A 55023-nucleotide genomic window follows, 5' to 3' on the forward strand; every position below is an offset into this window, starting at 1 on the left:
ACCGCAACCGCAACCGCAACCGCAACCGCAACCGCAACCGCAACCGCAACCGCAACCGCAACCGCAACCGCAACCGCAACCGCGTGCGTTCGGCGGCTTCGGGGCAGCCTCGTTGGAGACTCCGACTCCGGCGAGTAACGGTGCCGTGAGCGCGCCGCGGCTCTCTGTTACTCCGGTCCAGCGCAACGGCCTGGTGTGGGCAGTGATCGACGAGGTGGCGGAGCGGCCGAGCGTAGTGGAAGAGGTCGTGGCGATCCCAAACCCGGTATGGCCGGATCCGGCCGCGGTCAGCAGGCAGGGCGAGTCGACTCGCCTTCCTGAAGCCGACAGTCCGGCGAGCGTCGAGCCCCGTGCCTTGGCCGAAGCGGAGCCGGTAAAGGTCGCGGCGGAGGCGATGCTCTTGTCGGTCCCTGTGCCGGCCCCACTCCAGCAGGCGGTGGAGCCGGTGGAGTACGCCCCGGTAGCGCCTCCTCAGATGGAGCGGGCAAGCATTCTCCCGCCTTGGGAGCGGGTCCGTCAGACAGAGGAGGCGGCAACGGCCGAGTCGCCGCAGAACGACACGGCCGATGCAGCGTTCGATGCCCTGCCTTGGGGCGAAGAGGCCGTCGCGGTCGATGACGTCGAGGAGGCGCCGGCGCGCCGTCACATCCTGCCGGTGATCTATGGCGACGACTGCCTGCCGCCGCTATCGCTACTGCACCCGGCCGACGACGCGCATGTGGCGATGAGCGAGGACGTGCTGATCGAACGCGGCATCGTGATCGAGGAGAAGTGCGCCGAGTTCAAGGTGAAGGTCAGCGTGGTCGACGCCTACGCCGGCCCGGTGATCACCCGTTACGAGGTCGAGCCGGCGGTCGGGGTGCGCGGCAGCCAGGTGGTCAACCTGATGAAGGACCTGGCGCGGGCGCTCGGCCTCGCGTCTATCCGCGTGGTCGAGACCATCCCGGGCAAGACCTGCATGGGCCTCGAGCTGCCCAACCCGGTGCGCGAGATGATCCGCCTGTCGGAGATCCTCGCCGACCAGGTGTTCCAGGGGCCGGAATCCAAGCTGACGCTGGCGCTCGGCAAGGACATCACCGGCCTGCCGGTGACGATGAACCTCGGCAAGGCGCCGCACCTGCTGGTCGCCGGTACCACCGGCTCGGGTAAGTCGGTCGGTGTCAACGCGATGATCCTGAGCCTGCTCTACAAGGCTACGCCGGACGAAGTGCGTTTCATCATGATCGACCCGAAGATGCTGGAGTTGTCTGTTTATGACGGCATTCCGCACCTGTTGGCGCCGGTGGTCACCGACATGAAGCTCGCCGCCAATGCGCTCAACTGGTGCGTCGGCGAGATGGAGAAGCGCTACCGGCTGATGAGCGCGCTCGGGGTGCGCAACCTCGACGGCTACAATCAGAAGCTGCGCGACGCCGAAGCGGCCGGGCTGAAGATCCCCAACCCGTTCAGCCTGACGCCGGGCGACCCGGAGCCGCTATCGCCGTTGCCGTTCATCGTGGTGGTGGTCGACGAGTTTGCCGACCTGATGATGGTGGCCGGCAAGAAGATCGAAGAGTTGATCGCGCGTCTGGCGCAGAAGGCCCGCGCCGCCGGCATCCACCTGATCCTCGCGACGCAGCGCCCGTCGGTCGACGTGATCACCGGCTTGATCAAGGCGAACATCCCGACCCGGATCGCCTTCCAGGTGTCGAGCAAGGTCGACAGCCGCACCATCCTCGATCAGATGGGCGCGGAGAGTCTGCTCGGCCAGGGCGACATGCTCTACCTGCCGCCGGGTACCGGTTACCCGCAGCGCGTGCACGGCGCCTTCGTCGCCGACGAGGAGGTGCACGCGGTGGTCGAGTACCTGAAGCAGTTCGGCGAGCCGGACTATGTCGAGGACCTGCTGACCGGTTCGGCCGACAGCGACGAGGCGGCGCCGGCCGGCAACGGCGGCGGTCGCGGCAGCGAGGACGACCCGCTCTACGACGAGGCGGTCGGCATCGTGATGAAGACCCGCAAGGCGTCGATCTCGTCGGTGCAGCGTCACCTGCGCATCGGCTACAACCGCGCCGCGCGCTTGATCGAACAGATGGAAGAAGCCGGCATCGTCAGCGCGATGGAGAGCAACGGCAACCGTACCGTGCTAGTGCCGGAGCGGGATTACTGAGCGTCGTTTCGCACAACGAAGGCGTGCCCGCGGGCACGCCTTTTTTGTTGGTCGAAGCGCGTTTAGAGCCAATAGCGCGGGTAGCTGCCGCGGGCGCGCAGATTGTTGACGCAGTACGCGACCGCGACGATCGCCAAGGAGCCGGCTAACACCGGGGTCAGCAGGAAACCGGCCGGAGCGTGGCTGGCCAGCACCACCAGCGGGTCGGCCCCGGCCGGCGCGTGGACGGTACGGCTCAGCTGCATCAGCGCCAGCGCCAATCCGACGGCGAGCGCTGCCGCCCACCAGGCATCGCCCAGCGTATGCAGCACCACGAGGCCGACCAGCGTCGCGACCAGGTGGCCACCGACGATGCTGCGAGGCTGGGCCAGTGGCGAATCGGGCAGGCCGAAGGCCAGCACGCAGCTGGCGCCGAACGGCGCCATCAGCCAGGGTGTGCCGGAGCGCTGGCTGAGCCAGCCGGTCAGGCCGATCGCCAGCATGGCGCCGAGCATCGACGCGACGATGAAGCGCAGCTGTGGTGCGGCGGGTGCCGCGGAGGGTTGCAGGCGAAACGAAACGGCCATGGTGGTGCTCCGGTGGTGGGTGTGTCGGCAAAGTAAACCGTTCGGTATACTTGTGTCAACCGATCGGTTTACTTGAGCCGGGCGATGCCGCATACTGCGCGGGTATCGATACGACAGGCGGCAATCATTCATGAGCAAATCGGATCAGCTGGTCGACGCGGCGTTGCGGTTGTTTTACCGGCAGGGCTTTCACGCCACCGGCGTCGAGCAGCTCAGTCGCGAAGGCGACGTCACCAAGAAGACCCTGTACCGTTATTACCCGACCAAGGAGGCGTTGGTGCACGCCGCGCTGCGGTTGCGCGACGAGCAGTTCATGGCGCGGATGAGCGCGTCCGTGCAGGCCGTGCCGCCGGCCGAGCGACCGGCAGCGTATATCGACTTCATCGCCGCCTGGGCACGCGAGCCGGACTTCAACGGCTGCGCCTTCATCAACGCGGCAGCCGAATACGCCGACCGTACCGATCCGGCGCACCTCATCGCCGCCGAGCACAAGCAGGCGGTCAGGGTCTTTTTGGAGGCTGTCTGTGCCGAGGCCGGCGCGAATGACGCTGTCCTTGCCGCGCAGCGGCTCTACCTGCTCGGCGAGGGGCTGATCGTCGCCAGTCAGGTGGCTGGGCCGGATGCGGCGCTGGCTGAAGCGGCACGGCAGTCGGTGGACTTGCTGGTGTTCGGTACGGTAACGCCGAGCGCGAGGTTGGCCGCGGACTGACGGTGGCATCGGTTTAAAATGATAGGGCACCGCCGGCTGCTATTGCCTTCGCCGCGGCGCAGACCCGTATCGCGTCATGACCCGCGGCAGGTACGCTGGGAGCATTGGTCGCGGGGCAATGGCGCTGGAGTGAGTAGGTGGCAGCCCACGCTGCCTTGAATTAACAAGGCCGGCACCCCTTGGGACGCCGGCTTTGTTTCTGGCCGAACGATTCACAGCTTGGCGATCGATACCTCGGTGGACTTCACGAAGGCGATCACCTCGAAGCCGACACCGAGCTCCAGCTCGCGCACCGAGCGCGAGGTGATCACCGAGGTGACGATGCCGGCCGGGGTTTCCACGTCCACCTCGGAGAGTACCGGGCCCTCGATGATTTCCTTGATGATGCCGCGGAACTGGTTGCGTACGTTGATCGACTTGATCCTCATGGCGGTTTCATTTGGCTATGTCTGAATTAACTGTTGAATCGCAAACTGACCAAGCGTCTGCGCCAAGCACAGCGTGGGATTGAGGGTACGCCCGGTGCGTTCGAGCATGCGCCGCCAGCCAAGGTAATTGGGGAGGTACTTGGTCGCCACGCCATGAAAGCGGCGCATCCATTCTTTCAACCGGCTGGCGTAGGCGTTGACGTTCTGCACGTGATAGACCTTGCTCACGACCTTGATGCCGGCCCGGACGTTGACATGACGATGGGTGAAGCCATGCTCTCGGGCCACGGCAGCATAGACGCCTCCGCCACCGCCATCGGGGCAGAGAATCGCATCGGTCGCCAGCAGGGACTTGAGCACCGCCCGATATGCTTCTTGGCGGCCTTGGGAAGCACAAAGTCGGCGGTGGCGCCGACCCGGTCACAGGCAATCAGCACCGGAATCTGCCCCGCCGACAGGCCGAGTTTGGCCGCTTTGCGTGCCGCCGGATGAGGGAGTTGGCGTCGCCCCTTAAATGATTCCAGGAAATAGGTCTCGTCCACTTTGACAATGCCACTCTCGCGCTTGGCTTTGTGCTCGGCCGGCAGATGCAGAAAGCGCTGTCGCCACAGAAAGGCCGTGTTCTTGTCATGCCACAGCAGAGGCCGATTTGCGCACCGATAGCCTCTCACTCAACGCCTCGGCGAAAGTGAGCCACTGCTCGCGCTGCCGCAATGGTACCTGCGGGGTGCCGGTAAGCGCGTTGGAGGTCTTGCCGCAATGCCGGCAGGCGTACTGCTGCAAGCCACTGCTACGCCCCCACGGCCGCACCTCGTTATGGGCGCAGTGCGGGCAGCGCTTGACCGGTAGGGCTCCAGCCGAGGAATATGATGGAACGTTGTTCGAGGATGGATTCGCGTCTATCGTTAAAATGATTGCAGTTCGTGACTGAAAGATCTGTGTTAGAGGGGAAACGTATGTTGACAGCGCCCGGTGCCGTGCAAAAGTTGTTATTTAATGCATTATAAATCAATGCGTTATATTCATCGGAAAAGAATTATATGAATCAAAGATTATCCGAAGACATTCGCGCATGCATGCGCATTCCTTACGGCTTGCGTCGGGTTCCGCAGTCGAAATTTGAGATGTTGCTTCCCTGCCCAACCTCACCAGCAGCGGGCGACATCGCGTTAGCGCGATTAGAAAGGATCGGCAAAAATACCCGATTGGAACTCGCTAACGGGCGGCTTGCCTCCCTGCATGAGAGCGATCTGCTGGCAGTTGTCTTCGGAAATCGATATGCGACAGAGCAGTTCGAAGGTTATGCGCGTATCAACGGCGAGGCGTGTGACTTGCTTTCCATGGGGGGACTATGCGGCCTTGTCGAGAGCAAGCACGCGAATGTGGCAGAGCCAAGCAAATTGCGAATCATCGGAGCGCTTGGAGATGGTGAAGGACGTCCTCTACAGCTTCGCGATTTTAGTATCTCACCCACGTCAGGTTCACATAAGCCGCAGGTTATGGTGGTCTGTGGTAGTTCAATGGATGCAGGAAAGACGCACACGGCGAAGAGCTTGATTATTGGTTTGCGCCAACGGGGGGAACGCGTAGCTGGCATCAAGCTCACGGGGACAGCGAGCGGTCGGGATACCTGGGGAATGCTCGACGCCGGGGCCGAGCCCGCCTTGGATTTCATCGATGGTGGATTCCCATCCACACACCTCGCTTCGCTAGAAGACCTTCTTCGCTTGCATCACCTGCTTTTGAACCATGCCGCCTCGCTCGGTGCGACTTGGGTGGTGGTCGAAATCGCGGACGGTATTTTGCAAACGGAGACATCAGCATTGCTTCAATGCAGCGCTTTCAATGAGACAGTGAATCATTGGGTTTATGCCACTGGTGATCCGGTGTCTGCGGCTGGCGGGGTGCGGGTCCTTGATGGTTGGGGGATCAAACCGGTCGCCATTTCGGGCGTTATTTCCATGAGTGCTCTGGCGATGCGCGAGGCGCAAGGGGCTACAAACGTACGCTGCTTGACAGCCAAGGAATTGCAGCGCGGTGAATTGAACAACGCCTTGGTTGCAACGATCGACTTGAATTCGTCAGTGTCGCTTGAGTTATGACAAATTTATAAAATGGCTCGCGTTCGAGTAGTTTGTGCCAGATATTACAAACCATACCTCCGGGCGCCATCCTAATTGATGGATAACGGAATGAGCGAGATTTCGACGATGAATCGTGGCCGAGTCTACATATGGACTCAGGATCCCACGCACCCGCTACATGGACGGATTAGCGAAGAGGTTGTTGCACTCTCCAATCTCGATACTGAAAGAGAACGGAGGGGAGGTCTTTGGGGGAGATACGTACGCGTCCGCAATGCGGCCTGCGTGAACGACGTAGACCTAATGACGGGCCAGGTTCGACCAGTACTACTCGGAGATGCTCAACCCGATGCCCAAGGTGATTTTTTGTACGATCCGGGCCGTGGCGGACCGCGCGTGGATAAAGTTGAACTTCATTCTTATCGGTCTCGCTACGTCGGCGCTGCGCATTTTGGGGAGGTCAACACTTATTACCACCTTGACCGCATCGCCTCATACGTTCACGAGTTGCTCGCGGAGTTGGGAGCCCCCCCGCTTCCACGGGTAACCGCGGTGGTGAACGCTCACCATGCCGCGACGTATAGATCAGAGGGAGTTCGCGACGGGCTTCTTCGCGGAGAAACCTGGGTGCCATTTCAAGGTGGTCACTACCGTCTGCCTAGTCGGAAATATGACATTCCGGAGCATGATCCGGTTTCGCCCGACGGTGAGATCCATCTCGGCCCTGGGAGACAACTATGGCAGTACGGTGCGCTAGCTGAACATACTGGCAGAAAATATCGCGCTATCGCATCGCACAATGCTGGGATCCTTTACCACGAATATGGGCACCACATCACGCGGCATACTGCGGATTTTCGTGCCAATGCCCTTCGCTCGCGGGACAAACAAAGCAATCGTAAGACCGATATGGACGAAGGCACATGCGATTACTGGGCAGCAACAATGCTCGGCACCCCGCATATCTGGGCGTGGCATCATCGACACGACGATGAGGTAGTCCATCCTCGCAGCCTGACATCGTCGAAAACGATGGCGGCCTTTGACCACGACCAAAAAGCCGATCCCCATCTTAATGGCACAATTTGGGGCGCAGCACTATGGGACTTACGCGCGAATTTGTCCGCCAGTGAACCGAATGGTGCGCGGAGCACGGACCTTCTTCTTCTTCAGGCTTTGCTTCTCATAGGACGATTGATGGGCGATGAGCATCCTCCGACCGTTAAAAGCGCTAGCAAAGCGCGAGAAGGTTTCGCGGTAGGTCTGAGCGCTTTGCTACAGGCGGACGAAATGCTCTTCGAGAGCCGGCATCGCGCATTAATCCTAAAACTCTTTGAAAGACGCGGTATTTTTCCCGAAGTGAAAGTGGAAGAAAAATTATGTTAACCGCCGACTTTGACCGCGCTTTCCTGAGTCTGTCTCGTGCTTCGCTTCTGGAGTCCTGCCCTGCGACGCAAGAGCTGCTTAAATACGTCTCATTAGATGAAATTCCGGAATCAGAAGACCTCTATTCTGGCGAGGCGCTGGAAGCACATCTGCAAACATTGAATGAACCACCGTTCTCATTAATCGCTGTTGGTGACATCATGCAGGGAGGGCGAGCGAGGAAGGTCATCAGCGAATTCGGCTCGGATTATCCCTTTCGAGCCGTGCTGCCGTTACTGCGACGTTCGCCGATCGGGCTCGGCAATCTGGAAGGCCCTTTCGCGCGTGAAGCCCAAAAGCAGGAGCGAAATTACACCTATCGCGTTAATCCAAAGCTGGCGAAATCGCTGCGGCGCGCGGGAATCAACGTGGTCACGTTGGCGAATAATCACTTGCTCGACTGCGGGCGCGAGGGAGTCTTGGAAACGCTAGACGCGTTGGCGCAGGCCGGGGTTGCGGCAATCGGTGCTGGCGCAAACAAGCAAACGGCTCACGCGCCGAGCATCTTGCAAGCCGGCCCCTATCGTGTGGGACTGCTTGGCTATTATTGGAACCAGAGAACGTCTGCTAGCGCCAATTTGCCCGGCAGCGCCATGGACCTGCCGGAGGAGTTGGTTGCGGATATTGGTGCTCTGCGAACACAAGTTGACCGCGTGGTTGTGACCTTTCACTGGGGGGTTCCCTACGAGCGTGAACCATCGCCGGAAGACCGCGCAAAAGCCCGCTTTGCCGTGGACTGCGGGGCCGACGTCGTGATCGGCCATCATCCGCATATTGTTCAGCCTTTCGAAATTTACCGTGGCCGCCCGATTTTTTTTAGTGTGGGCAACTTCACCTTTGGTTCTGGAAATAGTCGGGGCGAATCACTCCTGCTCGGTCTCCGGTTCGAGGAAACGAAGACGTCGGTCTACGTTTATCCCGTCTATGTGAAAAACCGTGACCCCCGAGTGAATTATCAGCCAAAGGTTTTAAGGGGAAATGGCGCAGAGCGGATACTACGAATTCTGGCGCAAGTCTCCGGCGACCACGCGTCTATGCTGAAAATTGAGAACGGCTGTGGGCTTCTTGAACTGCTTCAGCCGGAGCCGTCGGAATAAAAAATGTCCGAAGAGTCGACAGTAGAAAAGAGTATCAGTCAATGGTCGCCGCACCTCACGCCGTTGCTTCGTCCCTTTCGAGCCAAGTTGTTTTTGGCCTTCTTCGCGATGTTGTTGGATGCCATGCTGACGGCCCTGCGCCCTTGGCCGCTCAAGGTTGTCATCGACTTTGTCTTCACGCATAGACCAACGCGCGTTCCGTGGATTGGTAACTGGTTGGGGCATGCTTCTCTGGAACCAATGCACATTGTTTATGGCGCGTGCGCTACCACGCTTCTCATAGCGACGAGCACGGGGTTGCTTACCTACTTCTTCACAAAGTCCATGGGTGTCATTGGACAACGTTTCGTGTTCTCACTGCGTTGCAAATTGTTTGGCCACATGCAGCGCCTTTCTCTACGGTTTCACGATCGCCAGCGCACAGGCGATTTGGTTACGCGCCTCACGACTGACATTACCGCGATGCAGGATTTGATTGCGGACGGCACCATTATTTTAGTCAGCAATGTGTTTTTGCTGATCTGGATGGTGTCGATAATGTTCTGGTTGGATTGGCGTTTTGCATCGGCAGCGCTTTCTGTAGCTCCACTATTATTCTGGATTGTTTTCAGTTACACGGGGCGTATCCGCAAGGCGTCTCGTGCCGCTCGCACGAGCGATGGTTTGCTTGCTTCTGTTGCGCAGGAAACGCTGGCTTCTATTCGCGTCGTGCAAGGGCTGGCGCAGGAACAGAAACAGGATGAACGATTCAACGCCCAGGGTTCAAACAGTCTGGCAGCTTACCTAGAAGGTGTGCGCTATCGCGCTCGGGTCGCGCCGTTGGTTGATTTGTTGGCGGCCGCGGGATTGGCAATCGTAATCTGGTATGGCGCAACCCGCGTCATCGCGGGCGAGTTAACGACCGGTGATGTCATCGTCTTCTTTGCTTACGTCACGAATCTGTATGCACCGATGAAAGCGTTGTCCCGTCTTTCGTTTGCCTTTAACAAGGCCACCATTGGTGCCGAGCGCATCGCGGATGTGTTGGCGGTAAGCACGGAAGTAGCTGACCGTAAGGGAGCGAAACAGGTAAAAACGCTCAAGGGCGAAATAGAGTTCCGCGACGTCTCATTCGAATACGATTCGAACCACCCGGTACTCTCTGGCATCAACCTGCGTATTGCGGCCGGCGAAACCGTTGCCATTGTCGGAGCTACGGGCGCAGGGAAGAGCAGTCTGGTGAGTCTTGTGTCGCGATTTTTTGACCCGACTAGCGGCGCTGTTTTTCTCGATGGCGAGGACATTCGCGATTATCAGGTTCAATCGTTGCGCGACCATGTGAGTCTCGTGCTCCAGGACTCGCTGCTTTTCAATGGAACGATTCGAGACAATATTGCTTTCGGCCGACCAGACGCCACTGACGCTGAAATAGTTGCCGCTGCTATTGCGGCAAACGCTGATGAGTTTATTCGACAGAAGCCGCTTGGCTATGAGGCGCGCGTCTCCGAACGCGGGACAAGCCTTTCCGGCGGCCAGAAGCAGCGGATCGCAATTGCGAGAGCCATTCTGCGAAACGCACCAATTTTAATTTTGGACGAGCCAACGAGCGGACTCGATGCAATATCCGAGCGCGTCGTGATCGACTCTCTGCAAGCGGCATCGACCGGGCGCACAACGCTGATCATTGCACATCGTTTGACGACTGTACGTTTTGCCGATCGCATCGTTGTAATGGAATCAGGCCGAATCATCGAACAAGGAACGCATACCGAACTGCTGATAAAAAGAGGAAGGTACGCTCACCTTTGCGAGCTCCATCAAGATGCGGGTAGGCCGTTAGTTCGTCGAGCGGGCCCTTGAGGACCACCAAGGCGCCTGGGTGGCCGGCCGAGTGTCGGGTACGGCCGTATGACTCCAGCGTTAAACATGACCTTGGTGACCGTGCCCTGATGTTACCGGCCAAAGAGTGATTGGCCAATCGGGATACGGCCAAGCTGCTGCCCGGCTAGGGCATCGTGTACATCCTCCGGCCTCGTTAGCTGTAGAGGACTGCATTCCACCGGCCAGGACTGCATTACATCACGCCAGGACAGGATTAACTGCAACCAGTCCAGTCAGAACGAGTGGGATAGATGGTTGCAGTTATTTCTGTCATGAAATTGCGTCGATTGCAGTTCAGACCGGTTTCAAATGCAGGTCGCTACACCTATGCAGCCTTCTATTGGCCGCCGCTCTGCCGGCCCACGCCGCTATCCCGATGACCTGAAACTCACCACCTGGAACAGTATGCTGCTGCCGCGCACGCCGACCTCGCGTCCGGCGCGCTGCCGCAGCGGGGCAGCATTCTCGCTCGCTGCGGCGTGCCCGTGAGCTGGCTGAGGCCAGTGTCTGATAGGCTCCGGCATGAAAAAAGCCAGCCCGTTCGGGCTGGCTTTGTCGTGTCTACTCTTCGGCCAACGTTCAGTGCAGGCGCCGCTGATACGAGAAGGTCGGCAGATTCCAGCCGCGATAGACCGCGCCGAGCCGGATCGTCAGGCCGAGCGCGAAACCAGCCACGGTGTTGACGTCGTCGCCGACGCCGAGGTGGTGCAGGCCGAGGTAGAGCAGGGCGACCGCGAACGACACGCTGGCGTACAGCTCCTGGCGGAACACCACCGGCACGCGGTTGCACAGCACGTCGCGCAGCACGCCGCCGGCGATGCCGGTGATCATGCCGGCGACCACCACCACCGGCAGCTGGTAACCCATGCCGAGCGCGACGTTGCTGCCGATCAGCGTGAATGCCACCAGGCCCATCGCGTCGAGCACCAGGAACACGTTGCGCAGCCGGTGCATATAGCGCGACACGAATACGGTGAAGAGACCCGCGCCGAGCGTCAGGTACAGATACTCGGGGTGCTGGGTCCAGCCGATCGGGAAGTGGCCGAGCACGATGTCGCGCACCGTGCCGCCGCCGAGCGCGGTCAGGAAGGCGATGACCGAGACGCCGAAGATGTCCATATTGCGACGGCCGGCGGCAAGCGCCCCGGTCATGGCTTCGGCGGTGATGGCGATCAGATAGATGTAAGTCAGCATGGTGGTGGTCGAAACAGGAAGTCGGCAAAACCGCGCGGGCCGGACGGGCTGGGCCGCCGACGCGCGCAGACTGGAATAAGGGTCAGCGTGTCAACGGCGCGGGCGGTGCCGGAGGCAAAGCGGGCGAGGCGACGAAACGGGGGAACCGGAAGGGCCGGAACAGGGTCGGATACGCAGGGTGGAGAGTGTCATGATCAAGGCGCTTTCAGGGTGCGAGCGGGCGTTATGCCCGTTAGCCTCTCCCCTTGTCCTTTTACCTGAGAGTTTTGGTGGCTGGCGCCACTCGCCCCTTCGGTGGACCGGCTGGCGCCGGCCTCTCTCCAATCGGCTATCGATAACGCGGTTGCAGTTCTTTTGCCTGAGCGATTATGGGAGCTTGCGTCTTCGGCGGAGGGTCGAACCCTCGCTCTCCTGCAACCAGCGCGCTATTATCCCGCACCGCAACAAGACGGTCAAACGTACACCGACCCGCGGCCGCGCCGCGGATCGCGAGGAAATGCCATGACGACTCCGATGCTCGATGCGCTGATGAAACTGGTCGACACGCCACGCGACGGGGCGATGCTGCGCTTCGGCATCGCCAATGAGCTGATGCACCAGAACCGCTTGGCCGAAGCCGAGGCGCAACTGCGCCAGGCGCTGGTGATGCAGCCCGACTACTCGGCGGCGTGGAAGCTGCTCGGCAAGGTGCTGGTGGCCGCTGCTAAGCCGGACGCGGCGCGGCTGGTCTACCAGGACGGTATCGCGGTGGCCGAGCTGAAGGGCGACCTGCAGGCGGCCAAGGAGATGGGCGTGTTCCTACGCCGCCTCGACAAGGCGGCCGGCTAAGAGCCGCTTAACAAAACGAGGCTTAGCCGAGTTTCTGCGCAGCTAAAACCCTCACGGCGTTGTTGCGCTGCCTTGCCGTACGACTTGTACTGTCTGCAGCAGCGCGCCTAGCCGGGACCGCTGCGCTGGGTTTTGTTAGCGACTCTAAGCCATGTTATTGACCGGCTGACCGGCCATGATCAGCGTTCCTGCATGTCCTGCTCAGGCGCCGGTTCTACGCGAGCGCCGCTGTGCCCAGCGTCGCAGGCGCCGCAACCGTAGCCAGCGGCGTCCGCCCGATTCGGCCGCCAGCCGGCGTTCCAGCCAGCGCCGGTACGGCGCGGTCTTCTCGTGCGCCCAGTCAACGGCGCGTACCAGCGCGGCGTAAGTGCGTGCCACCCAGCCGATCTCAAGCAGCGCCGGTTTACAGATCGTAAACAGCCACGACGCCACCCCCATCCCGAGCAGTTTGGCCAGTAGTAGCGTCAGGATCGCCAGCGCATAGCGTTGCTGGATCAGCAGTGCCACCTCGACGAACTTCAACGGCACCAGCATCAACAGCGGCACCGCGACGCAGAACAGCGCCGGGTAGGGCGACAGCGTCGCCAGGCGGCGCGACAGCCGCTCGGTGAGCGGCCGCCACGGCGCCCAGTCGACGAAGCGGCGCACCAGCGGGCCGAGCCGTTCCCACAGCCAGGCCTCCAGCAGGAACAGGCTAGCGAGTAGGAACCAGAACGGGGCGAGCAGTCGTTTCATGCGGTGGAAGTTTGGGGTGGCGGTGCGGTTTCGCAAGCGTGCGGGCACGACGGCAGCGCTTAGAGTCGCTAACAAAGCCCAGCGCAGCGGTCCCGGCTAGGCGCGCTGCTGCAGACAGTACAAGTCGTACGGCAAGGCAGCGCAACAACGCCGGGAGGGGTTTGTTAGCGGCTCTTAACGCGGCTGGAACAGGATGATCGCCATGCCGGAGAGCGCGACGGCCACCCCGGCCAGGTCCCACAGGCTCGGCCGGATCCCGTCGACCAGCCATAGCCAGAGCAGCGCCATGCCGATATAGACGCCGCCATACGCGGCGTAGACCCGGCCGGAAGCCGCCTCGTGCAGCGTCAGGAGCCAGGCGAACAGCGCCAGGCTGAGCGCCGCCGGCAGCAACAACCATGGCGATCCCTGCTGGCGCAACCACAGGTAGGGCAGGTAGCAGCCGACGATTTCGGCCAGGGCGGTGGCGAGGTAGAGCAGGAACGGTTTCATCAATAGGTGGGCAGGGGCAATCGCCGCCATTCTGCCCGATTCGTCGGGGCAAATCGACCGCTAGCCTTCTACCGATTGCAGACCGCCGATAACCAGAGCGGCGGATTCTTCGCCAAGGCCTGGGCGAGGGGCCGATAGCGTGCATCCAACAGGCTGGCCGCCCAGTAGAGCCCGTTGGCACTCTTCGGATCCCATAGACCGCTGAAGCCCGGCAGCCCCGCGTCGCGTCGCTGCAGGTCGAACTTGACGGTGGTGTGCACGTATTCCTCATGGGTCTTGCGACCGTCGGCATAGGGCAGCAGCCAGTCCAGTCCCTTCTGCAGGCTTTGGCCGTCGTGCCCTTTCAACGTCAGCCAATCCTGGCCCATCGAGCTTGCGGCGAGTGCCGCGCGCGTCAGCGGTTCAAGGTCGTAGACCACATAGTGCAGCGCGTCGCGCTCCTCGAAGTCGATGACCGATCCGTCCGGCCGCATATTGGCGTCCAGCTGGCGAAGATAGGCCGTCCGTGCGGCGGCCAACAGCCGCTTATCGCGGAGCGCCACGGCGGCGAGCGTGACGATCTTGACGCGATGGCTCTGCCAGTTGTTGATCGACGTCCCCTTGGCTTCGGCGCGCATCGCCTGCATGCGGGCGAGATAGCCTTCTGCCATGTCTCGCAAGAGAAGTCGCACGTTCTCTCGGGTGGCGGCCGGCAAGTCCGCTTGACTGAGGCTGTACGCATCGATCATGCCGTCCATGGCCGTTTCGTCGATCGGGTTGAAGCTGGGGCGATAGACACCGGTCCACGCGTCAAAGTAGCTGGCGAGCCGGTCGAGCGCGGCTTGGTCCCGCTCGGTGCGCCAGGCCAGCGCCAGCACCCGCATATAGTCGAAGTCGCGCTTCGCCTGCACCGACTGGTCGTAGATGCCCTGATGCGGCAGGGTGCCTTCGGTGTGGACCACCGGCATCGCCTGTGGCGCCGGGGCGGGGACCCGGGCGAGCGCCGAGCGCACGCTGGCCGGGTTCGGTGCCGGGCTGCACACCGTTTCGCTCGCGGGCACCAGCGGCGCGGCCAGCAGCAGCGAGACACCGAGGATAGACCAGTTTTTCGGCATGGGACTTCCTTCGCATAATGGCTTTTATCAGCGGCATCGTAGGCCCCGCCACGTGGCCGGTCTGTGGGGCAACGGTAAGCGGGCGTAACCGGATGTAAGCAGTACACTAATACACTAAGGGGGGTGAGTTGGCCGAACCGGCCGCGTTGCCATCGTTTGAGGAGGAAGCACCCCATGACGGAGTTCCGTACCGAGACCGATTCGATGGGCGCCATCGAGGTGCCCGCAGACCGCTACTGGGGCGCGCAGACGCAGCGCTCGATCGACAATTTTCCGATCGGCGTGGCGCGCTTTCGCTGGCAGCGGCCGGTGATCCGGGCGCTCGGCATCCTGAAGCGCGCGGCGGCCGAAGCCAACGCCGAGCTCGGCGAATTGCCGGTCGAGCTGGCGCGGTTGATCGCGCAGGCGGCCGACGAGGTGATAGCAGGCAAGCTCGACGATGAATTCCCGCTGGTGGTGTTCCAGACCGGCTCGGGCACCCAGTCGAACATGAACGCCAACGAGGTGATCGCCAACCGGGCGATCGAGCTCGCCGGCGGTAAGCGTGGCAGCAAGACCCCGGTGCATCCGAACGACCACGTCAATCGCGGCCAGTCGTCCAACGATACCTTCCCTACCGCGATGCACATCGCCGTGGTAGCCGAACTGCACGAACACCTGTTCCCGGCGCTGCGCCGCCTGCGCAACACGCTGGCGGCCAAGGCCGACGCGTATCAGCACGTGGTGAAGACCGGCCGCACCCACCTGCAGGACGCGACGCCGATCACCTTGGGCCAGGAAATCGGCGCCTGGGTGGCGCAGCTCGACTTCGGTATCGCCACCGTCGAGGCGGCGCTGCCGGGGCTCTACGACCTGGCGATCGGCGGCACCGCGGTCGGCACCGGTCTTAACGCGCATCCCGAGTTCGGCGACCGCGCCGCGCAGCACATCGCCCAGCTGGCCGGCGCGCCGTTCCGCTCGGCACCGAACAAGTTCTTCGCGCTGGCCGCGCACGATGCGCTGGTCAATGTGTCGGCGGCGCTGCGCACGCTGGCTGGCGGGCTGATGAAGCTCGCCAACGACGTGCGCTGGCTCGCCAGCGGGCCGCGCTGCGGCATCGGCGAATTGACCATCCCGGAGAACGAGCCGGGCTCGTCGATCATGCCGGGCAAGGTCAACCCGACCCAGTGCGAGGCGCTGACGATGGTCTGCGTGCAGGTGTTCGGCAACGACGCGGCGGTGGCGTTCGCCGGCAGCCAGGGCAATTTCCAGCTCAACGTCTACAAGCCGGTGATGGTGCACAACGTGCTCGAGAGCATCGAGCTGATCGGCGACGCGTGCCTCGCGTTCGACGAGCACTGCGCGCGCGGCATCGAGCCGAACCTGCCGAAGATCGAGGCGAACCTGGCGCGCAATCTGATGCTGGTCACCGCCTTGAACCGCCATATCGGCTACGACAAGGCGGCCAAGATCGCCAAGAAGGCGCACCACGACGGCACGACGTTGGCCGAAGCGGCCGAGGCGCTCGGTTACCTGACGCCGGAGCAGTACCGGGCGTGGATGGTGCCGATCGAGATGACCCACCCGTCGAAGGACTAGCCGTCGTCGGCCGACGCCGGCATCGTCAGGAGGTGCGCCATGCAAGAGCTCAAGTTTGTCTACGTCTGCTATATCGCGACCACGCCGCAGGCGCTCTGGCAGGCGCTGACCGATGGCGAACTCACCCGGCGCTACTGGCACCGGGTCGAGTCGAGCTGGCAGATCGGTGCGCCGTTGACGCTGTGGGAGGAGGACGGCGAGGTCGACCTGACCGGCACGGTACTGGTCTGTGACCCGCCGCGCATGCTGGCGTACACCTTCCAGGCGGTGTCGTTCGAGGCGGGCCGGTTCGAGAAGCCGTCGCGGGTCAGCCTGCTGCTCGAGCCGGTGGAGGGCGGCGTCATGCGACTGACGCTGACGCACGACGACTTCGAACCGGGCAGCGTGGTCTACGCCGGCATCGTGCGCGGCTGGCCGGCGATCCTGTCCGGGCTGAAGAGCCTGCTGGAAACCGGCGAGCCGCTGCCGTTCAGTCAGTGGCCGTAAGGGGGAGAGATTCGCCGCGGACCGGATGGCTGCCGGTCGAGGCATGAGAGGGGTGGGCTAAGGTTCGGTTAAGCTGGCTGCGTTATACTCTGCGCCAAATTCCCCCTGTACCGGAAACCCTTTCATGAACCCGCTCGAAGCGCTGAACCACACCCTCTTCCTGGCGATCAATGCCACTGCGACGACGCCGCCCCTGGCGATCACCGCCGGCATCGTCGCCGCCCAGTACCTGATCTTCGCGGTGCCGCTGCTGTTGACGGGGCTGTGGCTGTGGGGCGCTCGCCCGCAGCGCGCGCTGGCGATACGAGTGGTGCTGGTGACGGGGCTGGCTTTGCTGATCGCACAAGTAGTCGGCCAGGCCTGGCCGCATCCGCGGCCGTTCATGATCGGGCTCGGTGTGCGCTTCATTCCGCATGCGGCCGACTCGTCGTTCCCTAGCGATCACGGCACGGTGATGGCCGCGGTGGTGTTGACCTTATTGTTCGGTCGCGCCTGGCTCTGCGGCCTGCTGATGGCGCTGGTCGGCGTGGCCCTCGCCTGGGCGCGGGTGTTTCTCGGCGTGCACTTCCCGTTCGACATGCTCGGTGCCGTGCTGGTCGCGGCGCTGGCCTACGTCCTGGCGGTGCCGTTCTGGCTGCTCTGCGGGGCGGCGTTGGTGGGCGGGGTGGAACGACTGTACCGTCGCGTGTTGGCCGGGCCGATCGCCGCAGGTTGGTTGCCGGCCTGAGAACGAGGTTGGCCTGATGCCGGTCGCCAGTATGCAAAAGGGAGCCTGTGGCTCCCTTTTTTTACAGCCGGCTGACAGCTTAGTAGTATTCGCCGGCTTTTGGCTTGTGACCGGTGTGTTTCACGTGTTTCTTGTGTTTTTTCTTCTTGCTGGCCTTCTTCTTGGCCGGCTTGGCGGTCTGCGCCTGGTCGGCAGACTGGGTGGCCGCCGGCGCGGTGGTGGTAGCGGCCGGGTCTTCAGCGAAGGTGGCCGCCGAGGTCAGACCGAAGATGGCGGCCAAGGCCAGCAGAGTGAGCTTTTTCATATCGTTGATTCTCCAGGTGTAGTGCCGTTGGAACGACGGTGTAGGCGACTGGCGCAAAGCTCGACTGGCGTCCACCAGACTGCCTACGTGATCGAGCGTAGCAGACAATGTTGAATATATGCTAATTGCTTGTTTATACGACAAAAGCAACTTTTATGTGTATGAATGCCGCCGCATGCTAAATAGAGCGCGCCATGCCCTCTGTTGAGGGCATGGCGCGCTTAGGGGGCTGATGAATGGGGTTGGTCAGGCGATCCAGCGCAGGCCGTCGGGAGTGGGGCGACGGGCGGCATCCCACGCCCGCTGCAGCGGCGAGGCGGGGGCCGGGGCCGGTACCAGTTCCAGTGCGGCGCGGAAACGGCCGAGCCGTTGCAACTCGGTGGCCAGCCATGCCGGTTCGCCGCGCGAGATATCCAGCGTGATCAGGTCGACGCCGGCCCACGACCACAGCTCGACGCTGTCGTGCAACGACTGCGATGCGCTGTCGGGCATCGCCGGATCGAGCTCGAAGCGGGCGAGAAAGTAGGGGTGGCCGTTTAGGGGCAGTTCTTTGCGTTCGGCACTCAGCATCTCAGGTCTCCTTCCGCGGTGGCGCGGTTCGTTTTAACTGGTTGGCCGATGCGCTATCTGTCCAGTGTCTGACAGTCTGGCAGCGGCGGTGTCAGCTCATTAAATGCCAATATAGTTTGATGTGAAGACAAAAGCGACGATCGGTTTCCACTAGACGACAAGCGGCAGATTCAGCCGCAATGTGACGAATTTGTTCAGTGTCATCGATGAAGCGTTGGCCGAACCGGACCGCAAACGCAAAAAAGGCGGCGACTTTCGTCGCCGCCTAACAAGGGCCGGTTGGGTGGAGAAATGCTCAGGCCTTGGAACTGTTGGCCGATGGCACTAGGGCCAGCGGGCGGTAGCGGCGGCTCAGCCAGTAGTAGCTGCCCGACCCGGCGAACAGGCCGATAAACCAGGCGAAGTTGGCCAGCTCGTTCAGCCCCGGGGTGATGATGAAGATCACCGTCAGCACGGTGGCGGCGATCAGCGCCTGGACCGCGCGCGGGTTGTAGCCGTTGCGGTACCAGTAGCGGCCGTTCGGCTGGGCGCTGTAGAGCGAGTCGATATCGATCTGCTGCTTGTGCACCAGGTAGAAGTCGACCAGCAGGATGCCGAACAGCGGGCCGATGAAGGCGCCGAGCACGTCCAGGGTGTAGTGGATCACCTGCGGCGAGTGGAAGATGTTCCACGGGGTGATGAAGATCGCGCCGACCGCGGCGATCATGCCGCCGGTGCGCCAGCTGATCTTCTCCGGATTGACGTTGGAGAAGTCAAACGCCGGCGACACGAAGTTGGCGACGATGTTGATGCCGATGGTGGCGGTGATGAAGGTGAAGGCGCCGAGCACCACCGCGAAGGTGTTGTCGATCTTGCCGACCACTTCGATCGGGTCCTCGATGATATGGCCGAACACCGGCAGCGTGCCCGAGGTCACCACGACGGTCACCAGCGAGAAGGCGATGAAGTTGATCGGCAGGCCCCAGAAGTTGCCGCGCTTCACGTCCTTCATCGTGCCGCAGTAGCGCGAGAAGTCACCGAAGTTGAGCAGCGGGCCGGAGAAGTACGACACCACCAGCGCGGTGGCGATCACCAGCTGCCAGACCATGGCCGTGCCGTGCAATTGCTTCGAGCTCAGGTTGAAGTCGATCTTGTTCCAGCCGGCCTTCCAGACGATCCAGCCCATCAGCAGGAACATCACCACGTACACCGCTGGGCCCGCCCAGTCGATGAAGCGTTTGATCGTTTCCATGCCGTTCCAGAACACGAGTGCCTGCAGCACCCACATCAGCATGAAGCCGGCCCAGCCGAGCAGCGACAGCCCGACGAAGCTGACCTTGGTCAGCGGCGCAAGCGCCGGGAAGAAGCGCAGCATCACCAGCACCAGCGCCGCCGAGGCGAGGTAGGTCTGGATGCCGTACCAGGCTACCGCGATCAGGCCGCGGATGATCGCCGGGATGTTGGCGCCGAACACGCCGAACGACTGGCGGCACACCACCGGGTAGGGCACGCCGGCGACCTGGCTCGGTTTGGCGATCAAGTTGGCTAGTTGCTGCACCATGGTGATACCGACCACCAGCGCGAACAGCACCTGCCAGCTGGACAGGCCGAGTGCGAACAGGCTGCCGGCGAAGACATAACCGCCGACGCTGTGCACGTCGGACATCCAGAACGCGAAGATGTTGTACCAGTTCCAGCTTTGGTCCTTCAGTGGGCCCAGATCGTGGTTGTAGAGGCGCGGGCTGTATCCCGGAGGCAGCGGCGTGTTGGGTGCTTCGTGCATCGTGGTTTTCTCCTGATATCTCGTCTTTGTACGTCGGCTTTTGTGGGGGCCGTCGTTGTCATGTGCAGTCTGTGCTGCGTGATGTGTACGCTAGATGAAATTCTTGTATACGGGAAATGTTTTTTATTTCCACATCGAGAAACTGCGCACGTCACAGCGCTGCAAGGCTTATTTGTGGGGCGTTTCCGTTTATCGGAATATGTTTCCACTGTTGCAAAAGACGCCTTCTGTCCGATTTTGCGAAGGAATGACTTGTGTTTTGTATACGTCGATGTATACGATAATTATGGTTAAGATTGATACATCTCTACGGAATCACGAGCGAGGTGTACATGAATGATTTGCTGAAGTCCCGCACCCTGCGGCGTATCCACAACGAAGGCGCCACCAAGGACGAGCAGGTATACGAGCGCATCTTCGGGGCGATCATCGCGCACCGGCTGCGTCCCGGCGACCGCTTGCCCGAGGACGCGCTGGCCGAAACCTTCGAGGTCAGCCGCACGGTGATTCGCAAGGTGTTGCAGCGGCTGGCGCACGAGCGGCTGGTCAATATCCAGGCCAAGCGCGGTGCAATGGTCAGCAAGCCGACGGTGGAGGAGGCGCGCAATGTGTTCGCGGCGCGCCGGCTGATCGAAACCGGGGTGATGGATCAGGTGGTCGACCGGCTGACGCCGGCGGCGCTCGAGGAATTGCGCGAGCTGACCCGGGCGGAAGACCGGGCGCTCGAGGCCGGCAACCAGCGCTTGGCGCTGCAGATGTCCGGGCAGTTCCACCAGCGGCTGATGGACCTGGCGGGCAACGAGGAGCTTAGCAACTTCCTGTCGCAGCTCTTGTCGCGCTCGTCGCTGATCATCGCGGTGTACGGCCCGTCCTGGAAGGGAGCTTGCCACTGCGAGAGTCATACGGTGCTCTTGAACGAACTGGAAGCCGGTGACGCCGACGCGCTGCGCCAGACGATGGGCCAGCACCTGGACGAGCTGGAAGCGGCGCTGCACATGGAGGCGGTCGACACCGACCTGCCGGACTTCAAGCGGATCTTCAACGGAATTCTGGACTGACGCGGCGCTCTCCCGGCGCGGCACGGTCCGACAACGCGACGACAACGCCACACGGCGACGAGGAGAGCACGAGCATGAGAATCTGCGTCATCAACCCGAACACCACCACCAGCATGACCGATAAGATCGGCGAAGCGGCACGCCATGCCGCCTCGCCGGGCACCGAGATCATCGCCTGCACCTCGCCGAGCGGCCCGGAGTCGATCGAGAGCCATTTCGACGAATCGCTGAGCGTGCCGGGTCTACTGGAGGTGATCCGGCAGGGCGAAATCGAGGGCTACGACGGCTACGTGATCGCCTGCTTCGGTGACCCGGGGCTGCTCGCGGCGCGCGAGCTGACCAGCAAGCCGGTGATCGGCATCGCCGAGGCGGCGATGCGCATCGCCAGCCTGATCTCGACGCATTTCTCGGTGGTGACCACGCTGTCGCGCACCATCGTCATCGCCGAGCACCTGGCGCGCGAGTATGGCGTCGAGCATCTGTGTCGGCGCATCCGCGCCGCCGATGTGGCGGTGCTGGAGCTGGAGGACCCGGCGTCGGACAGCTACAAACGGGTGCTCGACGAGGCGCGCCGCGCGCTGACCGAGGACGGTGCCGGCGCGATCGTGCTCGGTTGCGGCGGCATGGCCGACCTAGCGCGCTGCCTGTCCGAAGACCTGGGCGTGCCGGTGATCGACGGTGTGTCGGCGGCGGTGAAGCTGGTCGAGGCGCTGGTCGAGCTGAAGCTCGGCACCAGCAAGGTCGGAGACCTGGCGTACCCGCTGCCCAAGCGTTTCACCGGCCAGTTTGCCTACCTGTCGCACTAAGAACCGTTAGCTGGTGTTCGGCCAACGTCGGCCGAACCGGCTGGCCATGAAAAAACCCGCGTGTCCGTGAAGGACTGCGTGGGTTTTTCATTGGTCGAGCCTATGGCGGTGTCGGTGGCCCGCAGCGGTTTCTGTACCTGCTCGTGGCGTTCAGTAGGCGCGCTGTCGTTCGACCAGACAGGTCGGCTCTTGGCCGGCTTGCAGGCAGCGGGTGCCATCGGCCATCTGCGTTACGGCCGGCTCGATCAGCGTCGCGGCGGCGATGTGGGGGGTGAGCAGCAGCTTCGGGTGGTGCCACAGCGGGTCGTCGGCCGCCAGCGGCTCGGCCGGGAACACGTCGAGCTGCGCGCCGCGCAGGCGGCCGGCGTCGAGCAGCTCGACCAGCGCGTCGAGGTCGATCAGGTCGCCGCGCCCGGCGTTGACCAGAGCCGCACCGGCCGGCAGCTGCGCCAGCCTGTCGCGACTGAGCAGGCCGTGGGTGTCGGGGGTGGACGGCAGCACGCTGACCAGGATGTCGGTGTCGGCGAGCAGCGCATCGAGCGCCGCCGGACCGTGCACGCAGCGCACCCCGGGCAGGTCGCGCGCGCCGCGGCTCCAGCCCGACACCCGGTAGCCGAGTCCGGCGAGGGTGCTCGCCACCGCCGCGCCGATCGCGCCGAGACCGAGCACGCTGACCCGGGTCGTTTCTGCCAAGCTCGGCGGCTGCTGTTGCCAGACGCCGGCGGCCTGCTGCGCGGCGTAGCGGTCGAAGTCGCGCTGAAAGCGCAACACGCCGAACAGCGCGTACTCGACCATCTGCGCGGCCATGCCTGCGTCGTTGAGCCGGACGATCTGTACCGCGGGGGCGAGATCGGTGCGAGTCAGCAGCTTGTCGATGCCGGCGCCCTGCGCGAACACTGCTTCGAGCGCGGGAAAGCCGGCGAAGAAGCCCTCGGGCGGATTCCAGGTGACGATGTAGCGTACTTGGTCCGGGTCGACCGGCGCCGGCCAGGCGACCACGTCGAGCTTGGGCAGCGCGGAGCGGAACGCGGCGAGCCAGCGCTCGGCTTCGTTGGCGATGTAGAGGTACAGCATGATGAGTCCTATACACGATGGCGCCTCGCATGGGCGCTTCAGAATATGCCTACAGTATACCGTGGCAGGGTCGAGACGCGGGCCAGCCGGCAAAGACCGAAGATGTCACGAGCCAGTAAAAACCGCCCCGGGTGGGGCGGTGTGGATGCTAACGTTGGCCGAACCGCGATGGCTATCTAGATCAACGGTTTCAGCCGGGCGGTGAAGTGGCGCAACAGCGGCGGCTCGTAGCTGAAACTCAGGCCGCGGATAGTGCCGGCGCGCTGTTTCACCGCCACCAGGCAGTCGGCGATGTAGTCCATGTGGTCGTTGGTGTAGACCCGGCGTGGGATGGTCAGGCGCAAGAGCTCGAACGGCGACGGCTCCTGGCGGCCGCTGGCCGGGTCGCGGCCGAGCAGCAGCGAGCCGATCTCGACCGCGCGCACCCCACCTTCCAGATACAGCTCGCAGGCGAGCGCATGCGCCGGGAACTGCTCGGGCGGGATCTGCGGCAGCAGTTGGCGCGCGTCGACGAACACCGCGTGGCCGCCGGTCGGCGTCTGGATCGGGATGCCGGCTTCGGCTAACCTTTCACCCAGATACGCCACCTGGCCGATCCGGTAGGCCAGGTAATCGGCGTCCAGCCCTTCCTTCAAGCCGATCGCCAGCGCCTCCATGTCGCGGCCGGCCAGTCCCCCATAGGTGATGAACCCCTCCATCGGCACGCAGCGCACCTGCACCGCGTGGAACAGCGCCTCGTCGTCACGGAAGCAGCACAGCCCGCCGATGTTCACCAGGCCGTCCTTCTTCGCCGACATGGTGAACATATCGGCGTAGCCGAACATCTCGCGCACGATGGCGGTCAGTGGCAGGTCGCGATAAGCCGGGTCGCGTTCGCGGATGAACCAGGCGTTCTCGGCGAAGCGGGCGGCGTCGAGCACCAGCGGCACGCCGTGGCGGCGCGCCAAGTCGCTCGCGGCGCGCAGATTGTCCATCGCCATCGGCTGGCCGCCGGCGCTGTTGCAGGTGACGGTGGCGATCACCGCGGCGACGTTGCCAGTGTGCTGCGCCAGCGCTTCGGCCAACCTGGCGAGGTCGAAGTTTCCCTTCCACGGGTGGGCGCGGGTGGTCTCGAACGCGTCGGGGGTGAGCAGGTTGATCGCCTGCGCGCCGGCCAACTCGACGTGCGCCTTGGTGGTGTCGAAGTGATAGTTCGACAGGAACACCGGCTGCTTGCCCTTCACCCGCTTCACCAGCTCGGGAAACAGGATCTGCTCGGCGCCGCGGCCCTGGTGGGTGGGGATGGTGTACGGGTAGCCGAACAGTTCGTTCACCGTGTCGGCGAGCCGGTAGAAGCTGCGGCTGCCGGCATAGGCCTCGTCGCCGGTCATCAGCCCGGCCCATTGCCGGTCGCTCATCGCGCCGGTGCCGCTGTCGGTCAACAGGTCGATATAGACGTCGTCGGCGCGCAGCAGGAACGGGTTCCAGCCGGCAGCCTCGAGCGCGGCGCGGCGCTCGTCGAAGGTGGTCTGCTTGATCGGTTCCACCATCTTGATGCGGAACGGTTCGGGAATGCGTCGGGTCATCGCGTGCTCCTTGCGGCCGAAAGCGGGGGACGGGCGTGCGTCAACCCCGGCGATGGCCGGATTGCTCAAAGAAAAGTCAGGAAGCGGGCGGCGGGGGCCGCGAGGACTCAGGCGCGCGGAAAGTCGTCGGCGAGGATGACGTCGAGGGTGAACCAGCTTTGAGGCAGTACCGTGTCGGGATGACCGGTCTGCATGCGCAGGGGCAGGGTAGCCATGGTGTCTGTCCGGTACATCGTTCGGGACGCCGCCGGTCACAACCGGCAGGCGGGAGCTGGCAGAGCCAGTCCCCCTACGGTAGTGCCGGGCGCGCCGGAACACAAGCGCTGCGTCGGGAAATAGGGGACAGAAAGCAGGATGTCCTAGCTGATTGTACGAAGAGTGGGGGTGCAATAGGAGGGCGGGAACCTCTAAAAACCTGCTGCGCGTTCCGGATGCTTCGTTGGGCGGTCGGCGTGCGTATCTGTGATACGCCCAGCGATCAGGAATCCTCATGGACATCGAGTCCATTCCGGTTCCTGTGCTCCGTCCGCCTCGCCTGCGGAGCGCTCGCGACGGTTTTTAGAGGTCTCCTGTCGCATCCCGAACGATTGTCGCCCGAAAAAAGAAACCCGGAAAACGCTAGCGGTATTTTATCTTTCGCCGTCCCCCAAGCGGGCGATCTCTTTCAGTAGCTCCCGCGTAATCTGCTGGTGTATCAGCGCGGTGCCTTCACTGCTTCGACTCAGCTCAATTAAGGCGATTTGCACTTCCTCTAGCGAGGTTTCGTCCGGGTCGTGACGAATGTGATCAATAAGTTTCTGGATAAGCTCTTCAGGGTTACCCCCCGAGTCGATGTGCACCCGCACCCACTGAGGAAGCCAACAGTCGGAAGCCACTTGATAGCGACGGGCCAGTTTGGCATGCTTTAGAGCAAACGCGGTGAAATCCGTTTGCGCTTGGTCAAGCCCGCCCGTGTTCACTTCAAGGCCGTGAGACAGATAGCGCACATCGGCAGTGGCCCCCACCTCACTATGCAACGGCTTTGTCAGCTCTTGCGCGTCAATTTGGCGGTCAGTGGGTGCCTCCCGCTCTAAGAGTGTCTCCCGCACTAAGTGCGCGTACCCATTCCGAGGCATGGGCCTGTCATTTTTAGCGAGCCTCATGCCACATGAGCTACAGAAACGCACCGTATCGGCAAGCTTAGTTCCACAGTAAATGCAGTACATGGCATGGTCTCCTCTCCTAAAGGGATCCCCCAATGCTGGACGAAACGGTGCTTTGCAAACGGACTTCGTCTGCTTACAAGGTGTCCTAGTTCACGGATAGACTACCTAATAAGTATTGCTGCCACTTTCCACTTTAATATTCTTCGCGTTCAAGATTGAGAGCCGTTAACAAAAATCCCTTGGCGTTGTTGTACTGTACTTGCCGTACTGCCTGTACTGTCTGCGGCAATACGCTCCGCCCGGGACGCTGCGCCATTTTTGTTAGCAGATCTTGGTTCGGTTCCGATTGCTTAACGGATTTGTTTGCGTCGTAGTCTAAATATTTGCAAATCACGGCTCTGATCAATGTTCTCGATCTTTTAGTTCACAGTAACCCATTGTGTAGCGCTCTAAATATTGAGTAAGGCACAATAGCCGCCAAGCAGGTTTGTCCGTGCATCTTCCTGATGAAGTTAAAATAGCCCCATAAGTCACCAGTAATGTATGCCGGTCTTTTAAGAATCTTTTCGATAGTATCCAATGCGATATCAATAGCGTTTTCGACTCTGGGTACAGAATTAGTGAGCAGGGCGGCGAGATTAGCCACCCAACGGGTAAGCCGCTTTGCTGTGATAGCGCAGATTTTGACGGACTCACTTAAATAAAATGCTAGACCAGAACCAGCAATGATAATAGGGTAGGCGGTAAGCGGTAGATGGCAGGTGGCAAACGGCGGAAGTGTCTCAAATTTGACACTGCTTTACTTTTTGCTCAGCCCCGATGGCCATTACTGCAGTGGCCTTGCAACTTGCAGGATTTTAGCTACCCAAGACAGTAGCGACAGATAATAGATAATAAACCATGAAACTAATCGAAACCTAATAAATGGTTAACCGAAGTGTGCGATTTGAATCTGCTAATGTTAAAGACGTTGGCCGAAGAACGTTGCGGCGATACGTCGTGAAAAATTTTCCTGCGGGGCGGAATAAACCGGTGCGCTGATCCGTTTAGTCTGCATGGCCCCGTGCTCCCAGCGGGAGGGCGGGGAGCAAACCGAAGGAGGACTCCGATGAGATCGTCCCTATTGTGGCTGGTGTTGGGTGCCGGCGTGGCCTTGCCGACGTTGGCTGAAGCGCCGAAGGTCATGAGCGGCCGACTGGTCGATGAACACCAGATGACGCTCTACACCTTTGCGAAAGACACGGCGGGCAAGAGCAACTGCGACGCCGGCTGTGCCAGCAAGTGGCCGCCTGCGATCGCCGATTCCTACGACAAGGCCAGTGGCAGTTGGAGCCTGGTGAAGCGTGATGATGGCAAGCAGCAGTGGGCCTATAAGGGCCAACCGCTATATCGCTGGGCTATGGACAAGAAACCGGGCGACGCCGGCGGAGATGGATTTGCCGGCATGTGGCATGTGGCCAAACCATAGTTAAGAGCGGTAACTGTCCCTGGCGTGGCGTGGCGTGGCGTGGCGTGGCGTGGCGTGGCGTCGCGAGCCGACCAGGCGGCCAGCACCGGGGACGGCACACACTCTGGGGGCACTGGGCCACAGGCATGAGCTTCGAGTCCGATTTGCTTGTCTGGTTGCCGCAATTGCGGCGCTACGCCCGGGCGCTGACCGGCGACCCGGCCTGGGCCGACGATCTGGTGCAGGACACCTTGGAGTGTGCGCTGAACAAGTGGCGCTGGCGGGCCAATAGCAATCTGCACGCCTGGCTGTTGACCCTGCTGCGCCACCGTTTTATCGATCAATTGCGCGCGCGGCGCGAGATTGCCGTCGACGACGAGACCGCTCCGTGGCAGAGCATGGCGGCGCCGAGTGGCGAGGTCGACGGGCTGGAACTGGAGGATGTGCAGCGGGCCTTGTACCGGCTGCCGGTGGAACAAAGGGAGGTGCTGCTGCTGGTCGGCCTGGAGGAGCTCAGCTACCAGGAAGCCGCGGCAGTGCTGAGGGTGCCGATCGGCACCGTGATGTCGCGCCTGTCCCGCGCCAGGGAGCGGATGCGGATATTGCTGGACGAAGGGGTTGACCGCGAGGCAGTGCCGGTGCGGGCTACCCTGACCGTCGTGAAGAAATGGCCATGAACGATCGCCAAGACTTCGTCAATAATGCGGCGCCCGAACCGGGCGACGAGCAGCGGCTGTTGTCCTCGCTGGTCGACGGGGAGCTGTCGGCGACAGAGCGGGCCGCGGTGCTGGCGCGTCTGGTGGCCGATCCGGAAGCGGCTCGCCGGGTCGCCCATTACCGGGCGCAGAAGGCGGCGCTGCAGGCCTTGTTCCCGAAGCCGGCCACCATGCCCAGCCTGTTCGTGCAGCGGCGGATGCCGTGGTGGCGCATCGGCGTTGCCGCACTGAGCTGTCTGCTGGTCGGTGCCGTGTTCGGCCTGTTGCTGGGGCAAGGGCAACTGCCGTTCGGTGCGGACAAGCCGGCCTTCGCGCAACGGGCCGACATGGCGTATGTCGTGTATGTCCCCGAGTCCCGCCACCCGGTCGAGGTGGGGGCCGCCGACCAGGCGCACCTGGTCAGCTGGCTGTCCAAACGGCTGAACCGGCCGCTGACCGTGCCATCGCTACAGGAGTACGGCTATGAGCTGGTCGGCGGGCGCTTGCTGCCTGGCGAGTCCGGCCCGGCGGCGCAGTTCATGTACCAAAACGCAACGGGGGACCGCGTGACGCTGTACGTCACCGTGTTTGCCAACCGCGAGTTGTCCTTCGGGACCGTGCACAGCGACGGACGTCGCACCATCTACTGGGCCAGTCGCGGCATGGGCTACGCCTTATCGGGGCGAGGGGACGAAGCGCGGCTGCGCATGATCGCGGTCGACACCTGTAACGCGCTGGGTGGGCACGCCGACTCGTGGGTCGGCTGATTGCCCGGTGCGGGAGGTTCTGATGAAACGCTTACGTTGGCTGATAGGGCTGCTTCTGCTGGCGATGGCGCTGGCCGTGGCGGGGTGCTCGTCGGGCGATGATGACAAGCCGAACAATGCCCCGTCGTATCACAACAGTGGCAGTGGCTATTGAGCGTCGGGCCATCCCGGCATGGCCCGGGGACGGTCGCGCTAGCAGCGGTCGTGTGACGACGCGGGGGCGCTGCCGCGCTGCAGATAGCTGAACCATTGCCGCTCCACCATGACCGGGGACGGGGTGCTCGTCGTGGCCTTGTCGCCGTCCGCTTGCTCCGGCCACCACGGCGAGCGGCCCAGTGGTCCCTCGTCCGGTGTGGCGGGCGACGGCGGCTGACGCGAGGCGGGGCGGCACCGCCCGGTCACGCCACGCATCACCGCCCGCCCGGCGCGGCGTAGCGGCAGGGACAATTGGTAGAAGCGTCGGATCAGCATGGTTCTCTCCACAGTGCCGGTTTCAGGGGGGGTGGGGTAAGCGTGACGACCGGGCAGTTCGACTCTGAGTCGGGTGCACGTGGCGGTCACGGGCTAGCGTAGACGATATTTTATGAATTTTGGATATTTATTTTGCATCGATGTCACAGGATTGTGAAGTGGAATGATTGATTTTCATGGTCGCGACCGCTTGATTCGCTAACAAATCTGAGGCGCCGTGACCGGATGGCCTTCGCCATGCGGTCGCCGCGGCCGCTTGGCCGGCGTTTGCTCGGCATCGCGGCGAATCTTATGACGGAAGCGCATTTCAGCTGCTCTGGCGGCAGAAATCAGGAGGTGCACGATGAAACAAAGACGAGGCTGGCTGGTAGTGCTGGCGCTGATCGTCGCCGGCCTGTTCGGCGGTTGCGCGAACGACGGCGGTACGTCGGGAGGGGGAGCCCCGCCGTATCACGGCGGTGGCGGTTATTGAGTTGTCCCCAATGACGTGGATGCCAGGGCCTGTTACGGCCGGTGCGGCTGGTGAGCGGGTTCCTAACAGGCTATAGCCGAGGAGGTGCGATGCGCATACCGGTCATGATGCTGCTGGCGGTGGTCACGGCCGCCGCCGGCCTGTCCGCGTCCGGCGAGGAGGTGCGGTATCGAGCCACCCCCGACCCGGACGGGGTGCAGCGCATCGCGATTGTCGGCGGCAGCTATTTCTTCAAGCCCAACCACATCATCGTTCGGGTCAATGTGCCGGTGGAGTTGTCGGTCCGCCTCGAACCGGGGCTGATCCCGCACAGCTTCGTGCTGGAAACGCCCGAGGGACGCAAGGTCGTCGAGCTGAAGCTGGGCGGCACGGCCAAGATCGTGACCTTTACCCCGAAGCAGGTCGGCGAGCACCCGTTCTATTGCGCGAACAAGCTGCTGTTTTTCAAGAGCCACCGCGAAAAGGGCATGAGCGGCTACCTGGACGTGGTGGAGTAGCCATGTTCGGCAGCGTGCTGGCGGTGGCGATGCTGGCCGGTTCGGCCAACCCGATCGCGGCGGCGCAGCAGCAGTTCGCCGCGCTCGTGAGCTACCGGGTGACCGTTCGATCCACCGCCGGCAACGGCGCGCTGCAGGTGGTGCGCTACTACTATCGCGCGCCGGGGCTGGTGCGGATGGAGTTTGTCACGCCGCACGCCGGCGCGGTGCTGATCTACGACCCGACCACCCGCAAGGCCCGGCTCTGGCCGTTCGGCCTGGGTACGCTGCCGGTGCTGACGCTGGCGCCGGACAACCCGCTGATCCGCGGCGCGCACGACCACCGGGTCGACCGCTCCGACGCCGGCGCGCTGCTCGCCAATCTGCAGGCACTGGCGGGCGGCGGCCGTATCAGCGAGGTCGGCGGCGAGCGGGTCGGTCGCTGGCAAGCCTCGCAGCTGGTCGTCACCGGCGCGCCCGGTCGGACCGTGGCCGGGGTGCACCGCTACCAAGTCTGGTTGGCCGAAAGGGTGCTGTTTCCGGTCAAAGTGGTCAGCTACGACCTGCACGACAGCCGGCTGGAAACCGTGCTGATGGACGACGTGGTGCTCGACGAGCCGTTTCCCGACGGCTTCTTCAAGCCCTGAACTTGCGGTACAGGAGGTGGCAGGATGGCTGAATACCGCTTGACGACCTGGTGGCGGGTAGAGGCACCGCTCGACGCGGTGTGGGAGGCGATCTACCACTCGGATCGTTGGCCGGCCTGGTGGCCGGGGGTCGAACAGGTGCTCGAGCTGTCCCCGGGCGACGACGGCGGCGTCGGCGCGGTGCACCGCTACACCTGGAAAAGCGTGCTGCCGTACCGGCTGAGTTTCGACATGCGGGTGACCCGGATCGAGCGGTTGGTGGCGCTGGAGGGGATCGCTTGCGGCGAACTCGACGGCCGCGGCTGCTGGCAGTTCTCCCGCGACGGCGAGCTGACCGTGGTGCGCTACGACTGGCAGGTGCAGACCGGCAAGCACTGGATGAACTGGCTGGCGCCGATCGCCCGACCGCTGTTCCGCTGGAACCACGACGCGGTGATGCGCGCCGGCGGCTTGGGGTTGGCACGGCTGCTCAACGCCCAGCGGGTGGAGATCCGCTAGCGGCTCAGCCCAGCAGCGCGCGCATCACCAGCCGCGGTTCGCCCGGGCCGAAGTAGTCGGCCTCTTCCCGCGCTATCGCAAACCCCAGTTTTTGATACAGCCGGACCGCGCCGGCGTTGGCCGGGTCGACGGTCAATAGCGCGGCCCGGCAGCCGCGCCGGCGCAGCGCGTCGAGCAGCGCGCGGGTCAGCCGCTCGCCGACGCCGCGGCCGCGATGGCTGGCACGTACCGCCAGCGACAGCAGCCAGGCCTCGTTGCCGTCCAGCGCCGGCGTGCCGAGCGCGTAGCCGGCAAAGCCGTTCTCGCCGTCGTCGTCGATCAGCAACCAGTCGCTCCACAGGTCGAGCGCCTGGCGGAAGAAGAACGCCGGGTAGACGGCGTACTGGAACACTTCTTGTTCGATGGCGAAGACCTGGGGCAACTCGGCGACGGTAGGGGTACGAATCATGGTGTCAGGGCGGCGGGCGAGGTTGGCCGAACGACGCATAGCCGAGCAAGCCGGGCATGGCCGAAGGCAAACGTCCGAGTATAGCGCAGAGCGGTGAGGCGCCGCCGGGACGGAATGGCGCGAGCGTTACCAGTGCGACGGCTGCTCGTTTTCGAGCAGTGTGATCACTTCCTTGACGCTCATTCCGGTGGACACGGTGGTGCAGTCCGCGAGATAGACCGTGGTCTGCGGCGAGCCGCCGGGCGACGGGCTGCTCAACTCGACCTTGGTCACCTGCGCCGGGTTCACATAGGCGGTAGTGCCGGGGATTGCGACGAATTTGACCATGATGCGCTCCTTATCGCCATGGATACTCTCATGATAGGAGTTCGGCAGATGGGCTTTGGTGGCGGTTGCCGGTTTGACCCAGCTAGGGGGGCAAACGGCTTCCCTCAAGGCGCCCCCGCAACTAAACCCTCAAGCGTACCGGCAAGAGATCGATGCGGTCGGTACAGATGCAATCCACACCCCACTCGCGCAGCCGTCTTGCCGTTGGCACATCGTTTACCGTGTAACACAGTAGGCTGTACCCGGCAGACTTGATGGCGTCAACCTGACCTTGCGTGAGATCACGGTGGTTACAATGCAATGCAATGCAGTCGAGCGCCTGAAGCACCTCCAACCAGTTGTCCGGCACGGTATCGGTGAGCCATGCACGGGGCAATCCCGGAACGGCTTCTTTCGATGCGTGCAGTGACTCGGCGGAAAACGACGACAAGAGCGGCGGCACCGGGCTCGCCGCCCACAACCGTGCGGCCTCTTGCGCCACCAGACGGCCCGTTTCTTGCTCTCGCCCGGGGCAGGGCTTGATCTCGATATTGAGCAGCATGCCCTGCGCCAGGCAGTAAGCGGCGATGTTGGCGAGCGTGGGCAACGGCTCACCGGCAAATGCCGCGCCCTTCCAGGTGCCGGCGTCGAGTTCGGCCAAACTGGCCATGTCCAGGGTGGCTGCCGCACCTTGGCCGTTGGTGGTACGGTCCACCGTGTCGTCGTGCAACAGAAAGCAGACGTCGTCGGCAGACAGTTTCACGTCGCACTCTGCACCGCGATAGCCGTATTCGATACCTGCGCGGAAACCGGCCAGCGTGTTTTCCGGCGCCTGCGTACCGCCGCCACGGTGGGCGACGACCTCAGGATAGGGCCACTTCACAGGCTTCGGCGCGTTCGGCATATGCGATTCTCCTTTCTGTTTCGGCATCAAAGAGATGCAGGGACGATGCGGCCACGCTCAGCGCCAGACAGCTACCGACCTCAGGACGATGAGCGTGCGGCAGGCGGGCGACCATGCTCTGTCCTGCCACCGAGCCATAAACATAGTTGTCGGCCCCCAGCATTTCGGTGCTTTCCACCTGCATGACAAAGTTGGCCGAAGAGGGGCTGGCTATCACCAGATGCTCGGGGCGAATGCCCACCCGCACCCCCTTGTTCGCCAGTTCCATCCGCTTGCTCGGCAGCGGCAACAGCCTGTCCCACCCGATTTGCACGGCGGAGCCGCTGGCATCGACATGACCATCAAATAGGTTCATCGGAGGGGCGCCCATGAAGCCAGCCACAAAGGTGGACGCGGGGAAGTCGTAAATCTCATTAGGCGTGCCCAACTGTTCGATACGCCCCTTGTTCAACACGATGACCCGGTCGGCCAGCGTCATCGCCTCGACCTGATCGTGCGTCACGTACAGACTGGTGGTATGCAAGCGACGGTGCAGGCGCTGGATTTCCAGCCGCATCTGACCGCGCAGCTTGGCGTCCAGGTTGGACAGCGGCTCATCGAACAGGAACACCGAAGGCTCGCGCACGATGGCGCGCCCCATCGCCACGCGCTGACGCTGGCCACCGGACAGCTCGCGCGGCTTGCGTTGCAGCAGATGGCCCAGCTCCAGGATCTCAGCCACTTTGGCCACGCGTTCGGTAATCTCCGCGCGCGGCATGCCGCGGATTTTCAGCCCATAACTCATGTTCTCGGCCACACTCATGTGCGGATAGAGCGCGTAGTTCTGGAAGACCATCGCGATATCGCGATCCTTGGGCTCCAGCCTGTTGACGATGCGTTCGCCAACCAGGATCTCGCCTTCTTCGGTACTCTCCAGCCCGGCCACCATGCGCAACAAGGTGGACTTGCCGCAGCCGGACGGGCCGACGATGACTGCGAATTCGCCGTCGGCGATGTCCACCGAAATATCATCGAGAATCCGCGGGTTGGAGCCGGTGTACTGTTTGCCAATGGAGCGTAAGGTAAGTTTTGCCATGATGAATCCAATTACTTTTCGTGATCGACTAGGCCCTTGACGAACCAGCGCTGCATGCCGATAACCACCAGCAAGGGCGGCAGCAGGGTCAACAGGGCGGTGGCCATGACCAGATGCCACTTGATGGCGCCTTCGCCCAACATCCCCTTGATGGCGATGACGGCCGTCGACATGGCGGGGTCGTGGGTGACCAAGAGTGGCCACAGGTACTGGTTCCAGCCGTAGATGAAGGTAATGACAAACAGCGCCGCGATATTGGTTCTGGACAGAGGCAGCACAATATCCAGCAAGAAACGCAACGGCCCGGCGCCGTCCACCCGTGCCGCTTCAATCAGCTCGTTGGGCAGGGTCATAAAGAACTGACGGAATAGGAAGGTGGCGGTCGCCGAGGCGATCAGCGGCAGTGTCAGGCCAGCATAGGTATTGACCAGCCCCATGCGGGTCACCACCTCCACCGTCGGGAAAATGCGCACTTCCACCGGCAGCATCAGCGTGGCAAAAATCAGCCAGAAACCCACTTGTCGCAGCGGGAAGCGGAAGTAAACAATCGCGTAGGCCGACATCAGCGAGATGACGATCTTGCCTACCGCAATCACCATGGCCATCACGAAGCTGTTGACTAGCGTTTGTGCCAACGGCGTGGCCAGTCCGCCGCTGTTGGTGGTCAGCACGGTGAGCAGGTTTTCCCAGAGATGCGTGCCGGGCATCAAGGACAATGGCACGCTCAGCACCTGTTGTTCGCTCTGGGTGGCGGCGACAAACATCAGATAGAGCGGAAACGCCACCACCAACAGGCCGGCCATCAGCATGGCGTGACAGAAGGCATTCAGCCCCTTACGGTCTTCAACCATCAGTACTGCACCTTTCTTTCCACGTAGCGGAACTGGATGACGGTGAACACACCGACAATCACCATCAGCACCACCGACTGGGCGGCTGAGCTGCCCAGATCCAGCCCCTTGAAGCCTTCCTGATACACCTTGAGGATCAGCGTCTCGGTCGACTTGCCCGGCCCACCGCTGGTGGCAGCATCAACAATGGCAAAGGTGTCGAAGAAGGCGTAGACCAGATTGACCACCAACAGGAAAAAGCTGGTCGGTGACAACAAGGGGAACACCAGGTCGCGGAAACGGCGCAGCGGGCCGGCGCCATCGATCGCCGCGGCTTCCATCAGCGACTGCGGAATCGCCTGCAGGCCGGCGTAGAAAAACAGGAAGTTGTAGCTGATCTGTTTCCAGGCCGAAGCCAGCACCACCAGCAGCAATGCCTGCCCACCGTAGAGGGCATGGTTCCATTCATAGCCCAACAGCTTGAGCACATAACTCACCCAGCCCATGCTCGGGTTGAACAGGAACAACCACAGCACCGCGACAATCGACGGCGCAATGGCATAGGGCGCAATCAGGATGGTCTGGTAGAGGCGCTTGCCCCGGGTGATCTGGTTGGCCATCACCGCCAGGATCAGCGCCGAGCCCATCCCCAAGAGGGTCACCAGCCCGCTGAACAGCAGCGTGGTCTGGATGGTCTCGAGATAGAGCGGGTCGTTGAGCAGGGTGACAAAGTTGTCCAGCCCGACAAACTGGCTCGCCAGCCCAAACGGGTCTTGCGCCTGAGTGGACTGCCACAGCGCTTGCCCGGCCGGCCAGACGAAGAAGATCAGGGTAATGGCCAGCTGTGGCGCCATCAGCAGCATGGCCAGCCACCACCCGGGAAAATGGATTCGGTTGCGCATGACAATTCCGGAGGAGAAATAAGAAAACGGGCAGGGGCACAGGCCCTGCCCGTTTAGGGCTAGTCGCTTATTTGGCCGACTTCTCGAAGCGGCGCAGCAGCTCATCGCCGCGCTTGTCGATCGCGTCCAGCGCCACTTTGGCCGGCTTCTTGCCGCTCCACACGCTTTCCAGTTCTTCGTCCACCACGGTACGGATCTGCGGCATGTAGCCCAGACGCAGACCGCGGGTGTAGGACTTCGGCGGCTTGTTCATCATCTGCTTGGCCGGGATTTCCGCGCCTGGGTTCTTGGCATAGAAGCCCTGTTGGCGGGTCAGCTCGTAGGCGGCGGTCGTCACCGGCAGGTAACCGGTCTGCTGGTGCCAATCAGCCGCCACTTCCTCGCTGGAAACCAGCTTCAGGAACTTGGCCACGCCCTTGTACTCGTCGGCTTTCTTGCCGCCCATCACCCACAGACTTGCACCGCCGATGATGGCGTTTTGCGGCGCGCCCTTCACATCGGCGTAATAAGGCATCATGCCCATGCCGAAGTTGAACTTGGCATTCTTGCGGATGGCGGCGAGCGAGCCGGAGCTGCCGGTCATGATGCCGCAGTCGCCGCTATAGAACTTCGGCGTGGCCTCGTCCTTGCGGCCGGCGTAGGTAAAGGTGCCGTCCTTGGCCATCTTGGCGAGGAATTCGATATGGCGCACGTGGGCCGGGCTGTTCAGCTCCAGTACCGCATTGGTGCCACCAAAGCCGTTGTCCTTGCTGGCGTACGGCAGGTTGTGCCAGGTGCTGAAGTTCTCCAGCAGCACCCAGCCCTGCCAGCCGGTGGTGTAGCCGCAGCTCAGGCCGGCGGCTTTCAGTTTGGCGGCGGCATTGGCCACGTCCTGCCAGGTTTTCGGTGGCACGTCTGGGTTCAGGCCGGCCTTCTTGAAGGCGTCCTTGTTGTAGTACAGCACCGGGGTCGAGCTGTTGAACGGCATGGAAATCAGGTGGCCGGTCTTGGCGTCGGAATAGTAGCCCGCTACGGCCGGGATGAAGGCTTTTTCGTCCAGCTTTTCGCCGGTTTCGGCCATCAGCTGGTACACCGGCTTGATGGCATTCTTCGCCTGCATCATGGTGGCGGTGCCCACTTCGTACACCTGCACGATGTCCGGCGCATTGCCGCTGCGGAAGGCGGCAATGGCGGCGGCCAGCGACTCGTCGTAGTTGCCCTTGAACACCGGAACAACCTTGTAGTCTTTCTGCGAGGCGTTGAACTTGTTGGCAATGGCGTTCACACGGTCGCCTAGCGGGCCGTCCATGGAATGCCAGAATTGGATTTCGGTGGCGGCGTGGGCAGAGCCCATCACTAGCATCAGCGAGGCAAAGCCGGCTGCACGGCGAAAAAGACCGTTGGAAGCAAGGCGCATCGGGTAACTCCTTGAGGTGTTCGGGAAAAACAAGCAAGCGTTTAAGGCTGCGGATTATTGAATACAATATTTACGTAACCGTTACCCGAACATGAATAGGAGATGACATGCCATTGCCATCGGAAAGACGGTGTTATTCGAGAGCTTTGAGTAGAATCTCGGGACTTCAGGGCTCAAGCAACCATTCCGATGTCATAGCTGACAGACCATCCGGTGACCAGCCCATTCCCGGCAGCAGAATGAATAAGACAACATCAAACTACATGGCTCTTAAGTCTTAGGAGGTGATTGAGGACTCTGCGGGGTTGAGCGATTGCGTCATTTCTTTCAAACGAGGGCAGACCATAAGGGCGGGGCATCGGGCAGAGCTGACACATGGCTAGACCAACTCTGTCTGGCTCACCCCCTGAAAGCCGGGCAGTAGCGGGAGACGCTCCGTGATGAACTGCAGGAACACCCGTGCGCGCAGCGGTTGGTAACGTCGCGACGGGTACAACAGAAATGCTTCGTGCAAGGTGCCATTCCAGTCGGGCAGCACCCGCACCAGTTGTCCCGACTCGATCAAGTCGCTGACCAGCCAGGCGGGCGACAGGCCGACACCCGCGCCCACGAGGAAGCTCTCCCGGATCGCCAGTGAGCTGTTGACCCTGTAACGCCCCCGGGTGGCGATGGTCGTTATCTTGCCATCCGGACCGTTCAGCTCCGTGGCGTCGCCGGTGGCCAGCCACGCGAACCGCAGATACTCGTGCTGCGCCAAATCCTCCGGGCGGCGAAGCTCGGAGTGTCCCTGCAAGTAGGCCGGCGAGGCCACTAGGTAGCGCGGCGAAACCGCGACCTTACGGGCGACGACGTTGGGCGGAAGCGGTCCGCCGAGGCGCAGCGCGACATCGACGCCTTCTTCGGCCAAGTCGACAAACCGGTCGTTGAGAATGAGCTCGACCTCGATGTCCGGATACAGCGCCAAAAACTCCAGCAGCAGTGCATTCAAGCGAAGCACGCCCAGACTGACCGGCGCATTGACGCGCAGATGGCCTTCGGGCCGTTCCGTCAACCCGCGGGCATCGGCCACCGCTTCACCAAACTCCTCCAACACCCGCTTTGCGCGCTCGTAAAACCGTTTGCCCTGATCGGTCGGCGTGACGCTGCTCGTGGTGCGCGTCAGCAAGCGCACGCCGAGTTCCTTTTCCAGCGCCGCGACGACCTTGCTGATCGTCGGTTGCGTGGTTTGCTGCTCCCGCGCGACCGATGACAGGCTGCCAAGCTCAACGGCCCGCACGAAAGTTCGCATCGCTCTGATAGTGTCCATGTCATTCGATATTGGAATGGGATATATGCCATTCTGTCCTCTACATGGCGGCATGGGAAGAGCCTATCGTTCGTGTCATCGCACCCTCGATGAAGCAAAGGAGCTTCCAATGACACTCACTTACTTGAAATTGGCGCTGGCGGTCGTGCTGGCCGCCGTCATCGGCGGCGCGCAGGCTGCCGATACCGGAAACTGGATTGGCACCTGGACGGCGAGCCCGCAGCCGCTGTGGGGGAACGGCTTGCCGCTTCACACCAACGTTCCGGCGGCGCTGTCGAATCAGACGATTCGCCAGGTCGCCGGCGCCAGCGTTGGGGGCAGACGCGTCCGCGTGGTGGTGTCGAACGAATACGGCTCGCGCCCCCTGCTGGTCGGCGCCGCCCACGTCGCGCTGGCCGGTACCGGCGCCAATATCGTCGCCGGATCGGATCGTGCGCTGACCTTCGGCGGTCGGGGTTCGGTGTCGATTCCGCCGGGCGCGCGAGCGGTGAGCGATCCTGCCGATCTCAGCGTCGCCGGCCTCAGCAACGTCGCCGTGACGCTGTACCTGCCCGAAGCGACCCCGCTGACAACGTTCCACTGGGACGGCAAGCAGACCGCCTACATCACCGCCGGCAATCACGTTGCAGCGCAAAGCATCGAGGCCGAGGCAAGCATTCAGGCCCGCGTATTCCTGAGCGACATCCTGGTCGACGCGCCGGCCGATGCCCGTGCCGTGGTGATTCTCGGTGACTCGATCACAGACGGGAACGGTTCGACCGCGGACACCAATCAACGTTGGCCGGACTTTCTGGCGCGGCGCCTGGCAAACGATCGGGTGGCCGTGCTCAACGCGGGAATCTCGGGGGCGCGCGTTCTCAAGGATGGCATGGGCGTCAACGCGCTGGCCCGCTTCGATCGCGATGTGCTGAGCCAGCCGCGGGTCAAGGCGGTCGTCGTGCTGCTGGGCATCAATGACATCAGCTGGCCAGGCAGCCGCTTCGCCCCACACGACGCGGCGCTGTCGGCGCAAGAGCTGATCGCCGGTTACCGGCAACTAATTGCGCAGGCCCGCCTTCGCCAGTTGCGGATAGTCGGCGCAACGCTGACACCCTTCGAAGAGGCATTGAAGGACACGCCGCTGAAGGGTTACTACAGCGCGGACAAGGAACGCGTACGACAGGCCGTCAACCGATGGATACGGAGCAGCAATGAGTTCGACGCCGTTATCGATTTCGATGCGCTGACCAGAGACCCGAAACATCCGACGCGCTTCTTGCCGGAATACGATTCGGGCGATCATCTTCATCCCGGTGATGCCGGCAACCGGGCGATGGCCGAGGGGATCGGGCCGGAGCTACTACTTGGCGAGCATTGAAAGCCTCGGGCCACTACGATGGCCACCACTGAGCAGTCTCTTGTGGAGGTGGTGGCCGGCATCGTGAAGACCGGTACCCGGTTAAGCATCGACCATTGAAACCGCATCAGGACGTATGTCGCCAATCCGTCAAGCAATGCGCGGTTATGCGCTATGGGCATACCGCTATCCGTTATCTAAAGAATTTTGTACTTGAATATTCAGATCCGCGAAGCCAGCGTGCTCGATGCACCGCTGATTCTTGACGCCATTACCGAACTGACCATTTACGAAAAAGCGGAACATGAGGTGGTCGCCACCGTCGCCGATATCGAGCAGTCCCTGTTTGGTGAAGGGGCCACCGCGCGTGCGCTAATCTGCAGCATTGACGGCCAAGCGGCAGGCTATGCCGTGTACTTCTTCAGTTACTCGACCTGGCTGGGAAAGAAGGGGCTGTACCTGGAGGATCTTTATATTTCCCCCCAATTCCGCGGTGCGGGTGCCGGCAAGCATCTGCTGCGCTATCTGGCAAAGCTGGCCTGTGATACTGGCTGTGGCCGCTTCGAATGGAGTGTGCTGGACTGGAACGAACCCGCCATTCAGTTCTACCTATCGATCGGTGCGACCGCCCAAGACGAATGGGTGCGTTACCGTATTGCGGGCGAGGCGCTGCAAGCTTTCGCACACGGCGACAGCTGAACCGATGGCCCGGCAACGGGTGACGCCTCGTCGTAGACCGGCGCGGGGGCGCCGGCGCTGATGGTCGCGGCTCGAGCAATAACTCTTGTGTCTCCCTATTGCTCGGATAAGATAAGGCCCATCAAATCGCCATGCATGAAACCTTCGATGATCATTCTCAACCAACGGCAGCAAGAACTTTTGAGCTGGGTGCAGCGTGATGGCCACGTCACCGTCGAAAAGCTGGCGGCACATTTTGGCGTCACTTATCAGACTATCCGGCGCGATATCAGTCTGTTGGCGGGCGAGAAGCTCTTGCATCGGATGCATGGCGGAGCCAGCGTTCTGTCGAGCGTGGAGAATGTGGCGTACAACGAGCGCCAGGTGCTGCTCATCGAAGAGAAGCAGCGTATCGCGCAACTGGTCGCCGAGCATATTCCGAATCACGCCTCGCTGTTCATCAATCTGGGCACCACTACCGAAGAGGTGGCGAAAGCACTGCAGTATCATCGTGGTCTGCATGTGATCACCAATAACCTGAATGTCGCGGCGATGATGTGCGACTACCCGGACTGCGAGGTGATCGTTGCGAGCGGGGTGATGCGCCCGCGCGATCGCGGCATCATCGGTGAGGCGACGATCGAGTTCATCCGCAAGTTCAAGGTCGACTACGCGATCATCGGCATCTCCAGCATCGAGAGCGATGGCACGCTGCGCGACTTCGACCTGCGCGAGGTGCGCACCTCGGAGGCGATCATCCAGCAGTCGCGCAATGTGTTCCTGGTCGCCGATCATTCCAAGTTCGGCCGACCCGCGCTGGTCGAGCTGGGTCACCTGTCGAAGATCACCGCGCTGTTCACCGACCGGCCGGTGTCGGCCGAAATGGCCGAGGTGATCGCCGAGGCGAAGACGGAGCTCTTCGTCGCCGACTGAGCCAGCCCTCGCTGGTACGCCGCCCGCTCTGGTCCTCCCCGTTGTTTCTCCCTAGTGATGCCGGTGCGACTCGTTCGCCCCGGCCTTCTTGCGCCTTGCGTCTTGCTGACGCGCACGGCCTTCCGTCCCTAGCGGCTCACGTTGTCGCCGATTTCCCACCATGATTAGAGCGGATGCGCCCTGGCGATCAAGCGTTTACTCGAGGTGTTTTCCTGTTCTTGTGTGTTGTTTTGATGTTCTTTATATTTTTCTTTCATGCCGCAATTGGCCGATATAGAATGCCGATGCCACATAAAACAACATTGATTTGTCATCGGCGTCACCCCGGGACAGGGGTTTCGGGAAGCACCCCGATTTGGCCGCCGGATCACGCGAGCACAGCGTGGCCGGCGGGTTGATGTGCAAAGGAGAGCAGACCCATGCAAAAACAGTACATCCTGGCGCTTGACCAGGGCACCACCAGCTCGCGCGCCATCCTGTTCGACCGGATGGGCAATATCGTGTCGCTGGCGCAGAAGGAATTCACCCAGATCTACCCGCAGCCGGGCTGGGTCGAGCACGACCCACACGAGATCTGGGGCGGTCAGGCCGGCGTGGCGGCCGAGGCGATCGCCAAGGCGGGTCTGGAAAGCACCTCGATTGCCGCGATCGGCATTACCAACCAGCGCGAGACCACCATCGTCTGGGACCGTGAAACCGGCCAGCCGGTCTACAACGCCATCGTCTGGCAGGATCGCCGTACCGCGTCGTTTTGCGACCAGCTGAAGGCGCGCGGCCTGGAGGCGACGATCCGCGAGAAGACCGGCCTGCAGGTCGACGCCTACTTCTCAGGCAGCAAGATCAACTGGATCCTCGACAATGTGCCGGGCGCACGCGCCAAGGCCGAGCAGGGGCGCCTCGCGTTCGGCACCGTCGACTCGTGGCTGATCTGGAATTTCACCCACGGCCAGGTGCACGTCACCGACGTGTCCAACGCCTCGCGCACCATGCTGTTCAACATCCACACCCTGAGCTGGGACGATGAACTGCTGGCCATGATGAACATTCCCAAGAGCATGCTGCCCGAGGTGCGCTCGTCGAGCGAGGTGTATGGCTATGTGCCGGAGACCATGTTCGGTGCGCGCATTCCGATTGCCGGCATCGCCGGCGACCAGCAGGCGGCACTGTTCGGCCAACAGTGCATCCAGCCGGGCATGGTGAAGAGCACCTATGGCACCGGCTGCTTCATGATGATGAACACCGGCACCACGCCGACCGTGTCGCACAACAAGCTGCTAACCACCATCGCCTGGCAATTGAACGGCGAGGTGCACTACGCGCTGGAAGGCAGCATCTTTATCGGCGGGGCGGTAGTGAAGTGGCTGCGCGACGGGCTGAAGATCATCAACCACTCCCACGAGGTGGACGCACTGGCGCGCCAGGTGCCGGACAGCGGCGGCCTCTACCTGGTGCCGGCGTTCGCCGGCCTGGGAGCGCCGCACTGGAACGCGGAAGCACGCGGGTCGGTGTTCGGTGCGACGCTCGGCACCACCTCGGCGCACTTCGCGCGCGCCGCGCTGGAAAGCATCGCCTACCAGACCATGGACGTGCTGCGCGCGATGGAGGCGGATTCCGGCATCGCCGTGCCGCAGCTGCGCGTGGACGGTGGCGCCACCGTCAATGAGCTGTTGATGCAGTTCCAGGCCGACATCCTCGGCATCGACGTGATCCGTCCGAAGGTGATCGAGACCACCGCGCTGGGGGCCGCCTACCTGGCTGGCCTGGCGGTGGGCTACTGGGATGGCGTGGAAGACATCGCCGGGCAGTGGCAGCTGGATCAGCGCTTCTCGCCCGATGCGCAAGAAGCCGTGGTGCAGGGCCGGGTCGCCGGCTGGCAGCGCGCCGTCAACGCCGCCGTGGCCTGGGCCAACGCCTGAGTTGTGGAACGGCCTAGTAGCCCGGAGGAGTGGCCGTAGGCCCGAGTCCGGGGGCGGTGCGTGCACCGCTTCTGTGGCGTGACTATGGGATAGCGCATCATGGACGCGCCCCCGGACTCGGCCCCGAAGGGGCTCTCCCCCGGGCTACATGGTTGCCGTAGTGATCCATCTTCGATTGAGAGAAAGAAACACCATGACTCCATTGATTGCCGAATTCATCGGCACGGCCCTGCTGGTGCTGCTGGGCAACGGCGTGGTCGCCAACGTCATCCTCAACAACACCAAGGGCCAGAACGGCGGCCTGATCGTGATCGCCTTCGGCTGGGCGATGGCGGTGTTCGTCGCGGTGTTCTGCGTCGCCTCGTACAGCGGCGCGCACCTCAACCCCGCCGTGACGGTCGCGCTGGCGGTGGCGGGCAAGTTCGCCTGGGCCAACGTACCGGGTTACATCGCCGCCCAGATGGCCGGCGGCATGGCCGGGGCGTTCCTGGTGTGGCTGATGTACCGCCATCACTTCGAAACGACCGACTGCGCCGACACCAAGCTGGCGGTGTTCTGCACCGGCCCGGCGATCCGCAGCCTGCCGGGCAACCTGGCCTCGGAGATCATCGCCACCTTCGTGCTGGTGTTTGCGGTGCTGCACATGGTGTCGCCCAAGGTGTCGCTCGGCGCCATCGACGCCTTGCCGGTCGGCCTGCTGGTACTGGGCATCGGCGTGTCGCTGGGTGGCACCACCGGCTATGCGATGAGCCCGGCCCGCGACCTGGCGCCGCGGCTGATGCACGCGCTGCTGCCGATCGGCGGCAAGCGCGACAGCGACTGGGGCTATGCCTGGGTGCCGGTGGTCGGCTCCTTGACCGGCGGCGTGCTGGCTGCGCTGCTGCACAGCCAACTGCTGATCGCCTGACTCTGCTCGGCCCGTGTCCGCTCGGATGCGGGGCCTGCCTCCAGCCCGCCGCGCTCTCGCGGCGGGCTTTTCTATTGCGCCGTGCGAATTTGGATGCCCGGTCTTCGCCCTCCGCCTGTTCGGCCGACCTTGGTCCAGTGTCTCCGCAAGATAATAAACAACAAATAAAGAACATTTACGATCATAAAAACAACATTTAGTGTTGTATAAATGTTCGCAATCGCCTAGCATTCTGATGGGAGCGAACAGCGTTCTGTTCGCCGCAATAACAGCGTCGCTCGGCGGTTGGCCGAACGGGCGCATACCGGATTGAAGCCACAGGGCGGGAGTGTAGGACGTGAACGGTCAGATCTACGATGTACTGATTATCGGCGGCGGCATCAACGGGGCAGGCATCGCCCGCGACGCGGCGGGGCGGGGTCTGTCGGTATTGCTGTGCGAAAAGGACGACCTGGCCCAGCACACCTCCTCGGCCAGCACCAAGCTGATCCACGGCGGGCTGCGTTACCTCGAGTACTACGAGTTCAGCCTGGTGCGCAAGGCGCTGCAGGAGCGCGAGGTGTTGCTGCGCGCGGCGCCGCACATCATCGGGCCGCTGCGCTTCGTGATGCCGCACGACGCGTCGCAGCGGCCGCAGTGGCTGATCCGCGCCGGCTTATTCCTGTACGACCACCTCGCTCGGCGCGAGCTGTTGCCCGGTGCGGAAACCCTGCGCCTCGATCGCCACCCGGCCGGCAAACCGCTGAAACCCGGCTTCAAGCGCGGCTTCGCCTATTCGGACGGCTGGGTGCAGGATGCGCGGCTGGTAGTGCTCAACGCGCAGGATGCCGCGGAACGCGGTGCGGTGGTGATGACCCGCACCGAATGCGTCGCGGCGCAGCGCGAGCGCGAGCTGTGGCATTGCACCTTGCGCGAGGAGGGCGGGGCGACCCGGACCGTGCTGGCGCGCGCCGTGGTCAACGCCGCAGGGCCGTGGGTCGACTCGCTGCTGAAGAACGTGATCGGCCGTGCGGCATCCAAGTCGGTGCGGCTGGTGAAGGGCAGCCACATCATCGTTCGGCGGCTGTTCGATCACTCGAACGCCTACATCTTCCAGAACCCGGACAAGCGCATCATCTTTGCGATTCCGTACGAGAACGACTTCACGCTGATCGGCACCACCGACGTCGAATACCACGGCGACCCGGCCCGGGTAGCGATCGATGCCGACGAGGTGCGCTACCTGTGCGAGATGAGCAACCGCTATTTCGCCAAACAGATCGGCCCCGAAGACGTGGTCGCGACGTTCTCGGGCGTCCGTCCTTTGCTCGACGACGATTCGGCCAACGCGGCCAGCGTCACCCGCGATTACACGCTGGAGATGGACGTCGAGGGGGCACCGCTGCTGTCGGTGTTCGGCGGCAAGATCACCACCTTCCGTAGGTTGGCCGAACAGGCTGTCGATCAGCTGGCAAAGTGCCTTGGCGTCTACTCGCCGGCCTGGACGGCGGATGTTCCGCTGCCTGGTGGCGACCTGGGCGCGGCGTCGTTCGACGCGTTTCTGGCCGACGCGCGCCAACGCTACCCCTGGTTACCTCTGTCGCTGCTGACTCGCTATGCACGCAGCTACGGCAGCCGTATCGGCGTTGTGATCGGCACGGCAACGCAGCTGGCCGGCTTGGGCGAGGAGATCCTGCCGGGTCTCTTTGAGGCCGAGCTGCGCTATCTGATGGAAGTCGAGTGGGCCCGCAAGGCCGAAGACATCCTGTGGCGCCGTAGCAAGCTCAAGCTGCACCTCCCCCCCGAGGCCGAGGTGGTGCTGGGGCGCTGGATGGCCGAGCGGTCGGTGCTGGTCCCCGCCACTCGGTCCGTGGGATCGGGGCACCTGCTCGAACCGCGCCACGTCGCGTAAGCGACACCCCTCTCGATCCGATCGCGCTACGCCCTGCGTGGCGCGGTTGCACAGATCGCCCGTGGGCCGGCTCGAGTCGACCCGAGCACTTCTGTCCCGGACAGATAGGGTGGCCGGAATCGCTTCGCTGTGTACGGTCCGGCTATTCTGAAGTTCGTCGTCACAAGACGCAGGTCGGCAATCCGCCCAACAAGGCGCGGGTGGCTTGCGCTGGGGGATGTAAAGTTACTGTATCGCTGCCCAGCGTGCGAATGAAGGCGAGGTGCATCATGAGCGATGATCTTGTAATCAGGACCTGTACCCCCTGCAAGGGCGGGATTCCGCCGCTGAGCCGTGCCGAGGCCGAGGCGTATCTGGCGCAGGCGCCAGGTTGGATGCTGGCCGACGCGGGCCGCCGCATCGAACGCAGCTTCCTCTTCAAGAACTTCAAGGAGGCGTTGAACTTCGTGGTCGACGTCGGCCAACTGGCGGAGGCCCAAGGCCATCATCCCGATATCAGCTTCGGATGGGGCTGGGCCACCGTTTCCTGGCAAACGAAGAAGATCAAGGGGCTGCACGAGAACGACTTCATCATGGCCGCCAAGACCAGCGCGTTGGCCGGCGCGCAAGAACCATAGGACCTACACTGTAGAGCGTCCGTACCTATACCGGTGTCTCATTCTATGTCCCGCGTTGTTTTCGCCCCCGCCATCCAGCGATACATCGCCAGCCCGGAGCGCGAAGTGTCCGAGGCGACGGTGGGGGCTGCGCTGGAGGCGGTGTTCTGCGCACAGCCCGAGTTGCGCGGCTATATCCTGGACGATCAAGGGCAGTTACGCCGCCACCTGGCGGTGTTCGTCGACGGTTGCGCCATCCGGGATCGCCAGCATTTGAGCGACCGGATCGGCGCCAGCAGCCAGATCTACGTGGTGCAGGCGCTGTCCGGCGGTTGAAAGAAGGTCCCCCATGAGCGATCGACTTCTCGTTGCCACCCGCAAGGGGCTGTTCATTCTGCAACGCCGCGGTGAGGGGCAGTGGCAGCTGGAGCCGCCGCATTTCCTCGGCGAGCCGGTCAGCATGGTGCTGGCCGATCCGCGCGACGGCACGCTGTACACGGCGCTCAACCTCGGCCACTTCGGCGTCAAGCTGTGGCGCCGTCCGGCCGGGCGGCTTGATTGGGAGGAGGGCGTGGTACCCGTCTATCCGCCGCAGCCGGACCCGCCGTCTGATCCGCAACAGGAGCCGCTGCCGGGGCAGCCACCCGCGGCACCATGGACGCTGCAACAGATCTGGGCGCTGGAAGCCGGCGGCCCGGACGAGCCCGGCGTGCTGTGGGCCGGCACGATCCCGGGCGGCTTGTTCCGCTCCGGCGACGGCGGTGATAGCTGGACGCTGAACCGGGCGCTGTGGGACCGCCCGGAGCGCAGCGCGTGGTTCGGCGGCGGCTACGACTACCCCGGCATCCACTCCATCAGTGTCGATCCGCGCGACAGCCGCCACATCACGGTCGCCGTGTCCTGCGGCGGCGTGTGGCAGACCCACGACGTTGCCGACAGCTGGAGCTGCACCAGCGCGGGCATGCATGCCGACTATATGCCCCCCGAGCGCCGCGAAGACCCCACTATCCAGGACCCGCACCGCATGGTGCACTGCGCGGGCCATCCCGAGGCGCTGTGGGTGCAGCACCATAACGGCATCTTCCGCTCCACCGACGGCGGCGCGCGCTGGCAGGACGTGGTCGCGCAGCCTTCCAGCTTCGGCTTTGCCGTCGCCGTGCATCCTCAGCAGCCGGACACCGCGTGGTTCGTGCCGGCTGTCAAGGACGAGTGCCGCGTCCCAGTGGGCGCTCGGCTCGTCGTCAACCGTACGCGCGATGGCGGACGAACCTTCGAGACTCTCGACGACGGTCTGCCACCGCCGCCTGTCTACGACCTGGTCTACCGGCACGGCCTGGCCGTGGACGGCTCGGGTGAGCGCCTGGCCATGGGCTCGACCACCGGCGGCCTGTGGGTGTCCGAAAGCGGCGGGGATCGCTGGCAGTGCGTGTCGGCTCATCTGCCGCCGATCTATTGCGTGCGCTTCGGCTGATCCTGATGCATCACCAGACGACCTTGCCGCTGCCCGACCGCCCATTGGCCTGACATGTTCGCGCTTGCCAAAATTCTCATGCAGCGCGTCGTTACACGCACTCGCCTGTGTGGTTTGCCCAGGCTAAGGCCTCCCGTTGCGACGCGGCGGCGCGATAGCCACCGCTCCGCGTTCGGCCTGGTAGACGTCTCGCATGCCGTAAGCCCCATCACCAATGTAGGTTTGCAGAGTTCGTGAAAAAACCGCCCTTTGATTTCTAAGGGTTTTTTCACCGTCGTGCGTACTGCAACGTGCACCTAATGGACGGAGTTCGTGAAAAATCCCTACGGGATTTGCATGTTCGTGAAAATCTCAAAAAACCAATTAAAAACAAGTGGTTATTTTTCGATTTTCGTCATCGGCATACCGTTGGAGGAGCTGTCCCAGGAGCTGGGTTTAGGCAGTGGCATGACAGTTGGCGTTGTCTGCGTGACTGACTGGTCCAAGGTGGGCTGTTCCGAGGTTGGTAGGCAGCGAGTTAAGTGATGAGCCTCACTATGAGACTCATGGCTTGAGCTGACGGGGCTCAGACCGGCAGGCAGGAAGGCGGCTGCCATCGCCGCACAACGCGGCCATTCGGTGCAGTTGTACGAGGCAGCAGGTCGGCTCGGTGGCCAGGCCCCACTGGCTCAGCTGTTGCCTGGGAGTGCGGAGTTCGGTGGCCTTATCACCAATCTGCAGCATGAGATGGAGCAGGCAGGTATGGAGGTGATCCTACATACCGGAGTGGACCGGGCACTGGTTGAGCGAGTCAGCCCCGATGTCGTGATCGTCGCAACGGGAGCGAAGCCGCGTCGGCCGGCGCTGGAAGGTGGTGGTTCCATCCAGGTGCTCGACGCCTGGCAGATTTTGCATGAGGAGGCCGTGCCCGGGCATTCGGTGGTGGTGGCGGACTGGCGCTGTGACTGGATCGGCCCGGGCCTGGCCATCCGTCTTGCCAGGGTGGGCTGTGAGGTGCGGCTTGCGGTGAATGGAGCGCACGTCGGCCAGTTGTTGCAAATGTATGTGCGCGATGACCTGGTGGTGCAGCTTCACCAGTTAGGGATCGAAGTGATTCCCTATGCCCGGCTCGACGGCTATGACGACGACACGGTATTCATGCAGCACACCGCCAGCGAGGAAGCCATTTTGTTCGGGGTGGTCGACACACTGGTGTTGTGCCAAGGCCAGAAGCCGGTTGACGGGTCTGCTCACCGAGCTGGATGGAATGATGGTGGAGCTCCATGCGATTGGCGATTGTCTGGCACCGCGCACGGCAGAGGAAGCGATCTTCGAGGGCATGCGGCTGGCGTGGCGGTTATAGTGCCGGGGCAGGCTGTTCCGGTAGCGCTTAAAAGTCAGTATTAACAGTGGCTTGCAGGTGTCTAGTGAAACTCGGAGCAACTCATAAAACACACTTGTTTGTTACGCATGTTGATCAAATAGCAGAAGAGCCACGTCATCCTTTTGGCCGATAGTGCCGCCCGATTCCGAGCACCATACTCATGCCGACACGGTTCGACAGGGGAAGAGACAATGAAATCGGCAAAAAGGGTGGCACTGATCACTGGCGGAGGCACTGGCATCGGCGCGGCGTGTGCACGGCGTCTGGCCGGCTCGGGTATGCGGGTGGCGGTAATGGGACGGCGACGCGAACCGCTGGAAGCGGTGGCCGTGGAAACCGGCGCGGACATCCTGGTCGGCAACGCCGCCCGCCGCGAAGACATGCAGGCCGCGGTCGACACGCTGCTCGAGTGTTACGGCCGGATCGACACCTTGCTCTGCTGCGCGGGGGGGCTGGGCATGGGCACGGCGGGCGAAACCGACGACGCACACTGGGCTCAGGGGCTGGAGGCCAACCTCGGCACCGCTTTCGTCGCCGCCCGCGAATGCCTGCCGGCGCTGATCGACAGCCGCGGCAGCATCGTGTTCGTCGCGTCGATCGCCGCGCTGGCCGCCGGGCCGGCGGCGTGCAGTTATATCACCGCCAAGCACGCGCTGCTCGGGCTGACCCGTTCGCTGGCGCGCGACTACGGCCAGCTGGGCATTCGGGTCAACGCGGTCTGCCCAGGCTGGGTGCGCACGCCGATGGCCGACGAGGAAATGCAGGTGCTGATGGAACGCCACGGTATGGACCTCGACGGCGCCTACCGGCTGGCGACGGCGGAGACGCCGCTGCGCCGCGCCGCCGAGCCGGATGAGATCGCCGCGGCCTGCCAGTTTCTCGCGTCGCCGGACGCCTCTTACATAACCGGCGCGACGCTGGTGGTCGACGGCGGCGCCACGGTGGTCGACGTGCCGACGCTGATCTACGAGCGCTGAGCACAGCATGGCCGAATGACGGCAAACACCCGGTAGCGGGGTGTAGCGGGCGTTATGGTTCGCCCCCACCCAGCTACTGGTCCGAGCATGACAAACAAGCAGTCCATGAGCCCGGCATCGCCAGTGGCCTCGATCAGGCGCCCGCCCCATTACTGCATGCCATCAAGATCCTTTTGCGTCACCTGCCTGATCCTTCATCGCATGGCCAATACAGTAGATGAGGTATTCGCACGCCGGGGTTTTTAGCGCGTCGCGTCGTGACACGATACCGATACTGATCGGCGGGATTGCTTCTTCCACCGGCACCGCCACCATGTGTTCCTTGAACCAGTCTACTTCCAGAAAACTGGCCGGAAAGACCGACACCATGTCGGATTGGGTGCTCAGGGAGAAGCAGGCCGTGAAGGACGGACAATCGATGATCCGCGCCGGTGGCGGCAGGCCAAGCGCATCGAACACCTCAAGCGTTTGGCTGCTGAGGTTGCCGGGCAGGGGATTGAGTATCCATTGCGCGTCGTGCAAATCCGCCAGCGAACGACTTGCTGCGAGCGGATGCCCTTTGCGCAAGGCGATCACCACCGGCTCTTCGTGTAGCGGGGAAAAAACAAACTCGGCACCCAGGTAATCCGGATTGATCGCCCCGATCACAAAGTCGAGCATCCCGTCGCGCAAGCCGGGCAACGCCACCGGCAAGAAGCCCTCATGAATGGACAAGCGAATCTTCGGCATACGCTGCTGGAACATCGCCAGCGCGCCCGCCAGCCACTTCATCGCGACCAGCGGGGTCACCGACAGTGTGATCCGGCCCGATAGCTCGCCACTCAGTTGATTGATCTCCTCTCGAGCATGCTGCATTTCAGCAAGGATGACCTGAGCCCGCTTTTGCAGGGTCAGGCCGATAGGAGTCAATTGCACACCGCGTGAGCTGCGCGCCACCAACGTAACACCCAAATCCTGTTCGAGTTCCCGAATCGCCTTGGTCAGGGCCGGCTGCGAGAGGCAGACCGAGCGTGCAGCGGCACGGATGCTGCCGTGCTTGGCCACCGCCAGCAGGGCCCTCAGTTGATGGTGCTTCATCGTTCTCTACCGATATCCAAGAGTTATCACGATAACAAAAGGCGGTCTTTTTGCCAGCACTGGCCTGGATATACTCATCACAAACTTAACAAGTTAACAAAAAAACAAGAGACCGGCCCCGGACCCACCGGGGTCAAAACAAAGGAGAAACGAGATGTCCGCACCCAGCAAGGAACTGGTCCTGCCCAGCGATTCGGCCAGGCAAAGCCACTCAACCCGCAAGCTGATCGTAGCGACCACTATCGGCAATGCGATGGAGTTTTTCGACCTGACCGCCTACAGCTTTTTCGCCGTGCTGATCGGCAAGCTGTTCTTCCCCGCCCATTCCGAATCCACCCAGCTGCTGTTGTCGGTCGCTACCTTCGGCGTCGGTTTCGTGACCCGGCCACTGGGCGGCATCGTGCTCGGCATCTATGCCGACCGGCGTGGCCGCGTCGCGGCGATGAAGCTGACGCTGATCCTGATGGCGGTCGGCACCGGCATGGTCGGGCTGATGCCGACCTACGGAAAGATCGGCGTGGCCGCGCCGATCCTGATCGTGCTGGCACGCCTGCTGCAGGGGCTGTCGGCCGGCGGCGAGGTCGGCACCGCCACCACCTTGCTGGCCGAGTCGGCCTCGGCCGGACGGCGCGGCTTCGCCACCAGCTGGCAGTTCGCGAGCCAGGGTGCCGCCGCGATGGTGGCCGCGCTTGCCGGCGCCTGGCTATCGCATAGCCTGAGCCCGGCCGCGCTCGAATCATGGGGCTGGCGCGTACCATTCCTGGCCGGGATGCTGATCGCCCCGCTCGGCCTCTACCTGCGCGGCCAGCTCGACGAGGCCCCGGCTCCACAGACCGCCGCCGGCCAAGGCTCGGCCAACCCGTTGCTGACCGTGTTCAAGCACTACCCCGGCATGGCACTCGCCGCGTTTTCGCTGGTGGTCGGCGGTACCGCCACGCACTACATCGTGCTTTATTACATGTCGACCTACGCGATCAAGGTGCTGCATCTGCCGATGTCGCTGTCGTTGACCTCGGGCATCTTGAGCGGCTGTCTGGTGATGCTGATCTCGCCGCTGGGCGGCTGGCTGTCCGACCTCTACGGTCGCAAGCTCACCACCCAGGCCTCGCGCATCGCCATCACCTTGCTGATCTATCCGGGTTTCGTGCTGCTCAACCACAACCCGACGCCCGGAACCCTGCTGTTGGTGGTGGGCGTGCTCGCCGCGCTGCACGCGCTCAACGCCGGCACCTCCGGCGCGATCCTGCCGGAAATCTTCCCGAAAGAAGCGCGCGCCACCGGCATGTCGCTCGCCTATGCGCTGGCGGTGGCGATCTTCGGCGGCTTCGCCCAGTTCTTCGTCACTTGGCTGATCGACGCCAGCGGCAATCCGAACGCGCCGGCCTGGTACGTGATCGGCTGCGGCCTGTTGTCGTTTGTCGCGCTCTTCTTCGTCAAAGACCGCCGCCACCAGGCGATCTGATCTCTTTTCCTAACGCTGGAGCCATCCATGACTTACAAAACCCCTGAGTGCGCGGCCGGCGTAGCGAACGGCGCCGCATCGAGCCTGTGCGACCTCTCGGCGCTCGAAATGCTCACCCTGCTGCGCGGCAAGGACATCTCGGCCGAAGAGCTGCTCAAGGCGCACCTGGCGCGCATCGAGGCGGTCAATCCGCAAGTCAACGCGCTGGTGACGCTCGCTGACGAGCGCGAGCTGATCAAGCAGGCCCGCGCGATCGACAACGCTTGGCTCAACGGTGAATGGCAGGGCGCGCTGCACGGCCTGCCGGTGTCGCAGAAGGATTTGACCGCCACCCGCGGCATCCGCACCACCTTCGGCTCGCGCGTGTTCGAACAGCATGTGCCCGAGCACGACGCACTGATCGCACGGCGCTGCGCCGCCGCAGGCGCGCTGATGATCGGCAAGTCCAATACTCCCGAGTTCGGCGCCGGCTCCCATACCTACAACGAGGTGTTCGGCGCCACGCGCAACCCGTGGGACCTGGGCAAGAGCGCCGGCGGCAGCAGCGGCGGCAGCGCCGTGTCGGTCGCCTGCGGCATGAACCCGCTCGCCTGCGGCAGCGATATGGGCGGCTCATTGCGCAACCCGGCGGCTTGGACAAACGTGGTGGGCCTGCGCCCATCGCCCGGCCGTGTCCCACGCGTGCCGGATGCCGACGGCTGGATGACCCTGGGTGTGGACGGCCCGATGGGGCGCACGGTGGCGGATACCGCGCTGCTACTCAGCGTCATTGCCGGCCCGTCGGGGGCCAGCCCCACCGAAATCAGCGAGCCCGGCGCCTCGTTCGCCCGACCGTTGGCGCGCAACTTCAAGGGGGCGCGCGTGGCGATGTCGGCGGGCATTCCCGGCATCGCGGTCGATCCGGAGATCATGCACACCGTTCAAGCGCAGGCGGATGAGCTGCAGAGCCTGGGCTGCGAGGTGGACTTCATCGATCCGGATTTCTCCGGTGCCGACGAGGTGTTTCGTGCCGAACGGGCCTGGATCATGGGCGGGCTGGTGGACAGCCTGCCGGCCGAGGCCCGTGCGCTGCTGAAAGACGAGGTGCACGACGAGTATCGCCTGTTCAAATCGCTTTCCGCCGCCGATCTCGCGCGCGTGTTCCGACAGAAGACCGCGCTGTTCAACCGGATGAAGGTCTTCATGGACCATTACGAGTTCTACGTACTGCCGGCCACCCAGATGCATCCGTTTCCGGTCGAAGAAAGCTGGCCGCGCGAATTTATGGGCCAGCAATACGACAACTACATCGACTGGATGCGCCAGTGCTGGTTTCTCTCCAGCACCGAACACCCTGTGCTGTCGGTGCCGTGCGGTTTTTCGACGACGGGCCTGCCGATCGGCATGCAGATCGCCGGCCGCTTCCGCGACGAATGGGGCGCGCTCCAACTCGGCCACGCGTATGAGGCGGCCACGCAATTCGGCCGCCGCCTGCCGCCCATCATTGAGTCGCTGACACGCTAAGCCCAGGCGCGGCCGTCCCTGCCGCGCTTTCCCGATCCCCTAGTTCATCGCGCTTTTAGGCGCGAGGGCAACGCTCGTCTTTTTTCGAACCCGTCACACAACAACAAACGGTTCGAGAGTGCGTAATACCCATACAAAGGAGAAATTTAAAATGAAAAAAATGATGACCGTCGGCTTGCTTGTTTCCGGATGGAGCCTGGCCGCCCACGCCGATGTGATTATCTTCGGCAGCTTGAATGCCAGCATCGAATCGGTCAAAGCCACCGGAAGCGGAACATCCGAAGTGGGGCGCCTGAGCCGGATTGCCACCGGTACGTCCTTCCTGGGGTTTAAAGGCAGCGAAGACCTGGGCAACGGCCTGAAAGCTATCTGGCGGATCGACACCAACCTGCGCAACTTCGAGCAAGGCGGGGTCAACGATATGGGCCAACCCGCCATTTTAGGCACCCGGAATACCTATCTCGGCATGCAAGGCGAGTTCGGCCAAGCCTATGTGGGCAACAGCGACAGCGCCTATAAGGCCCTGGCCGACATCCA

Annotated in this window: 57 protein-coding genes, 2 pseudogenes and 2 riboswitches (1 of these 61 only partly in view); of the genes and pseudogenes, 35 read left to right on the forward strand and 24 right to left on the reverse strand. The window is 62.9% G+C overall.

The features are described from left to right. Window positions 1-691: 691 nt before the first annotated feature. A pseudogene (locus ACZ2IA_RS15200) lies at window positions 692-2149 on the forward strand (DNA translocase FtsK); the annotation flags it as partial. 62 nt (window positions 2150-2211) lie between these two features. Here the strand turns inward: ACZ2IA_RS15200 and ACZ2IA_RS15205 are convergent. Further along, window positions 2212-2715, reverse strand: coding sequence for an HPP family protein (locus tag ACZ2IA_RS15205; RefSeq protein ID WP_470293435.1), 504 nt, complete (start codon window positions 2713-2715; stop codon window positions 2212-2214). A gap of 130 nt (window positions 2716-2845) precedes the next feature. Here ACZ2IA_RS15205 and ACZ2IA_RS15210 point away from each other — a divergent pair, with 130 nt between their 5' ends. Further along, a complete protein-coding gene (locus tag ACZ2IA_RS15210) occupies window positions 2846-3424 on the forward strand; it encodes a TetR/AcrR family transcriptional regulator (protein ID WP_470293436.1) in 579 nt (192 codons plus the stop codon). 212 nt (window positions 3425-3636) lie between these two features. Here ACZ2IA_RS15210 and ACZ2IA_RS15215 read toward each other — a convergent pair whose 3' ends face one another. The 3 genes and pseudogenes from ACZ2IA_RS15215 to ACZ2IA_RS15225 form a co-directional block, all read right to left on the reverse strand. Beyond that, window positions 3637-3852: a TOBE domain-containing protein gene (locus ACZ2IA_RS15215; protein ID WP_470293437.1), complete on the reverse strand. Its 216-nt coding sequence runs from the start codon at window positions 3850-3852 to the stop codon at window positions 3637-3639. A 15-nt stretch (window positions 3853-3867) separates the two neighbouring features. Further along, a pseudogene (locus ACZ2IA_RS15220) lies at window positions 3868-4224 on the reverse strand (IS1595 family transposase); the annotation flags it as partial. Between the two features lie 255 nt (window positions 4225-4479). Further along, window positions 4480-4845, reverse strand: coding sequence for a transposase (locus ACZ2IA_RS15225; protein ID WP_470293534.1), 366 nt, complete (start codon window positions 4843-4845; stop codon window positions 4480-4482). 47 nt (window positions 4846-4892) lie between these two features. On the opposite strand from ACZ2IA_RS15225, the gene ACZ2IA_RS15230 reads away from it, so the two are divergent. The 4 genes from ACZ2IA_RS15230 to ACZ2IA_RS15245 all read left to right on the forward strand — a co-directional run bounded on the left by ACZ2IA_RS15230 (window position 4893) and on the right by ACZ2IA_RS15245 (window position 10297). Beyond that, the gene (locus tag ACZ2IA_RS15230; protein WP_470293438.1) at window positions 4893-5954 is read left to right on the forward strand and encodes a hypothetical protein; all 1062 of its coding nucleotides are present in this window, start codon (window positions 4893-4895) and stop codon (window positions 5952-5954) included. Window positions 5955-6221: 267 nt separating this feature from the next. Further along, entirely contained in the window at window positions 6222-7322 is a 1101-nt protein-coding gene (locus ACZ2IA_RS15235; protein ID WP_470293439.1) for a M36 family metallopeptidase, read from the forward strand. Next, window positions 7316-8458, forward strand: a complete 1143-nt coding sequence (locus tag ACZ2IA_RS15240; protein ID WP_470293440.1) for a CapA family protein — start codon at window positions 7316-7318, stop codon at window positions 8456-8458. Before ACZ2IA_RS15235 ends, ACZ2IA_RS15240 begins: the two co-directional genes overlap by 7 nt. Window positions 8459-8461: 3 nt before the next feature. Next, window positions 8462-10297, forward strand: coding sequence for an ABC transporter ATP-binding protein (locus ACZ2IA_RS15245; RefSeq protein WP_470293441.1), 1836 nt, complete (start codon window positions 8462-8464; stop codon window positions 10295-10297). A 600-nt stretch (window positions 10298-10897) separates the two neighbouring features. Here ACZ2IA_RS15245 and ACZ2IA_RS15250 read toward each other — a convergent pair. Further along, window positions 10898-11512, reverse strand: a complete 615-nt coding sequence (locus ACZ2IA_RS15250) for a trimeric intracellular cation channel family protein (protein WP_470293442.1) — start codon at window positions 11510-11512, stop codon at window positions 10898-10900. Window positions 11513-11747: 235 nt separating this feature from the next. After that, window positions 11748-11846, reverse strand: a riboswitch (glycine riboswitch). Between the two features lie 2 nt (window positions 11847-11848). Beyond that, a riboswitch (glycine riboswitch) is annotated at window positions 11849-11936 on the reverse strand. A gap of 77 nt (window positions 11937-12013) precedes the next feature. Between ACZ2IA_RS15250 and ACZ2IA_RS15255 the strand changes: the two genes are divergently transcribed. Then, complete coding sequence (locus ACZ2IA_RS15255; protein WP_470293443.1) at window positions 12014-12340, forward strand: tetratricopeptide repeat protein; 327 nt, start codon at window positions 12014-12016, stop codon at window positions 12338-12340. A 201-nt stretch (window positions 12341-12541) separates the two neighbouring features. Here ACZ2IA_RS15255 and ACZ2IA_RS15260 read toward each other — a convergent pair whose 3' ends face one another. From ACZ2IA_RS15260 to ACZ2IA_RS15270, 3 genes are all read right to left on the reverse strand, one after another. Beyond that, complete coding sequence (locus tag ACZ2IA_RS15260; RefSeq protein WP_470293444.1) at window positions 12542-13075, reverse strand: hypothetical protein; 534 nt, start codon at window positions 13073-13075, stop codon at window positions 12542-12544. 174 nt (window positions 13076-13249) lie between these two features. Then, a complete protein-coding gene (locus ACZ2IA_RS15265) occupies window positions 13250-13567 on the reverse strand; it encodes a YnfA family protein (protein ID WP_470293535.1) in 318 nt (105 codons plus the stop codon). Window positions 13568-13635: 68 nt separating this feature from the next. Then, window positions 13636-14661 carry an alginate lyase family protein gene (locus ACZ2IA_RS15270; RefSeq protein ID WP_470293445.1) on the reverse strand — a complete coding sequence of 342 codons (1026 nt, stop codon included), beginning with the start codon at window positions 14659-14661 and terminating at the stop codon, window positions 13636-13638. 174 nt (window positions 14662-14835) lie between these two features. Here ACZ2IA_RS15270 and fumC point away from each other — a divergent pair, with 174 nt between their 5' ends. The 3 genes from fumC (at window position 14836) to ACZ2IA_RS15285 (ending at window position 17452) form a co-directional block, all read left to right on the forward strand. Further along, window positions 14836-16239 (forward strand): class II fumarate hydratase, encoded by a 1404-nt coding sequence (fumC, locus tag ACZ2IA_RS15275; protein ID WP_470293446.1) that lies wholly within the window; start codon window positions 14836-14838, stop codon window positions 16237-16239. A 39-nt stretch (window positions 16240-16278) separates the two neighbouring features. Then, on the forward strand, window positions 16279-16725 hold the full coding sequence (locus ACZ2IA_RS15280; RefSeq protein WP_470293447.1) for an SRPBCC family protein: 447 nt from the start codon (window positions 16279-16281) through the stop codon (window positions 16723-16725). A gap of 124 nt (window positions 16726-16849) precedes the next feature. Beyond that, a complete protein-coding gene (locus ACZ2IA_RS15285; RefSeq protein WP_470293448.1) occupies window positions 16850-17452 on the forward strand; it encodes a phosphatase PAP2 family protein in 603 nt (200 codons plus the stop codon). A 79-nt stretch (window positions 17453-17531) separates the two neighbouring features. Here ACZ2IA_RS15285 and ACZ2IA_RS15290 read toward each other — a convergent pair whose 3' ends face one another. The 3 genes from ACZ2IA_RS15290 to ACZ2IA_RS15300 form a co-directional block, all read right to left on the reverse strand. Continuing rightward, window positions 17532-17756 (reverse strand): hypothetical protein, encoded by a 225-nt coding sequence (locus ACZ2IA_RS15290; protein WP_470293449.1) that lies wholly within the window; start codon window positions 17754-17756, stop codon window positions 17532-17534. A gap of 246 nt (window positions 17757-18002) precedes the next feature. After that, entirely contained in the window at window positions 18003-18326 is a 324-nt protein-coding gene (locus tag ACZ2IA_RS15295; RefSeq protein ID WP_470293450.1) for a hypothetical protein, read from the reverse strand. 295 nt (window positions 18327-18621) lie between these two features. Then, window positions 18622-20088: an NCS1 family nucleobase:cation symporter-1 gene (locus tag ACZ2IA_RS15300; RefSeq protein WP_470293451.1), complete on the reverse strand. Its 1467-nt coding sequence runs from the start codon at window positions 20086-20088 to the stop codon at window positions 18622-18624. A gap of 332 nt (window positions 20089-20420) precedes the next feature. On the opposite strand from ACZ2IA_RS15300, the gene ACZ2IA_RS15305 reads away from it, so the two are divergent. Both ACZ2IA_RS15305 and ACZ2IA_RS15310 read left to right on the forward strand, forming a co-directional pair. Continuing rightward, complete coding sequence (locus ACZ2IA_RS15305; protein ID WP_470293452.1) at window positions 20421-21146, forward strand: GntR family transcriptional regulator; 726 nt, start codon at window positions 20421-20423, stop codon at window positions 21144-21146. 74 nt (window positions 21147-21220) lie between these two features. After that, window positions 21221-21952 (forward strand): aspartate/glutamate racemase family protein, encoded by a 732-nt coding sequence (locus ACZ2IA_RS15310; RefSeq protein WP_470293453.1) that lies wholly within the window; start codon window positions 21221-21223, stop codon window positions 21950-21952. A gap of 150 nt (window positions 21953-22102) precedes the next feature. Here ACZ2IA_RS15310 and ACZ2IA_RS15315 read toward each other — a convergent pair whose 3' ends face one another. The 3 genes from ACZ2IA_RS15315 to ACZ2IA_RS15325 form a co-directional block, all read right to left on the reverse strand. Next, the gene (locus tag ACZ2IA_RS15315) at window positions 22103-23026 is read right to left on the reverse strand and encodes a 2-hydroxyacid dehydrogenase (protein WP_470293454.1); all 924 of its coding nucleotides are present in this window, start codon (window positions 23024-23026) and stop codon (window positions 22103-22105) included. Window positions 23027-23202: 176 nt separating this feature from the next. Continuing rightward, the gene (locus tag ACZ2IA_RS15320) at window positions 23203-24591 is read right to left on the reverse strand and encodes a tryptophanase (RefSeq protein ID WP_470293455.1); all 1389 of its coding nucleotides are present in this window, start codon (window positions 24589-24591) and stop codon (window positions 23203-23205) included. 629 nt (window positions 24592-25220) lie between these two features. Next, window positions 25221-25796, reverse strand: coding sequence for a zinc ribbon domain-containing protein (locus ACZ2IA_RS15325; RefSeq protein ID WP_470293456.1), 576 nt, complete (start codon window positions 25794-25796; stop codon window positions 25221-25223). A gap of 1048 nt (window positions 25797-26844) precedes the next feature. On the opposite strand from ACZ2IA_RS15325, the gene ACZ2IA_RS15330 reads away from it, so the two are divergent. The 4 genes from ACZ2IA_RS15330 to ACZ2IA_RS15345 all read left to right on the forward strand — a co-directional run bounded on the left by ACZ2IA_RS15330 (window position 26845) and on the right by ACZ2IA_RS15345 (window position 28799). Further along, entirely contained in the window at window positions 26845-27204 is a 360-nt protein-coding gene (locus tag ACZ2IA_RS15330; protein ID WP_470293457.1) for a COG4315 family predicted lipoprotein, read from the forward strand. Window positions 27205-27329: 125 nt separating this feature from the next. Continuing rightward, a complete protein-coding gene (locus tag ACZ2IA_RS15335) occupies window positions 27330-27860 on the forward strand; it encodes a sigma-70 family RNA polymerase sigma factor (RefSeq protein WP_470293458.1) in 531 nt (176 codons plus the stop codon). After that, entirely contained in the window at window positions 27857-28645 is a 789-nt protein-coding gene (locus ACZ2IA_RS15340; RefSeq protein ID WP_470293459.1) for an anti-sigma factor family protein, read from the forward strand. The genes ACZ2IA_RS15335 and ACZ2IA_RS15340 overlap by 4 nt, the downstream gene beginning before the upstream one ends. 22 nt (window positions 28646-28667) lie before the next feature. After that, window positions 28668-28799 carry a hypothetical protein gene (locus ACZ2IA_RS15345; RefSeq protein WP_470293460.1) on the forward strand — a complete coding sequence of 44 codons (132 nt, stop codon included), beginning with the start codon at window positions 28668-28670 and terminating at the stop codon, window positions 28797-28799. 38 nt (window positions 28800-28837) lie between these two features. Here the strand turns inward: ACZ2IA_RS15345 and ACZ2IA_RS15350 are convergent, their stop codons facing one another. Continuing rightward, complete coding sequence (locus ACZ2IA_RS15350; RefSeq protein ID WP_470293461.1) at window positions 28838-29116, reverse strand: hypothetical protein; 279 nt, start codon at window positions 29114-29116, stop codon at window positions 28838-28840. A gap of 343 nt (window positions 29117-29459) precedes the next feature. Here ACZ2IA_RS15350 and ACZ2IA_RS15355 point away from each other — a divergent pair, with 343 nt between their 5' ends. The 4 genes from ACZ2IA_RS15355 (at window position 29460) to ACZ2IA_RS15370 (ending at window position 31209) form a co-directional block, all read left to right on the forward strand. Then, a complete protein-coding gene (locus ACZ2IA_RS15355) occupies window positions 29460-29588 on the forward strand; it encodes a hypothetical protein (RefSeq protein WP_470293462.1) in 129 nt (42 codons plus the stop codon). 89 nt (window positions 29589-29677) lie between these two features. Further along, on the forward strand, window positions 29678-30085 hold the full coding sequence (locus ACZ2IA_RS15360; RefSeq protein WP_470293463.1) for a quinol oxidase: 408 nt from the start codon (window positions 29678-29680) through the stop codon (window positions 30083-30085). A gap of 2 nt (window positions 30086-30087) precedes the next feature. Then, complete coding sequence (locus ACZ2IA_RS15365) at window positions 30088-30711, forward strand: DUF1571 domain-containing protein (RefSeq protein WP_470293464.1); 624 nt, start codon at window positions 30088-30090, stop codon at window positions 30709-30711. A gap of 24 nt (window positions 30712-30735) precedes the next feature. Then, entirely contained in the window at window positions 30736-31209 is a 474-nt protein-coding gene (locus tag ACZ2IA_RS15370) for an SRPBCC family protein (protein ID WP_470293465.1), read from the forward strand. 4 nt (window positions 31210-31213) lie between these two features. On the opposite strand, the gene ACZ2IA_RS15375 is transcribed toward ACZ2IA_RS15370, so the two are convergent. From ACZ2IA_RS15375 to ACZ2IA_RS15410, 8 genes are all read right to left on the reverse strand, one after another. Further along, on the reverse strand, window positions 31214-31657 hold the full coding sequence (locus ACZ2IA_RS15375) for a GNAT family N-acetyltransferase (protein WP_470293466.1): 444 nt from the start codon (window positions 31655-31657) through the stop codon (window positions 31214-31216). Window positions 31658-31783: 126 nt separating this feature from the next. Then, window positions 31784-31984, reverse strand: coding sequence for a hypothetical protein (locus tag ACZ2IA_RS15380; protein ID WP_470293467.1), 201 nt, complete (start codon window positions 31982-31984; stop codon window positions 31784-31786). A gap of 121 nt (window positions 31985-32105) precedes the next feature. Further along, window positions 32106-32867 (reverse strand): glycerophosphodiester phosphodiesterase, encoded by a 762-nt coding sequence (gene ugpQ, locus ACZ2IA_RS15385; RefSeq protein ID WP_470293468.1) that lies wholly within the window; start codon window positions 32865-32867, stop codon window positions 32106-32108. Next, window positions 32827-33942: a sn-glycerol-3-phosphate import ATP-binding protein UgpC gene (locus ACZ2IA_RS15390; RefSeq protein WP_470293469.1), complete on the reverse strand. Its 1116-nt coding sequence runs from the start codon at window positions 33940-33942 to the stop codon at window positions 32827-32829. Before ACZ2IA_RS15390 ends, ugpQ begins: the two co-directional genes overlap by 41 nt. Window positions 33943-33953: 11 nt before the next feature. Beyond that, entirely contained in the window at window positions 33954-34793 is an 840-nt protein-coding gene (gene ugpE / locus ACZ2IA_RS15395) for a sn-glycerol-3-phosphate ABC transporter permease UgpE (protein ID WP_470293470.1), read from the reverse strand. Beyond that, a complete protein-coding gene (gene ugpA, locus ACZ2IA_RS15400; RefSeq protein WP_470293471.1) occupies window positions 34793-35674 on the reverse strand; it encodes a sn-glycerol-3-phosphate ABC transporter permease UgpA in 882 nt (293 codons plus the stop codon). Before ugpA ends, ugpE begins: the two co-directional genes overlap by 1 nt. Window positions 35675-35741: 67 nt before the next feature. Next, window positions 35742-37070, reverse strand: a complete 1329-nt coding sequence (ugpB, locus tag ACZ2IA_RS15405; RefSeq protein WP_470293472.1) for a sn-glycerol-3-phosphate ABC transporter substrate-binding protein UgpB — start codon at window positions 37068-37070, stop codon at window positions 35742-35744. 379 nt (window positions 37071-37449) lie between these two features. After that, a complete protein-coding gene (locus ACZ2IA_RS15410; RefSeq protein ID WP_470293473.1) occupies window positions 37450-38358 on the reverse strand; it encodes a LysR family transcriptional regulator in 909 nt (302 codons plus the stop codon). 127 nt (window positions 38359-38485) lie between these two features. Between ACZ2IA_RS15410 and ACZ2IA_RS15415 the strand changes: the two genes are divergently transcribed. The 12 genes from ACZ2IA_RS15415 to ACZ2IA_RS15470 all read left to right on the forward strand — a co-directional run bounded on the left by ACZ2IA_RS15415 (window position 38486) and on the right by ACZ2IA_RS15470 (window position 50444). Next, window positions 38486-39733, forward strand: a complete 1248-nt coding sequence (locus ACZ2IA_RS15415) for an SGNH/GDSL hydrolase family protein (protein WP_470293474.1) — start codon at window positions 38486-38488, stop codon at window positions 39731-39733. A 192-nt stretch (window positions 39734-39925) separates the two neighbouring features. Then, on the forward strand, window positions 39926-40411 hold the full coding sequence (locus tag ACZ2IA_RS15420) for a GNAT family N-acetyltransferase (protein WP_470293475.1): 486 nt from the start codon (window positions 39926-39928) through the stop codon (window positions 40409-40411). Between the two features lie 147 nt (window positions 40412-40558). Further along, window positions 40559-41323 (forward strand): DeoR/GlpR family DNA-binding transcription regulator, encoded by a 765-nt coding sequence (locus ACZ2IA_RS15425; protein WP_470293476.1) that lies wholly within the window; start codon window positions 40559-40561, stop codon window positions 41321-41323. Window positions 41324-41742: 419 nt separating this feature from the next. Next, window positions 41743-43239 (forward strand): glycerol kinase GlpK, encoded by a 1497-nt coding sequence (gene glpK, locus ACZ2IA_RS15430; protein WP_470293477.1) that lies wholly within the window; start codon window positions 41743-41745, stop codon window positions 43237-43239. A gap of 193 nt (window positions 43240-43432) precedes the next feature. After that, window positions 43433-44146, forward strand: a complete 714-nt coding sequence (locus ACZ2IA_RS15435; RefSeq protein ID WP_470293478.1) for an MIP/aquaporin family protein — start codon at window positions 43433-43435, stop codon at window positions 44144-44146. A 337-nt stretch (window positions 44147-44483) separates the two neighbouring features. Next, entirely contained in the window at window positions 44484-46037 is a 1554-nt protein-coding gene (gene glpD, locus ACZ2IA_RS15440) for a glycerol-3-phosphate dehydrogenase (RefSeq protein WP_470293479.1), read from the forward strand. Window positions 46038-46306: 269 nt separating this feature from the next. Further along, window positions 46307-46654, forward strand: a complete 348-nt coding sequence (locus ACZ2IA_RS15445) for a 4a-hydroxytetrahydrobiopterin dehydratase (protein ID WP_470293480.1) — start codon at window positions 46307-46309, stop codon at window positions 46652-46654. A 45-nt stretch (window positions 46655-46699) separates the two neighbouring features. After that, window positions 46700-46969 (forward strand): MoaD/ThiS family protein, encoded by a 270-nt coding sequence (locus ACZ2IA_RS15450; protein WP_470293481.1) that lies wholly within the window; start codon window positions 46700-46702, stop codon window positions 46967-46969. A 13-nt stretch (window positions 46970-46982) separates the two neighbouring features. Continuing rightward, the gene (locus tag ACZ2IA_RS15455; RefSeq protein WP_470293482.1) at window positions 46983-48104 is read left to right on the forward strand and encodes a WD40/YVTN/BNR-like repeat-containing protein; all 1122 of its coding nucleotides are present in this window, start codon (window positions 46983-46985) and stop codon (window positions 48102-48104) included. A gap of 312 nt (window positions 48105-48416) precedes the next feature. Next, complete coding sequence (locus ACZ2IA_RS15460; protein WP_470293483.1) at window positions 48417-48629, forward strand: hypothetical protein; 213 nt, start codon at window positions 48417-48419, stop codon at window positions 48627-48629. Window positions 48630-48659: 30 nt separating this feature from the next. Then, entirely contained in the window at window positions 48660-49490 is an 831-nt protein-coding gene (locus tag ACZ2IA_RS15465) for an FAD-dependent oxidoreductase (protein WP_470293536.1), read from the forward strand. 186 nt (window positions 49491-49676) lie between these two features. Then, a complete protein-coding gene (locus ACZ2IA_RS15470) occupies window positions 49677-50444 on the forward strand; it encodes an SDR family NAD(P)-dependent oxidoreductase (RefSeq protein ID WP_470293484.1) in 768 nt (255 codons plus the stop codon). Window positions 50445-50606: 162 nt separating this feature from the next. Here ACZ2IA_RS15470 and ACZ2IA_RS15475 read toward each other — a convergent pair whose 3' ends face one another. Next, window positions 50607-51521, reverse strand: a complete 915-nt coding sequence (locus tag ACZ2IA_RS15475; RefSeq protein WP_470293485.1) for a LysR substrate-binding domain-containing protein — start codon at window positions 51519-51521, stop codon at window positions 50607-50609. Between the two features lie 154 nt (window positions 51522-51675). Here ACZ2IA_RS15475 and ACZ2IA_RS15480 point away from each other — a divergent pair, with 154 nt between their 5' ends. The 3 genes from ACZ2IA_RS15480 to ACZ2IA_RS15490 all read left to right on the forward strand — a co-directional run. Continuing rightward, complete coding sequence (locus ACZ2IA_RS15480) at window positions 51676-52983, forward strand: MFS transporter (RefSeq protein ID WP_470293486.1); 1308 nt, start codon at window positions 51676-51678, stop codon at window positions 52981-52983. Window positions 52984-53010: 27 nt separating this feature from the next. Then, window positions 53011-54486, forward strand: coding sequence for an amidase (locus ACZ2IA_RS15485; protein WP_470293487.1), 1476 nt, complete (start codon window positions 53011-53013; stop codon window positions 54484-54486). 151 nt (window positions 54487-54637) lie between these two features. Further along, on the forward strand, window positions 54638-55023 hold the start of the coding sequence (locus ACZ2IA_RS15490; protein WP_470293488.1) for a porin. Its footprint extends 736 nt past the window's final position; the window shows 386 of its 1122 coding nt (coding positions 1-386); it begins with the start codon at window positions 54638-54640; the stop codon falls past the right edge of the window.

It is taken from the genome of Crenobacter sp. CS_VA4, assembly GCF_055597485.1.

Coding starts and splice junctions, on each gene's coding strand:
- ACZ2IA_RS15205 (WP_470293435.1), bottom strand. CDS start 2,715: ATGGCCGTTTCGTTTCGCCTGCAACCCTCCGCGGCACCCGCCGCACCA.
- ACZ2IA_RS15210 (WP_470293436.1), top strand. CDS start 2,846: ATGAGCAAATCGGATCAGCTGGTCGACGCGGCGTTGCGGTTGTTTTAC.
- ACZ2IA_RS15215 (WP_470293437.1), bottom strand. CDS start 3,852: ATGAGGATCAAGTCGATCAACGTACGCAACCAGTTCCGCGGCATCATC.
- ACZ2IA_RS15230 (WP_470293438.1), top strand. CDS start 4,893: ATGAATCAAAGATTATCCGAAGACATTCGCGCATGCATGCGCATTCCT.
- ACZ2IA_RS15240 (WP_470293440.1), top strand. CDS start 7,316: ATGTTAACCGCCGACTTTGACCGCGCTTTCCTGAGTCTGTCTCGTGCT.
- ACZ2IA_RS15245 (WP_470293441.1), top strand. CDS start 8,462: ATGTCCGAAGAGTCGACAGTAGAAAAGAGTATCAGTCAATGGTCGCCG.
- ACZ2IA_RS15250 (WP_470293442.1), bottom strand. CDS start 11,512: ATGCTGACTTACATCTATCTGATCGCCATCACCGCCGAAGCCATGACC.
- ACZ2IA_RS15255 (WP_470293443.1), top strand. CDS start 12,014: ATGACGACTCCGATGCTCGATGCGCTGATGAAACTGGTCGACACGCCA.
- ACZ2IA_RS15260 (WP_470293444.1), bottom strand. CDS start 13,075: ATGAAACGACTGCTCGCCCCGTTCTGGTTCCTACTCGCTAGCCTGTTC.
- ACZ2IA_RS15265 (WP_470293535.1), bottom strand. CDS start 13,567: ATGAAACCGTTCCTGCTCTACCTCGCCACCGCCCTGGCCGAAATCGTC.
- ACZ2IA_RS15270 (WP_470293445.1), bottom strand. CDS start 14,661: ATGCCGAAAAACTGGTCTATCCTCGGTGTCTCGCTGCTGCTGGCCGCG.
- fumC (WP_470293446.1), top strand. CDS start 14,836: ATGACGGAGTTCCGTACCGAGACCGATTCGATGGGCGCCATCGAGGTG.
- ACZ2IA_RS15280 (WP_470293447.1), top strand. CDS start 16,279: ATGCAAGAGCTCAAGTTTGTCTACGTCTGCTATATCGCGACCACGCCG.
- ACZ2IA_RS15285 (WP_470293448.1), top strand. CDS start 16,850: ATGAACCCGCTCGAAGCGCTGAACCACACCCTCTTCCTGGCGATCAAT.
- ACZ2IA_RS15290 (WP_470293449.1), bottom strand. CDS start 17,756: ATGAAAAAGCTCACTCTGCTGGCCTTGGCCGCCATCTTCGGTCTGACC.
- ACZ2IA_RS15295 (WP_470293450.1), bottom strand. CDS start 18,326: ATGCTGAGTGCCGAACGCAAAGAACTGCCCCTAAACGGCCACCCCTAC.
- ACZ2IA_RS15300 (WP_470293451.1), bottom strand. CDS start 20,088: ATGCACGAAGCACCCAACACGCCGCTGCCTCCGGGATACAGCCCGCGC.
- ACZ2IA_RS15305 (WP_470293452.1), top strand. CDS start 20,421: ATGAATGATTTGCTGAAGTCCCGCACCCTGCGGCGTATCCACAACGAA.
- ACZ2IA_RS15310 (WP_470293453.1), top strand. CDS start 21,221: ATGAGAATCTGCGTCATCAACCCGAACACCACCACCAGCATGACCGAT.
- ACZ2IA_RS15315 (WP_470293454.1), bottom strand. CDS start 23,026: ATGCTGTACCTCTACATCGCCAACGAAGCCGAGCGCTGGCTCGCCGCG.
- ACZ2IA_RS15320 (WP_470293455.1), bottom strand. CDS start 24,591: ATGACCCGACGCATTCCCGAACCGTTCCGCATCAAGATGGTGGAACCG.
- ACZ2IA_RS15325 (WP_470293456.1), bottom strand. CDS start 25,796: ATGTACTGCATTTACTGTGGAACTAAGCTTGCCGATACGGTGCGTTTC.
- ACZ2IA_RS15330 (WP_470293457.1), top strand. CDS start 26,845: ATGAGATCGTCCCTATTGTGGCTGGTGTTGGGTGCCGGCGTGGCCTTG.
- ACZ2IA_RS15335 (WP_470293458.1), top strand. CDS start 27,330: ATGAGCTTCGAGTCCGATTTGCTTGTCTGGTTGCCGCAATTGCGGCGC.
- ACZ2IA_RS15340 (WP_470293459.1), top strand. CDS start 27,857: ATGAACGATCGCCAAGACTTCGTCAATAATGCGGCGCCCGAACCGGGC.
- ACZ2IA_RS15345 (WP_470293460.1), top strand. CDS start 28,668: ATGAAACGCTTACGTTGGCTGATAGGGCTGCTTCTGCTGGCGATGGCG.
- ACZ2IA_RS15350 (WP_470293461.1), bottom strand. CDS start 29,116: ATGCTGATCCGACGCTTCTACCAATTGTCCCTGCCGCTACGCCGCGCC.
- ACZ2IA_RS15355 (WP_470293462.1), top strand. CDS start 29,460: ATGAAACAAAGACGAGGCTGGCTGGTAGTGCTGGCGCTGATCGTCGCC.
- ACZ2IA_RS15360 (WP_470293463.1), top strand. CDS start 29,678: ATGCGCATACCGGTCATGATGCTGCTGGCGGTGGTCACGGCCGCCGCC.
- ACZ2IA_RS15365 (WP_470293464.1), top strand. CDS start 30,088: ATGTTCGGCAGCGTGCTGGCGGTGGCGATGCTGGCCGGTTCGGCCAAC.
- ACZ2IA_RS15370 (WP_470293465.1), top strand. CDS start 30,736: ATGGCTGAATACCGCTTGACGACCTGGTGGCGGGTAGAGGCACCGCTC.
- ACZ2IA_RS15375 (WP_470293466.1), bottom strand. CDS start 31,657: ATGATTCGTACCCCTACCGTCGCCGAGTTGCCCCAGGTCTTCGCCATC.
- ACZ2IA_RS15380 (WP_470293467.1), bottom strand. CDS start 31,984: ATGGTCAAATTCGTCGCAATCCCCGGCACTACCGCCTATGTGAACCCG.
- ugpQ (WP_470293468.1), bottom strand. CDS start 32,867: ATGCCGAACGCGCCGAAGCCTGTGAAGTGGCCCTATCCTGAGGTCGTC.
- ACZ2IA_RS15390 (WP_470293469.1), bottom strand. CDS start 33,942: ATGGCAAAACTTACCTTACGCTCCATTGGCAAACAGTACACCGGCTCC.
- ugpE (WP_470293470.1), bottom strand. CDS start 34,793: ATGGTTGAAGACCGTAAGGGGCTGAATGCCTTCTGTCACGCCATGCTG.
- ugpA (WP_470293471.1), bottom strand. CDS start 35,674: ATGCGCAACCGAATCCATTTTCCCGGGTGGTGGCTGGCCATGCTGCTG.
- ugpB (WP_470293472.1), bottom strand. CDS start 37,070: ATGCGCCTTGCTTCCAACGGTCTTTTTCGCCGTGCAGCCGGCTTTGCC.
- ACZ2IA_RS15410 (WP_470293473.1), bottom strand. CDS start 38,358: ATGCGAACTTTCGTGCGGGCCGTTGAGCTTGGCAGCCTGTCATCGGTC.
- ACZ2IA_RS15415 (WP_470293474.1), top strand. CDS start 38,486: ATGACACTCACTTACTTGAAATTGGCGCTGGCGGTCGTGCTGGCCGCC.
- ACZ2IA_RS15425 (WP_470293476.1), top strand. CDS start 40,559: ATGATCATTCTCAACCAACGGCAGCAAGAACTTTTGAGCTGGGTGCAG.
- glpK (WP_470293477.1), top strand. CDS start 41,743: ATGCAAAAACAGTACATCCTGGCGCTTGACCAGGGCACCACCAGCTCG.
- ACZ2IA_RS15435 (WP_470293478.1), top strand. CDS start 43,433: ATGACTCCATTGATTGCCGAATTCATCGGCACGGCCCTGCTGGTGCTG.
- ACZ2IA_RS15445 (WP_470293480.1), top strand. CDS start 46,307: ATGAGCGATGATCTTGTAATCAGGACCTGTACCCCCTGCAAGGGCGGG.
- ACZ2IA_RS15450 (WP_470293481.1), top strand. CDS start 46,700: ATGTCCCGCGTTGTTTTCGCCCCCGCCATCCAGCGATACATCGCCAGC.
- ACZ2IA_RS15455 (WP_470293482.1), top strand. CDS start 46,983: ATGAGCGATCGACTTCTCGTTGCCACCCGCAAGGGGCTGTTCATTCTG.
- ACZ2IA_RS15475 (WP_470293485.1), bottom strand. CDS start 51,521: ATGAAGCACCATCAACTGAGGGCCCTGCTGGCGGTGGCCAAGCACGGC.
- ACZ2IA_RS15480 (WP_470293486.1), top strand. CDS start 51,676: ATGTCCGCACCCAGCAAGGAACTGGTCCTGCCCAGCGATTCGGCCAGG.
- ACZ2IA_RS15485 (WP_470293487.1), top strand. CDS start 53,011: ATGACTTACAAAACCCCTGAGTGCGCGGCCGGCGTAGCGAACGGCGCC.